We start from the raw sequence: 56,020 nt of genomic DNA on the forward strand, positions 1-56,020 counted from the left end.
ACCGCCTTGTAGGGGACGCCGCTCTCCTGCTCGTCCGACAGCATCGCGGCCCAAACGCGGTTGAGGCATTCCGCCTTGGTGGTGGGGCCAGGCAGCGTTCCGCCGACCAGCCGCACGCGCGGATCCGCCACCCGCTGAACCGCCGCGATCGTCTCGGGATCGTTGGGATAGGTGCCGACATAGATGCGGTAATCGCCATGATCGATCCGGTTCAGCGCCGCCCGCACCATCTGCCCGATCACCGTGGATTCATGCCAGGCGGCGACAAAGATCGCGATGCGTCCCGGTGCAGCCGGCGTCGGCAGGGTGGAAACGGTGCCGCGACGATAGCGGCTGTAGATCGTGACCCGACGCAGCAACCAGCGCATGCCCCAGATCAGGTCGATCACCAGGTCATCGATGCCGCCCACCAACAGGCCGGCGGCCGCGAACAGGATCACCTCCCGCGTTGCCACGCCCAGCAGCCATGCACATTCCCCCATCACGGCACCCGCTCCCCCGACCCCGGCACCAGCACCAATCCGTCCGGCGCGCCGTCATGTGCACGCCGCGTGACCCAGTTCCTCGATGGCGGCGCTCGCCTGGCGTGCCAGCGCGATCAGCCCCGCCGTCTGGACCTCTCCCGGTCGCGGCACCCGGTCGAGCACGCACAAGGTGCCGATCGGAAGGTGCCCCGCCCCGCCCAAGGGCGCGCCGACGTAGAAGCGGACCCAGGGCAGCTCCTGCACCAGCGGATTGCCGGCAAAGCGGTCGTCCTGCATCGCGTCGGCGATCACCATCGGTTCGCCGGGCTGCAGGATGGCATGGGCGCAGAAGGAGATGTCGCGCGACATCTCCGGCAGGGCCAGTCCGATCCGGGCCGCAAACCATTGGCGATGGCGATCGATGATGCTCACCGCCGCCATCGGCGCGCCATACAACCGGGCAGCGCGCGTGACGATGGAGTGGAGGGTCGCGTCGGGCGGAGCAGTCAGCACACCCGATTGGTCGACCGCTCGTTGCCGATCCCGTTCGTTCGCGGGCCGCTTGGCGGGTGCGAAGAAGCTCAATCCCAACGCCCGCCCCCGCCTGATACGAATCGCGCCCTGAACGGCACCGGAGCAGCGAGATGCTGGGTTCGGAATTGGTCGGGCGACACGGTCACCCAACTAGGCAGCAAAACCTTAACGAATTGTGCGATGCAGCGTTACAGCTTCTCCGTCAGTTCGGGCACCAGCGTGAACAGGTCACCGACCAGGCCAACGTCCGCCACCTGGAAGATCGGCGCATCCTCATCCTTGTTGATGGCGATGATGGTGGCGGAATCCTTCATCCCGGCAAGGTGCTGGATCGCGCCGGAGATGCCGACCGCGATATAGATTTCGGGCGCCACGATCTTGCCCGTCTGGCCGACCTGATAATCGTTGGGCGCATAGCCCGCATCCACCGCCGCGCGGCTGGCGCCGATGGCGGCATGGAGCTTGTCTGCCAAAGGATCGACCAGCTTGTGGAAATCCTCGGCCGAGCCGAGCGCACGCCCGCCCGACACCACCACCTTGGCGCTGGTCAGCTCGGGCCGGTCGGACTTGGCGCTCTCGCACCCGACGAAGCGCGACAGGCCGGCATCGCCGGCGCCCGCCGCCGCCTCGACCGGTGCGTTTCCACCCTCGCCCGCAGCCTTGGGAAAGGCCGTCGCGCGCACCGTCAGCACCTTCTTGGCGTCCGACGATCGCACCGTCGCCACCGCATTCCCGGCATAGATCGGGCGGGTGAAGGTGTCCGGTCCCTCGATCGACATGACATCCGAGACCTGCATCACGTCCAGCAGGGCGGCGACGCGCGGCGCGACGTTCTTGCCGTTGGACGTGGCATTGCACAGCAACGCGTCATAGTCGCCCATCAGGGAGACGATCAGCGGCGCAACGTTTTCCGCCAGCATCTGCGCATAGGCCGGGTCGCTGGCAAGCAGCACCTTGGCCACGCCCGCCACCTTCGCGGCGGCATCGGCGGCCGCCCTCGCCTCATCGCCGTCGCCCGCGACCAGCGCATGGACCTCGCCCAGCTTGGCCGCTGCGGTGATGGTGGAGAGTGTCGCGTCCTTGAGCGCGCCCTCGCCATGCTCGACCAGTATGAGAACGCTCATGCGACAACTCCCAAATCCTTGAGCTTGTCCACCAATTCATCGACCGAGCCGAGCTTCACGCCGGCCTGGCGCTTGGCCGGCTCCTCGACCTTGAGCGTGTGGAGGCGCGGCGCGATGTCCACGCCGTAATCGGCGGGCGTCTTGCTCGCCATCGGCTTGCTCTTCGCCTTCATGATGTTGGGCAGGGAGGCGTAACGCGGTTCGTTGAGGCGCAGGTCGGCTGTGACGATCGCCGGCAGGGCCAGGCTGATCGTCTCCAGCCCGCCGTCGACTTCACGCGTGACCTCCACATGATCGCCGGCCAGTTCGACCTTGGAGGCGAAGGTGCCCTGCGGCCGGCCGCTGAGCGCCGCCAGCATCTGGCCGGTCTGGTTGCAATCGTCATCGATCGCCTGCTTGCCGAGCAGAACCAACGCCGGCTGCTCCTCGTCCATCACCGCCTTCAACAGCTTGGCGACGGCGAGCGGCTCGACCTCCTGGTCGGTCTGGATCAGGATCGCGCGGTCGGCCCCCATGGCGAGCGCGGTGCGCAGCGTGTCCTGCGCCTTTTGCGGCCCCACCGACACGGCGACGATCTCGGTCGCGGCGCCCTTTTCCTTGAGGCGGATGGCTTCCTCGACCGCAATCTCGTCAAAGGGGTTCATCGACATCTTGACGTTGGCAAGATCGACGCCCGAGCCGTCCGTCTTGACCCGCGGCTTCACATTATAATCGATCACCCGCTTCACAGGCACGAGTATCTTCATCGCATCCTCTGTCCGTAATCCGGCACGTGCCCGTCCCTAGCCCCTCCCGAGGCGCAAAGTCGAGGGCGGGGACGGCGGCCGCAAGATCCCGCAGGGTCGCCGCGCGGCCCTGATGCACCAACGGCTGGCGGGCCAGAAAGTGACGCGCCTTCGCCTGTTCCTTCAGACGGGGACAAGCCCGTCAGCCTACCCTACCGCCCGGTCACCAGATCGTCTGGCCGGGGACGAGCGGGATGGAGCGGCTCTGCTTGGCGATAAAGGCGCCCTTTTCCACCACCACCATGCTGTCATAGAAATGCACCGCGCGGGTCAGCCGCCCGATTTCCGAGCAAGGCAGATCCTGCCCGATCTGGGCCTTGTTGTACGGGTTGCCGGCATGCAGTTCGTCCACGATCCCCTTCATCCGCTCGATAAAGGTGGTCGGCTCGCCCAGCCCGCCGCCCCATGCCGGCCAGTAGCTGGTGTGCGTATCCTCCACCATGTAGAGTGCTTCGCGCGGCATGCGCGGGTAGAGAAAATCGAAGGTCGCGTTCACGTGCGCCGCGATATGGCTGCCATCGTCAAGCACGATGTCGGGATAGCCGAACTCGTCCACGATCGCGCCCAGAAATGCCGGGTCCGATTGGTCGCCGATCCTGATCGCCACCTGCTCGTCCCCGAACTTGCGGCATTCCTCGCGAATGTCCACGCTGACGATCTGCGCGGCAGGCCCGAAATAATGTTTCCACATCTGGGACGATCCGCCCTGACCGGTCCCGATTTCCAAGAACATGATCCGCCGATCACGAAAGCGGGAGAAATACCGCTCGTAGATTGGGAGATATTGAAGCCATTTGTTGATCGGCTCACCCCGGTTGGTCCAGAAATATTGGTTCAGCGACATTGATCAACTCGATACGGAATGGTCCGGGCCGCAGTGTACCGCCACGCTCGCGCGCATGGCAAGGCGACGGCCCGGAACGCAAAGCCAAGGGCCAGGGCGCCGGCAGCCCCGCTCGCCACCCGGCGGATTCATGAAAAAAGCCCCACGCCTGCACGGCATGGGGCTTTCCGGTAATCAACAAGGCGGGCGAGCCGCCTTGCCTTGTGTCAGGCGGCCTTCTTCACCTGGGCAACGATCTTCTTGGCGGCGTCGCCAAGGTCGTCGGCGGCCACGATCGGCAGGCCGGAGCCGGCCAGGATCTGCTTGCCCTGCTCGACATTGGTGCCTTCCAGGCGGACAACCAGCGGAACCTGCAGGTTCACTTCCTTGGCAGCGGCGACGACACCCTCGGCAATGATGTCGCACTTCATGATGCCGCCGAAGATGTTGACCAGGATGCCTTCCACCGCCGGATCGGACAGGATCAGCTTGAACGCCGCCGTCACCTTCTCCTTGGAGGCACCGCCGCCGACGTCGAGGAAGTTGGCCGGGAAGGCACCGTTCAGCTTGATGATGTCCATCGTCGCCATGGCCAGGCCAGCGCCGTTCACCATGCAGCCGATATTGCCGTCCAGCTTGATGTAGGCGAGGTCGTACTTGGACGCCTCGACCTCGGCCGGATCCTCTTCGGTCTCGTCGCGCAGCGCCAGCACGTCGGCATGACGGTAGAGGCTGTTCGAGTCGAAGCTGACCTTGGCGTCCAGCACCAGCAGCTTGCCGTCGGTCGTCTCGACCAGCGGATTGACCTCCAGCATCGACATGTCGGTGCCGACAAAGGCGTTGTAGAGCTGACCCGCCAGCTTGACCGCCTGCTTGTTGAGGTCGCCCGTCAGCTTCAGCGCGAAGGCAACAGCGCGGCCGTGATGCGGCTGGAAGCCCTCGGCCGGGTCGATGGTGATCGTGCGGATCTTCTCGGGCGTCGAATGGGCGACTTCCTCGATATCCATGCCGCCCTCGGTGGACACGACCATGGCGATGCGGCCGGTGGCGCGATCCACCAGCATCGACAGGTAATATTCCTTGGCGATGTCGGCGCCGTCGGTGACGTAGAGACGGTTGACCTGCTTGCCGGCCTCGCCCGTCTGGATCGTCACCAGCGTGTTGCCCAGCATGTCCTGCGCATTGGCGCGAACCTCGTCCAGGCTCTTGGACAGGCGGACGCCGCCCTTGGCCTCGGCCGACAATTCCTTGAACTTGCCCTTGCCGCGACCGCCGGCATGGATCTGCGCCTTGACGACGTAGAGCGGCCCGGGGAGCTTGCCTGCAGCATGCGCCGCTTCATCGACGGTCATCGCGGCATAGCCCAGCGGCACTGCGACGCCGAACTTAGCCAGCAGCTCCTTGGCCTGATATTCGTGGATGTTCATGGGGTAGAACCGTCCTTGCGATCGGGAAAGGGATATGCCGCGCCTAAAGCATAGTCGCCAGCCCAAGGGAACCCACGTATAGGCCGATCCCATGCAAACCGCGCTCGGCATTATCCTGTTTCTGGCAACCGTGATCGGCATGGAGGCGTTCGCCTATGCCGCCCACCGCTGGATCATGCACGGACCCGGCTGGTTCCTGCACAAGAGCCACCATCGCCCACGCAGCGGCCATTGGGAGTGGAACGACCTGTATGCCGCGATCTTTGCCGTGCCGTCGTTCATGCTGCTGTTCGGGGGTTTGCAGCGCGGCTGGTGGTGGGGCTGCATATGGATTGGGGCGGGCATCTCCGCTTACGGCGCGATCTACTTCATCTTCCACGACTGGATCGTGCATCAGCGGCTGCCCGGGCGCTATGTCGCGCGCTCGCGCTACATGAAGCGGATCATGCAGGCGCACCGCCTGCACCATGTGGTGGAAACCAAGCAGGGCACGGTCAGCTTCGGCTTCCTGTTCGCGCCCAAGCCGGAGGCGCTGAAGTCCGAACTCGCCCGCCGCGGCCGGGCCGGGGTGCGCGCCGCCAAGCCGGACTGAGCACCCGAGTCGCAGGCGCAAGTCAGCGCCGTACGAAGATGGTGATCGATGCGATGTGGTTCATGCGCAGGCGATTGCCCGTGTTGTTGCTCGCCTGGTTCAGGTAGCCGAGTTCCAACGTGCTCTTGCCGCCGATCGGCACCTCCGTTCCGACAAAGCTGCGCAGCTGGTCGAACCCGCCCCTGGCGCCCCAATCGGTATCGTTCAGCGCCAGGAAGCCCTCGCCATAGACCAGGAAACGCGCGCGATCGGGATCGCCGAGCGGGTGGACGTAGCGCAGCATCTCACGCAGGCGCCAGCCGGTATCGTCGCCGTCGGAGAGGTTGCGATGCTCCAGCCGGGTGCGGGACGACAGCGATCCCGCCCCGATGCCGCCGATGGTCCAGCTGACCTGCCCGAACAGACGCTCCTCGTTGCGGTCGCGACCATTCTCGATCGGCAGGACCACATGCGCATAGCCGCCATAGACGGTCAGCCCCTTGGCCAGCTCCACGCCGATCGCCGGCCGCAGCAGCAGTTGCTCAAGCCGGCCATGGCCCAGCGAGTAACGCGGCTGTACCTCCACGAAATAGGCGATGCGGCTGTCGGGCAGCGTGCCCATGACGGTGGCGTTCACCCATGTCTGTTCGTCATGGACAGTTTCGGCCGGCAAAGACCCGGCGGCGAACAGGGCAAGACACGGAAGTAGGCGGCGCGCGATCATCCGCCCGTCCTGCTCGCGGACGAAGCGCCGGAGCCAGTTACAAACTATTGCCCGGGCGTTTCCACAGGTCGGAAGGGCGCGGCTTGACGGTGCCGGCGCGGCGGCTCGCTACCGCCTGGCCGAACGCGCGCGCGACCCAGCCGAGCTTTTCAGCCCGCGTGGTGACAACGCGGCGATCCCAGGCGCGCTCGCCACGCGCGGCCACCGTTCGCGCAATGTCGCCATAGATGCCCGCCGCTGCCAGCACTGCCCAGGCCGATCGGAACGGCAAGGCCGCAGCCCCTACCCGCGCGCTCGCCTCATAGTCGGCCGCCCGGGTCGCCAGCCGCCGCGCCAGCACCGCCAGCCGCTTGCGATAGAAGGGGCGCATATGCTCGCCCGGTGGCATATCCATCTCCACCAGCCACTCGACCGGCAGGTAACAGCGCCCGACCGTGTCATCCTCGCAAATGTCGCGCGCGACATTGGCAAGCTGAAAGGCGAGTCCCAGGTCGGCCGCGCGGTCGAGCGTGGCGTCATCCTCGGCCGGAACCCCCATCACCAGCGCCATCATCACGCCGACGACACCGGCGACATGATAGCAGTAGCGGTAAAGGTCGCCCTCGGTACGCGGTCGCCAGTCCGCCGCGTCCAGCGCAAACCCCTCGATCAGGTCGTTGGTCAGTGCCGGCGAAATGCCGCATTCCCGTGCCACCAGTCCGAAGCCGTCGAATGCCGGATCGCCCGTCTGCCGCCCTGCCAGCGCCATGGTGGTGCGTTCGCGTATCTGGGTGAGCCGCTCCTGCGGATTGCGCACGATCGTCATGCCGTGGCCCATGTCCTGCCCGTCGGCCAGATCGTCGCAGGCGCGGCACCAGGCGTAGAGCAGCCACGCCCGCTCGCGCGTCGCCGGATCGAACAGCTTGGATGCCATGGCGAAGGATTTGGACCCGCGCGCGATCGAGTTGCGCGCATGGACCACCAGGGCAGCGCGATCCAGGGTCAGAGTTCGTCCGCCGACATGCGCGTGATCGGCCGGCCCGGCTGATACTCCGCCATCCGCGCCAACAACGTGTCGAGATCGTCGGCGGTGATCAGCAGCCCGCGATGCTGCGGCCGCAGAAAGCCGGTTTCGGCCATCGTCTCCACGAACTGCAGCAGGCCGTCATAGAAGCCGGCGACGTTCAGCAGGCCGACCGGCTTGGCATGGTAGCCGATCTGCGCCCAGCTCATCGCCTCCCACAATTCGTCCATCGTGCCGGTGCCGCCAGGCAAGGTGACGAACCCGTCGGACAGATCGGTGAACGCCTGCTTGCGCTGGTGCATCGTGTCCACGACGTGCAATTCGGTCAGGCCGCGATGCGTCACTTCCAGATCGACCAGCGCCTTGGGGATGATCCCGATCACCGCGCCGCCCGCCGCCAGCGCGCCGTCCGCCACCGCCCCCATCAGGCCAAGGCGTCCGCCGCCATAGACCACGCCGATGCCGCGTCCGGCCAGGGTGGCGCCGACCGCGCGGGCATTGTCGATGAAGCGGGTGTCGGCAGGAGACGCCGATCCGCAATAAACCGCGAGACGCTTCACTGATCCTCCAACATGAGCTTGGCGGTGGCCTTGGCCGATCCCACCACGCCGGGGATGCCGGCGCCCGGATGCGTGCCGGCCCCGACGAAATAGAGGTTGCCGATCACGTCGTCGCGATTGTGCGTCCGGAACCAGGCCGATTGGGTCAGGATCGGCTCCAAGCTGAAGGCAGAGCCGAGATGCGCGTTCAGGTCGCGCCGGAAATCGAGCGGCGTGTAGTGGAAGCGCGTGACCAGCCGCTGGCGGAGGCCGGGCATCAGCCGCCGCTCGATCTCGTCGAGGATGCGGTCGGCATACTCCTCCTGCATCGCCTCCCAGTCGAGCGGCGCCTTGCCGAGATGGGGCACCGGCGCCAGCGCGTAGAAGGTCGAGCATCCCTCCGGCGCGAGCGACGGATCGCTGATGGTCGGATGGTGCAGGTAGAGCGAGAAGTCGCCCGCCACGATCCCGCGATCGTAGATATCCTTCAGCAACGGGCCATAACGCGGGCCGAACAGGATCATGTGGTGCGGAATGCCGGGCCAGGTGCCGCGCACCCCGAAATGGACCACGAACAAGGATGGCGAGAAACGCTTGCGCTCCATCGCGCGCGCGGCCTTGCGCCCGCGCTCGCTGCCGCCCAGCAGGTCGCGATAGGTGTGGACCACGTCGCCGTTGGACGCCACCATGTCGAAATCCTGGCGCCACCCGCTGGCGGTGCGGACATGGCTGGCGCGATCCCCGACCGTGCCGATCTCCGCCACCGGATCGTTCAGGCGGACCGTGCCGCCCAGCCGCTCGAACAGGGCCACCATGCCGCGCACCAGCGCGTTGGTGCCGCCCTTGGCGAACCACACGCCGCCCGCTTTCTCCAGCTTGTGGATCAAGGCGTAGATGGCGCTGGTGCTCATCGGGTTGCCGCCGACCAACAGGGTGTGGAAGCTCAGCGCCTGACGCAGCCTTTCGTCCTGCACGTAGGACGACACGACCGAATATACCGACCGCCACGCCTGATATTTGGCGAGCGCCGGCGCGGCCCGGATCATGGAGGCGAAGTCGAGAAAGGCGACATGGCCCAGTTTCTCATACCCTTCGCGATAGACACCGGCGGCATAGTCCAGGAACCTGGCATAACCCGCCACGTCGGGCGGGTTCAGGCGCGCAATCTCGTCGCGCAGATGCTGTTCGTCATTGGAATAGTCGAAGTTGGTCCCGTCCGGCCAGTTGAGCCGGTAGAAGGGGCTGACGGGCAGCAGCCGCACGTCGCGGTCCATCGACTGACCGGACAGGGCCCACAATTCTTCCAGGCAGGACGGATCGGTGATGACGGTGGGCCCGGCATCGAAGGTGAAGCCGTCGCGCTGCCACGCATAGGCACGCCCGCCCGGCTTGTCGCGCGCCTCGATCACCGTGGTCGCGATCCCGGCCGATTGCAGCCGGATCGCCAGCGCCAATCCGCCAAAGCCGGCGCCGATTACCGCCGCCGTCCTGTTCCCTGTCGTCATGCTTTCGCTGTGGCCGCGACAAGCGCGCGACGCAAGGGCACGGGCGGTTTGCCGACCAGCACGCGCGCTTTGTCCAGGGTCGACGAACGCCCCGCATAGAAGCGGGCGATCAGCCCTTCGTCCAGCCGGTAGAAACGTTCCAGCAGCCGGTGGCGCTCGGGCGGCTCGGCGGCCAGGAACAACATGCGGGTCAACAGGCGGTAGAAGCCGCGCTGGCGCCAGGCACCCACCGCATCGTCGCGCAACGCCTTGGCCAGGATCGGCGTGGACAGGTCGGGCAGGCCGCACACCAGTTTCGCCGTGCGCACCGCATCGGGCAGCGAATAGCCGGTCATGGGGTGGAACAGCCCCGCCGCCATGCCGATGCGGGGCACGGGATCGGTCGTGGGCCAGAAGGCGTCGAACCGCCCGCCCATCGCGATCGGCAGCGCGGCCGCCTCCTCCCGCTCGACCGTTTCCACCACCCAGCCGCGCCGCGCGGCATAGCCGTCGATCCGGGTTCTGAGATCGTCCACGTCCAGATCGGGCGTAGTGGTGTAATAGGTGTCCTCCACGAACACGCGCCGGTCGTCGAACGGCAGCACATAGACGAATCGATAGCCATCCGTCTGGTCCACCGCAGCGTCCATGATGACAGGACGGCTGAGGCCATGCGGATCGCGCAGGCGGAGCATCCGCCCGACGAACTTCTGCCAGCCGAGTCGCAGCGGCGACAGGCTCCCCGCCGCGCCGCGCGCGTCGATCACCGCGCGGGCGCGGATGCGCCGTCCGTTGGCCAGCACCGCGCCCGCGCCATCCAGTGCGGTTACCGCGGCGCGAATGATCGCCTCGGGCGCGACCAAGGCCCGGACGGCGGCGTCCAGCTGTTCCGACTCGATCGAATTATACCCGCCCGACAAAGTGCGTGCATGGCCCTGGAAGCGGACATCATTGCCCATCCAGCGACAGCTCACCAGCGGCTCCACCAGCCAGCGCATGTCGGGCGCCACGTCGCTGTCGAAGAACGACCAGATGTGATTGCCGCCGATGCGCGCGCCGGGCTCGACCAGCACAATCGCCAGGTCCGGCCGGCGCTCCGCCAACGCCAGCGCCAGCAGCCCGCCCGCCAGACCGCCGCCGCCGATCAGCACATCCACATCGATCTCGTCCGCCATCCCGTGCCTTCTACCCAGCAACCCGCCATGCGCCTATAGCGCGCTGATGGTCCTTTCCGCCCTTCTGGCCGCGCTGACGATGACGGCCATCGTCGCCGTCCGCTACCTGGTCGCCAGCGCCGGCTTCGCCTGGGCGACGCGGGTGAAGCAGCCCGGCCTGTATGCCGGCCAGTCGCGCCAGATCGCGCGCGAGATCGGCTGGAGCCTCGCCTCCGCCGCCATTTACGGCCTGCCCGCCGGGGTGGTGGCATGGGGCTGGCACGATCATGGCTGGACGCGCATCTATGGCGATGCCGATGCTTATCCGCTGTGGTGGATGCCGCTGTCGGTGCTTGCTTATCTGTTGATCCACGACGCCTGGTTCTACTGGACCCATCGCGCGATGCACGATCCACGGCTGTTCAAGCGGATGCACGCCGTCCACCATGCCAGCCGCCCGCCCACCGCTTGGGCGGCGATGAGCTTCCACCCGTGGGAGGCGCTGACCGGCGCGATTGTGGTTCCCGCTTTGGTCTTCGTGGTGCCGATCCACATCGCCATGCTGGGCGTGGTGCTGACGGTCATGACGGTGATGGGCGTCACGAATCACATGGGGTGGGAGCTGTTTCCGCGCTGGATGGTGCACGGCCCGGCCGGGCGGTGGCTGATCACCGCCAGCCACCATCAGCGGCACCACACCCATTATCGCTGCAATTACGGCCTCTACTTCCGCCTGTGGGACCGGCTGTGCGGCACGGACCAGGGCCTGGGTCAGTTTCGCGGGGTCAAAGCGAATAAATAAGTTTATTTTTGACGCACTGCACAAAAGGCTTGCGGCGGCGCATCAAAGGAGCCACAAAGCCCCTGCCTTTCAGGCATCCTCTCCTAAACTTTCAGGGCCGGTTCGCCGGCCCTTTTTTTTGCCCGCGGGATTGCCCGCCGATGGCGTCGGCCTGAACAGGCGCGCGCAGGGCAGCGGCACGGGAGGGGCAAGGATGGACACGACACGCAGCGGCGATCGACCCGGCCTTGTCCTCGGCGCTTTGTTCCTCGCCAACGTGGCCCTTGCCTGCGGACCCTGGCTGGTTCGCCTGGCGCAGGCGGACGGCGGCGTGGGGCCGGTCAGCTCGGGTTTCTGGCGGCTGACATTGGCCCTGCCGATCCTGCTGCTCGCCACCCGTACCGAACGGCGAAACAGCGCCGTCCCGCCATGGGGAATGCTGGGTACGGCGTTGTTGTCGGGGCTGTTCTTCGCCGCCGACCTGGGCATGTGGCATGCCGGCATCCTCCACACCCGTCTCGCCAACGCGACCCTGCTCGGCAACATCACGGCGATCCTGTTTCCGCTCTACGGCTTCATTGCGGCGCGAATGCTGCCCACACGCCGGCAGGGACTGGCCTTGTCGCTGGCGGCGCTGGGCGCGATGCTGCTGCTCGGCCGTTCCTATGAGCTGTCGGCACGCAACCTCGTGGGCGACCTGCTCTGTGTTGCGGCGGGGATATGCTACACGGCCTATCTGATCGCGGCCGACCGGGCGCGCGCCGGCCTTGGTCCGGTCTCGACCCTGGCCTGCGCCGCGGCGGCAGGCAGCCCGGCTTTGCTGGTCACGGCGCTGGCGATGGGCGAGTCGGTCTGGCCGCGCGACTGGACCGCGCTGATCCTGATGACGCTGGGCAGCCAGATCGTGGGCCAGGGCCTGATCATGTATGCGGTCAGCCGGGCGGCGCCGGTGATGGTGGGCCTGATGCTGCTGCTCCAACCGATCGTCGCCGCGACCATCGGCTGGGTCGTTTATGGCGAGGCGCTGACGCCGTTCGACATGGTCGGCGCCGTGGCGGTGGCGGCCGCCGTGCTGCTGGTGCGCGGCGCACGCCGCTTGCCGCCGAAGGAGAAGCCACTATCCTTGGAGCCATGACCTTGCCGCTCGACATGACGCTGGACGAACTGCGCGACGCTTTGGCCGAGCGCCTGCCCGCCGAGGCGGCGTTTGACGGCTGGAGCGATGCCGCGCTCGCCGCCGCCGCGCGGTCGCTGGGCGTGCCGGCCGAGCGGGCGGCCTTGTGTTTTCCCGATGGGGCGGTTCAGATGATCGATGCCTGGTTCGCGGCGGTGGACCGGCAGATGGAGGCGGCCCTGCCGCAGCCGTCTCTGGCGGCGATGCGGATCCGCGCCCGGATCACGGCCTTGGTGTGGGCCCGCATCACGGCGGTCGCCCCCTATCGCGAGGCATTGCGCCGCGCGCTGGCGATCCTGGCGCAGCCGCAGAATATTGCGGCCGGCACGCGGCTGGCATGGCGTGCGGCCGACGCCATGTGGCGACTGGCGGGCGACCGCGCGACCGGTTTTACCCATTACAGCAAGCGGCTGACCCTGGCGGGGGTGTATGGCAGCACCCTGCTCGCCTTTCTGGACGATGAGAGCGAGGACCATGCCGATACCCGCGCTTTCCTGGATCGCCGGATCGGCGACGTGATGACGTTCGAGAAGGTGAAGGCCCAGCTTCGCCCCGATCCGGAGCGGCATTTCAACGTGATGCGCTTCCTCGGTCGCCTGCGCTACCCGGCGCGGTAGACGCGATCGGGCGCGTAACGCGCCGCGTCGATGGCGGAGACCGGCTCCGGCGGCGGCTGGCGCAGCAGCAGCGCGGCTGCCAGCATCGCACCTGCGGGCGCGGTTTGGATGCCGAACCCGCCCTGCCCCGCGCACCAGAAGAAACCGGGCGCGTGGGGATCGAAGCCGTAAATCGGCGCACGGTCAGGCGCGAAGCTGCGCAAGCCGGCCCAGGCCCGCTCCCGCTTCACCACCCGCCACTCCACCGCCTGCTCCAGCCGGTCGATCGCGACCGCGACATCCAGCTCCTCCGGCGCGACGTCATGCGGATCGACCGGAGTTTCGTCGTGCGGGGATAGCCACAGCCGCCCGCCCGCCTCCGGCTTGAAGTAGAAGCGACCGCGCGCATCCATGACCAGCGGCAGATCGGGCACGGTCGGCGGATCCACGGCAAGCTGGACGATGGTGCGACGAAACGGCTGCACGAGCGTCGGCATGGCGCCCGCCATCGCCGCCACGGCGGACGCCCAGGCACCGGCCGCATTCACCACCACGTCAGCGCGCACCTCGCCCGCGCGAGTCGCCAGGCGCCAGCCGCCGCCGACCCGCTCCACCCCATCCAGCGGCGCATCCACCAGCAGGGTGGTGCCGGCCGCGCGGGCTCGCGCCAGAAAGCGCGCGTGCAGCATGGCGACGTCGATGTCGCGGCAGCTTGGCTCGCCGATGCCCCGGCGAAATGCCGGGCGGATGCCGGGCACCGCCGCCTCCAGCGCGGCCCGATCGAGGACGGTGAAGTCGATCCCACCGCCGGCGAGTTCCGCCGCCAGCGACTCCAGCGCGCGCTCGCCATCCGCGTCGGCGACATGGATCGTGCCGCGCGGATGCAGCACGCCTTCGGCCTTCAGCAGCGGGCCGGAAGCGGTGGTCAGCGGCTGAACCTGTGGCCCGCCATAGCTTTCCTGCCAGAAGGCGGCGGAGCGGCCGGTGGAATGATAGCCGGGCTGCGCCTCCCGCTCGATCAGGACGATTCGCGCGCGGTCGCCGATCATGGCGGCAAGGCTCGCCCCCGCCATGCCCGCGCCGATGATGGCAATGTCCGTTCGGATGACGCTCACGCCGGCCCGGTTACGGTTTAGCAAGCGGTAACGTCTAGTGGCCGACGCATGCATATTGCGACCATCGGATTGTTGTGCGTGCTGGCCGTGCTGCTGCTGACGGCGGCGGTGACCGACATTCGCAGCCGAATCATCTCCAACCGCCTCAACCTCGTGATCGCGGGACTGGCCGTGCCGTGGTGGCTGTTGATGGGGCTGGGCGGTCCCGACATGCTCCTCCAGATCGGAGCGGCCTGCGTCGTGCTGCTCGTGTTCGGCGGCTGCTTTGCGTTGGGCATGATGGGCGGCGGCGACGTGAAGTTGCTGGTCGCGCTCGCCTTGTGGCTGCCGCTGGGCGCGCTCCTGTCCATGCTGGTGTGGATGGCGATGGCGGGCGGCGTGCTGACGATCGGCATGGTCGTCGCCTACAAGGTTCGGAACGCTCCGAATCGGCCTGAAATCCCCTACGGCGTGGCCATCGTCGTGGCCGCCTTGCCGATCATAACCAACCATATCTTAACTATCCCAGCGGCATAGCCTGACCGACCCGAAAAGGTCTGGGTGGGAAGGCTTGCATTGATGGATGTCCGGAAGTTGATGTTGATGATGGGGGCCCTGTTGCTCGCCGTCGTTTGCGCGCTCGCCGCGCGCAGCATGTTCGGAGGCTCGGGCCAGCCCGCCGCCGCCGCGATCATGCCGGCCGAACCCGCCGGACCCGACGTGCTGGTCGCCACCCACACGCTGCCGGTCGGCACCATCATCGGACCGGATGCCTTTCGCTACCAGCCCTGGCCCAAGGACCTGGTCGACCAAGCCTATTTCATCCGCGGCCGGCAGCCGGACCAGCAGCAGCTGATCGGCACGGTGGTCCGTTACGCGATCACGGCGGGGCAGCCGATCACGCAGGGCACGGTGATCAAGCCGGGCGATCGCGGCTTCCTGGCCGCCGCTTTGGCGCCGGGCATGCGTGCCGTGTCGATCTCCGTAACGGCGCAGGCCGGCGTGGCGGGGTTCGTGTTTCCCGGCGACCATGTCGACATCATCCTGACGCAGACCGTTGCCGGCGGCGGCGACGGATCGCCGCTGAAGACCAGCGAGACGATCGTGCGCAACATGCGCGTCCTCGCCACCGACCAGAAGACGGACAAGACCACCGACGCGGACGGCAAGACCGTGGTCACGGCCTTCTCCAACGTCACGCTGGAGGCGACGCCCAAACTGGCCGAGAAGATCGCGGTCGCCCAGACCATCGGCACCCTCTCCCTCTCGCTGCGCTCGATCGCGGACGACAAGATGGAGCTGGAGCGGCTGATCGCGTCGGGTGATCTGAACGCCCCCGCCGATGCCCGTAGCGAGAAGCAGATGCTGGTGGAGATCGCCTCGCATCCGCAGGATACCGCCACCACCGCGACCACCGGCGGCGACGTGTCGCGCTTTCAGCGGAACAACATCCCCGCCGCGGCGGCCAACCCCGCCGGCATGAGCATGCCGATGGCCCCGGTGCCCTCCACACCGTCGTCTTCCCTGGTTTCCGCCGCCCCGCGCGGTCCGATCGTCACCATCGCCCGCGGCAACGCGCTCACCGAAGTGCCCGTGGCAAGGAATTGATGCGTATGCGTATCCCCTCTCTGGTCCGCCACGGCGGCCTGTCGATCATCATCGCCGCCGTCGCCACCGCGACGCTGGCCATCCCGAACCCGGTGCGCGCCGCCACCGCCGACGCCAAGCCGGACGCGGTCGAGGCGCCGGCCGGCAACCGCGCGGAGATCCCGGCCCGGATCATCACCATGTCGATGGGCCAGGGCCAGTTGGTCCGCCTGGCGCGTCCCATGACCAACCTGTTCGTGGCGGACGACAAGATCGCCGACGTGCAGGTGAAGGGATCGACCGCGCTCTATCTGTTCGGCAAGGCGGCCGGCGAAACCACCATCTACGCCACCGACCGCACCGGCGCGGTGATCTGGTCCAGCAATGTGCGCGTGGGCAATAACATCACCACGGTCGGCGCCATGCTGAAGGCCGCCATGCCCGAAGCGGACATCACCGCGATGCCGGTCGGCAACATGGTGCTGCTGACCGGGACGGTGCTGGGGCCCAAGGACATCGACGAGGCGCAGCGCCTGGTGGAAACCTTCACCGCCGGCGCCCCCGTGATCAACCGCCTGCACGCGGCAACGCCGATGCAGGTCAACCTGCGCGTCAAAATTGCGGAGGTCAGCCGTGACCTGGTCAAGGCGGTCGGCGTGAACCTGATGAGCCGCGATCAGAGCGGCGGTTTCCTGTTCGGCGTCGCGCAGGGCCGTTCCTTCGGATCGATCGGCGACCTCGACATCTCGAAACTGCCGACCGCCCAGATCCCCGGTCCGAACGGCGGGACGGTCAGCGTCCCCTACAATCCCTTCACGGGCCAGTTTGTGAATCCGCTACGCCCCGGAACCAGCTACAATCTCGACAAGCTCGGGCAGGGCGCGGGCAGGACGTCACTGGGCCTTGCGGGCAAGTTCCTGGGCATGGACCTCGCCTCCGCCATCGACCTGGCGGAGACGGACGGTTTGGTCACGACGCTGGCCGAACCGAACCTGACCGCTTTGTCGGGCGAGACCGCCAGCTTCCTGGCGGGCGGCGAAATCCCGATCCCGATCGCGCAAGGGCTGGGTCAAGTGTCGGTCGAGTTCAAGCAATATGGCGTCAGCCTGTCCTTCACGCCCACCGTGATGCGCGACGGCCGCATCTCGTTGCGAGTCCGTCCCGAAGTGTCGCAGCTGACCACGGCCGGTACGGTGACGCTGAACGGTTTCAGCATCCCCGGCCTTACCACCCGCCGGGCAGAGACGACGGTGGAATTGGGTTCCGGCCAGGCCTTCATGATCGGCGGCCTGCTCAACAACAACATCAACAATTCCACCGACAAGGTGCCCGGCATCGGCAGCCTGCCCATCATCGGCGCGCTGTTCCGGTCCAACAGCTTCCGCCGCCAGCAGACCGAGTTGGTGATCGTGGTGACCCCGTATTTGGTGAAGCCGGTCGACGCATCGGAGATCAAGCTACCGACCGACGGCTTCAAGGCGCCGACCGATGCCGAACGGTGGCTGCTCGGCAAGAGCTTCAACGGCACGAGCGGCGCACAATCGCCCAAACCCGTCGCGGCAGGCGCCACCGCAGCAGCGGAAGGGAAGTAAGATGAGGACGTTGGCCATGCTGTACCCACGCTTTGCCCTGCTCGCTCTGGTCGTGCCGCTGGGCGGCGTGATGGCCGCACCCGCCGATCGGGGCGTGAACAATGTCCATCAGCCGGTGGTCGAGGGTGATCGGGCCTATGTTCCCGGCTGTCCCGACTGGCATGCCGCCGGGCGCGACTCCGCTGCCATGACCGACTCCAATTATGGCTGCGCCACCAGCAGCAACCTGGCGGCGATGATCGCCAACCCCGCCGACCTGCTCCACGGCCGCGCTTATGCCGGCACGGATGCGGAGACGGCCACCCGCGCGATCAAGGCCTGGCGCGACGTCGCCCCCACCGGCAGCAAGGGCGTGGAAAGGGTATCCACCAAGGAAGCAAGCGGAGGCGGCCAGTGAACGCGCCCTTTCATCATCGCGGCCATGTGCGCGATCCCTTCAGCGCGTTCATGTCCGATCTGGACAGCGAGGATGTCGTCCGCGCCACGGCCCTGTCCTTCGGCTGGCCGCTGGAGCGGATCCACAATGGCGGCGTCCATTATGCGGTCCAGTCGCTGGCGGTATCGCCGAGCCCCAGCGTGTTGCTGGTCGACCTCAGCATCTCCGCCGACCCGATGGAGGAGATCAACGCGCTGGCCGAGGTGTGCGAGCCCGGCACGACCGTGATCGCCTGCGGGGCCATCAACGATGTGCGCTTCTACCGCGAGCTGATCGCGAACGGGCTGGCGGATTACCTGCTGAAGCCGTTCACCCAGCAGCAGTTGCACGACTCCATCCTCCAGGCGCAGGCGACCCATTCCGGCGGGCGCGCGGCCGATGCTTCCAGCGACGAGCCGCACCTGATGACCGCCGTGATCGGCGTGCGCGGCGGCTGCGGCGGCTCCACCGTCGCCGTGTCGCTGGCGTGGCTGATGTCGGAGCAGGGGCGCTCCACCGCGCTCCTCGACCTGGACGTCCATTTCGGCACCGGCGCGCTGGCGCTGGACCTGGAACCGGGCCGGGGCCTGACCGACGCCATCGAAAATCCCAGCCGCATCGACGGCCTGTTCCTGGAACGCGCGCTGGTGCAGGCCAATGGCAAGCTGGGCGTGCTGTCGGCGGAGGCACCGATCAGCCAGCCGCTGAACGGCGACGGCGCGGCCTTTTTCCAGCTGCAGGACGAATTGCGCGGCGCGCTGAACTGCACCGTGCTGGACCTGCCGCGCCATATGCTGGTGCAGCATCCCTCCTTGTTGCAGGACGTGGGCATCGCGGTGATCGTCACCGAACTGACGCTTGCCGCCACCCGCGACACGATCCGCATCCTGTCGTGGCTGAAGGCCAATGCGCCCACCACCCGCATCCTGCTGGTCGCCAACAAAGTCCCCGCAGTTGGCCAGGAAGAGGTCGCGCTGAAGGAGTTCGAGGCGTCGATCGAACACAAGATCGACGTGGTGCTTCCCTATGACGCGAAGCTGACGGCGCAGGCCGCCAAGGTTGGCAAGCCCCTGGTCGAAATCGCCAAGACGGCCAAGATCGGCCAGGGCCTGGACCGGCTGCAGACGCTGGTGCTGGGCGCGGAAAACATGACCAAGAAGGGCAACAGCCTGCTCGGCCGGCTGGGCGACCTCAGGGGCAAACTGGCCCCCAAGCGGGCCAAGTAAGGGTTCAATCGTGCTGATCGCAATCCTTCTCGCCCTGGGAATGGCCCTGATAGGGGGCGCGACCCTGGCTGGCAGCCAGCCGGCCGGGCGCACCCAGAAAAGGCGGCTGGAAGCGGTGCGCGGTCGCCATAGCGGCGCCGGCAGCGTGACGGAGGTGCAGCTGCGCCGCATTGCCGCGTTGCGCACCACCAAGCTCGACAGCACGTTCCAGAACCTGATCCCCAAGCCGGAACTGCTGCGGCGGCGGCTGCGCGCCACCGGCAAGAGCTGGTCGCTTGGCGGCTATGCCATGGCATGCGCGGGCATGACCCTGCTGACGTGGGTGCTGCTGGGCATGCGCGGCATGCCGCTGATGCTGACCTTCTTCCTGGGCCTGATGATCGGCATCGGCGGACCGCATCTGGTGGTCGGCTACCTGGTCAAGAAGCGGACCAGGCAGTTCCTGACCCGATTCCCCGACGCGATCGAGTTGCTGGTGCGCGGTCTCCGCTCCGGCCTGCCGATCACGGAAACGCTGTCGGTGGTGGGCGCGGAAGTGCCGGGGCCGGTTGGGGCCGAATTCCGCGCCATCACCGACCGGATGCGGATCGGGCGCACGATGGAGGCGGCGTTGGGGGAAACGGCCGAGCGGCTGAACATGCCGGAATTCCAGTTCTTCGTGATCACGCTGGCGATCCAGCGCGAAACCGGCGGCAACCTGGCGGAAACGCTGGGCAACCTGGCCGACGTTTTGCGCAAGCGGTTGCAGATGAAGCTGAAGATCAACGCCATGTCGTCGGAGTCCAAGGCGTCCGCCTATATCATCGGCGCCCTGCCGTTCGTGGTCTTCCTGTTGGTCTGGTTCGCCAACCCGTCGTATATGACCGGATTCTTCACGGATACGCGCCTGATGTTCGCCGCTGCCGGCGGCGGTATCTGGATGGCTATCGGTGTGTTCATCATGGCCAAGATGATCAATTTCGAGATTTGATGCGATGCACTCCAACTTTCTCGGACTAAGCCTGACCGACGTGGCGACCATGATGTCGGCCGCCGCCGTGTTCGCGCTGCTGGTCGCCGTCTATGCCGCCACCACCGTGCGCGATCCCATGGCCAAGCGGGTCAAGGCGTTGAACGAGCGCCGCGAACAGCTCAAGGCCGGCATCACCGCCTCCACCCGCAAGCGCGCCCGGCTGACCCAGTCGAACAAGGCGACGGACCGGATGCGGACCTTTCTCGCCAGCTTCAAGGTGCTGCAGGATCAGCAGCTGAAGGATGCGCAGATCAAGCTGGCTCAGGCCGGCATCCGCTCCAAGGATGCGGCGGTCGCGGTGATCTTCGCGCGGCTGGCCATGCCGATCGTGATCGGCGGCACCTGCGTCGTCGGCGTCTACCTGCTCGACTGGTTCCCGACCTGGGGCGGGCTGATGAAATACGGACTGACCGCCACCACCCTGGTGCTGAGCTACAAGGCGGCCGACCTGTATGTGCAGAACAAGATCACCAAGCGCACCGCCGCGATCCGCAAGGGCCTGCCCGACGCGCTGGACCTGCTGGTGATCTGCGCCGAAGCCGGCCTGACGGTGGATGCCGCCTTTGCCCGCGTCGCGCGCGAATTGGGCAAGGGTTTTCCGGAGCTTGGCGACGAAATGACGCTGACCGCGATCGAACTGGGTTTCCTGACGGACCGTCGCATCGCGTTCGAGAATCTGGCCGCGCGCGTCGGCCTGGATTCGGTACGCAGCGTGGTCACCACCATGATCCAGACGGAGAAATACGGCACCCCGCTGGCCAGCGCGCTGCGGGTGCTGGCGGCGGAATTCCGTCACGAACGCATGATGAAGGCGGAGGAAAAGGCCGCCCGCCTGCCCGCCATCATGACGGTGCCGCTGATCCTGTTTATCCTGCCCGTGCTGTTCATCGTCATCCTGGGTCCGGCCGCCTGCTCGCTCAGCGATAATATGCTGAAGAGCTGAGGAGGCATTCCGGGAGGTTGACCGCAACCTTAGCCAAGCGCACATCGTTACGCCGTGACGTACCGTTGGGAGAGCGATTGAATGCCGGCCTTCACCACGACCGAATGGGCCATCCTGTTCTTGGTGCTGCTGCTAGGTTGGCTGCTCGGCCTGATCTCGCGCTCGGGAAAGAAGTGGCGGCGCCTGTATGAGAGCGAGCGCGACGCCCGCGCGGAGGAACAGCGCGAGCATGAGGTGGCCCTGTCCGCCGCCAATGCCCGCATTGCCGAGCTGGAACGCGGCCGCGTCGCGCCGGCCGCAGCGGGGGCGCCCCTGGCGGGGACGGCGACGAGCACGCCCGACACGCTCGACCTGACCCACGACGATTTGACCCGCATCCGCGGGATCGGGCGCAGCGGCGAGCGGCGGCTGAATGCGGAAGGGATCTATCGCTATAGCGACCTCGTCGCGCTGACCCCTGCGCAGGAAGCCTCGCTGGAGCACAAGCTCGGCGCGGATGACGGCTATATCGAGCAGGAGCAATGGCGCGAGCAGGCGGCGTTGCTGGATGCCGGCCGTCAGGACGAACATCGCGCCCGCTTCGGCTGACATGCCCCTGGCGGCTGCTCATGGCCGGCCGCCACCACGATGGGACGCGCGGCAGCATTGCGCGTCCTGCCGTACCCGTGACCTGACTGATCGTCCGCAATTCACTTCACGCAAGCGCACGCCTGAAAGGAGCGACGGTTGACCATCGCCTGGCCTGCCAACGCCCTGACGTGGCTGCAAGCCTTGCTGTCGCTCGCGATTGCGATCGGCATTGCCCTGGTCGTGCATTGGGTCGCCTTCTTTATCGGGCGCCGCGCGGTGAAGCGGACCAGGACGCAGGTGGACGACGTGCTGCTGCTGCACCTGCGCAAGCCGACGCGCTGGCTGCTGATCGCCTTTGCGTTATCGGCGGTGCAGCCGGCCTTGCCCCTGTCGCCGTCCGGCGACCGGCTGTGGCTGCGCCTGTTCGGGCTGTTGATGCCCGCCCTGTTCGGCTGGCTGTGCGTCGCCCTGCTCGGTGCGGCGAACATGATCGTGCATGCCGGGACGGACATCACGGTCGAGGACAACCTCAAGGCTCGCCGCCGTCGCACGCGCGCGTCGATCCTCTACCGGATCCTGCTGTTCGTGGTCATGCTGGTTACCTTCTGCATGATGCTGATGAGCATTCCCAGCGTCCGTTCGCTGGGCGTGACGCTGATCGCTTCGGCCGGCCTGGCCGGTCTGGCGGTGGGTGCCGCGGCGCAACCGGCGCTCAAGAACCTGATCGCGGGCATCCAGATGGCGTTCACCGAACCGATCCGGATCGACGACGTGGTCATCATCAATGGCGAGTGGGGCCGCATCGAGGAGATCCGGCTGACCTTTGTGGTCGTCAAGATCTGGGACGAGCGCCGATTGGTGGTTCCCGTGTCCAAGTTCCTGGAGGAAAGTTTCCAGAACTGGACACGCGAAACCAGCCAGATCATGGGCAGCGTCTTCTGGTATGTCGATGCGACCGCCGACGTGCCCCGACTGCGCGCGAAACTAGAGGAGGTCGTGCGGAGCGACCCGTTGTGGGACCGTCGCTTCTTCAACCTGCAGGTGACCGATACCAAGCCGGACGGCGCGATGGAGCTGCGCGGGCTGATGACCGCCAAGGATGCTTCCCAGGCGTTCGACCTGCGCTGCGCGGTGCGCGAAGCGATGCTGGCCTTCATCCGCGATGAAATGCCGGAGGCGCTGCCGCGCCGTCGCGCCCTGCTGGAACTTGCCCGGCCCGATCTCCCCTAGCGCAGTGGCGTCGGCGGGGGGCGCCCGCCGAAGTGAGCGTCCAGATTGGCCAGCACCAACGCCGCCATCTCGCCCCGCGTCTCCACCGTGGCGCTGCCCTGATGCGGGGACAGCACCACCTGATCCATCGTGCGAAGCGCCTCCGGAACAGCGGGCTCCTCGGCGAACACATCCAGGCCCGCGCCGGCGATGCGGCCGTCCTGCAAGGCACGGACCAGCGCCGCTTCGTCGACGATCGCGCCACGCGCCACGTTGATCAGGGTTCCCTCCGGTCCTAGCCGATCGAGAATGGCGGCGTCGACCGCGCCGATCGTCGCGGCGGTAGCGGGCACGATCACCACCAGCACGTCGGTTTCCGTCGCAAGCGTCGCCAGATCCGGCACGTAGCGCCATGGCAGATCGGGCTTGGCCGTACGGCTGGTATAGAGCAGTTCGGACGCGAAGGGCGCGGCGCGGGTGGCGATGGCCTAGCCGATCGCGCCCATGCCGTACAGCCCGATCCGCCGCCCGCTCAAGCGGCGCGCAAGCGGCACGCGCCACCCGCCGGCCCTGACCGCCCGATCGTTGGCGACCAGCCGCCGCGACACGGCCAGCATCAGGGCGATAGCCAGATCGGCCACGTCGTCGGTCAGCACGTCGGGCGTCAGGGTGAGCGTTATGCCTCGCGCCCGCAGCGCCGCCAGGTCCACGCCGTCGTGCCCGACCCCGTGGATCGCCACGATCTCCAACGCCGCCAGCCGGGCGAGCAGGCCCGCATCCACGATGCTGCTGCCGCCGCCAACGATGGCGCGGATGCGTGCCCCTGCCTTGTCCACCGTGCGGTGGACGGTGAAGCGCCGCTCCAGTTCCGCCTCCAGCTGCGGCGAGGCACCGCCGAGTAGCAGCAGGTCGGGCGCGCTCATGCGCAACGCCCGCTCATGCCGGGCTGCAAGGAGAAGCGCATCATGCCTGCCTTACCGCTTTCAACGCCGCCTGCGCCGCCGCCAGCCGCGCGATCGGCACGCGATAGGGCGAGGCGGAGACGTAATCGAGCCCGGCTTGCTCGCAAAAGGCGATGGAGGCGGGATCGCCGCCATGTTCCCCGCAGATACCGAGCTTCAGGTCGGGTCGCACCGCTTTGCCCTGCTCCGCCGCCATCCGGATCAGTTCGCCCACGCCCTCCACGTCCAGGCTGACGAACGGATCCTTGGGATAGATGCCCTGATCGACATAGGCACCGATGAAGCGCCCGGCATCGTCGCGGCTGACCCCCAACGTCGTCTGGGTCAGATCGTTGGTGCCGAAGGAGAAGAACCCCGCGCCGCCTTCTCCTTCCGCGATCTGGCCCGCCTTGATGGCGGCACGCGGCAGTTCGATCATGGTGCCGACCAGATAATCCAGCCGCTGACTCTTCTCTACCATCACCGCCGCTGCGACCCGATCGATCAATGCCCTGATGATATCGAACTCCGCGCGGGTCGCGACCAGCGGCACCATCACCTCCGGGATCGGAGCCGCGCCGGTGTCCCGCGCCACGTCGCACGCTGCCTCGAAGATTGCGCGCGCCTGCATCTCGTAGATTTCGGGATAGGTGATGCCCAGCCGGCACCCGCGATGGCCCAGCATTGGGTTGAACTCGTGCAACTCGGCCGCGCGCCGCTTGAGCTGATCGACCGATACGCCGGTCGCCTGCGCCACCTCCTGAAACTCTGCATCCTCGCGCGGGAGGAATTCGTGCAGCGGCGGATCGAGCAGGCGGATCGTCACCGGCAGGCCGGCCATGATCTCGAAAATGGTCGCAAAATCCCCGCGTTGCTCGGGCAACAGCCGGTCGAGCGCGACCTGGCGACCGGCCGCATCGTCGGCCAGGATCATCTGGCGAACGGCCGTGATCCGGCCCGCGTCGAAGAACATATGCTCCGTCCGGCAGAGGCCGATACCGTCCGCGCCGAAGCCACGCGCGGTGCGGCAGTCGAGCGGCGTTTCGGCATTGGTACGCACCTTCAGGCGACGAACATCGTCCGCCCACGCCATCAGCGTGCCGAAATCGCCCGCCAGTTCGGGCTGCACCGTCGCGACCTCGCCCAGCATCACTTCGCCCGTGGCGCCGTCGATGGTGAGCACGTCGCCGTCCCGCACCTCCGCGCCCGATACGCGCAACACGCCCGCCTTGGCGTCGATCGCAAGGCTGCCCGCCCCCGATACGCAAGGCCGCCCCATCCCACGCGCCACCACGGCGGCATGGCTGGTCATGCCGCCGCGCGCGGTCAGGATGCCCCGCGCCGCATGCATGCCGTGAATATCCTCTGGGGAGGTTTCCACCCGCACCAGAATCACCGCCTCTCCCCCCGCAGCCCGGCGTTCGGCGGTGTCGGCATCGAACGCCACCTTGCCGGATGCCGCACCGGGGGATGCCGGCAGCCCCTTTGCAATCACCGTCCGGGGGGCGTCAGCATCAAGCGTCGGATGGAGCAATTGGTCGAGCGCGGCGGGATCGACCCGCGCGACCGCTTCGTCCCGGCTGATCAGGCCCTCATTCGCCATGTCAACCGCGATCTTCAGCGCGGCATTGGCGGTGCGCTTGCCGGCGCGGGTCTGCAGCATCCACAACGTGCCCTGCTGCACGGTGAACTCGATGTCCTGCATGTCGCGGTAATGCGTTTCCAAGAGGTCGAACACGCGCGCGAGTTCGGCGTAGGTGTCCGGCAGCGCCTCTTCCATCGACAGCGGCCTGGCGCCCGCTTTCTCCCGCGCGGCATGGGTCAGATATTGCGGGGTGCGGATGCCGGCGACCACGTCCTCACCCTGCGCGTTGATCAGATATTCGCCATAATAAGCGCGCTCGCCGGTGGACGGATCGCGGGTGAACGCGACGCCGGTGGCCGAGGTTTCGCCCATGTTGCCGAACACCATCGCCTGCACGTTGACCGCCGTGCCCCAGGTACCGGGAATATCGTGCAGCCGGCGATAGACTTTGGCGCGGTCTGACTGCCACGATGCGAACACGGCGCCGATCGCGCCCCAGAATTGGTCGAGCACGTCTTGGGGAAAGTCCCGTCCCCATTGCTCGCGCACCAGCCGTTTATAGGTGCCGACCAGTTCGCGCAGGTCTTCCGCGTCGAGATCGGTGTCGAGCGCAACGCCGTGATCCTCCTTGGCGATCTCCAGCGCATCCTCGAACGCGCCATGATCCAGGTCCAGCACCACGTCGGCATACATCTGGATGAAGCGGCGGTAGCTGTCCCAGGCGAAACGTTCGTCGCCGGACACGCGCGCCAGCCCCTCCACCGTGTCGTCGTTGAGACCGAGGTTGAGGACCGTGTCCATCATGCCGGGCATCGACGCGCGCGCACCGGAGCGGACCGACACCAGCAGCGGATCGGCCGCGTCGCCAAAACCTTTGCCGGTTATGCCCGCAATATGGGCGATGCCGCCGGCCACTTCCTCCCGCAGCGTGTCCGGAAACGCTCCACAATCCGCATGGTAGAGGGCGCACATCGCCGTGGAGATGGTGAAGCCGGGTGGCACCGGCAGGCCGATCGCGGCCATTTCGGCCAGGTTCGCGCCCTTGCCGCCGAGCAGGTCGGTGTCCCCCGCGCCGCCGTCCGCTACGCCGCCGCCGAAGCGATAGACATGGCGGCCTTGCTCGACGCTCCCGGGCACGCTCGCCATGTCACGACTGCTCCTGCTTGTTTGCGGTCGTGCCACGGCTAAGCGGCCGTTGAGGGTCGATCAAGCCGAACAAAATGAAGCCAAATTGTCCTAATCGCAGCCTGAACGCGCGGTAGCTTCACCCTTCGGTGCGGGAGAAATCCGCCACGCGATGCACCGCGCGGCGAATCCGTCCCAATAAACCGAGACGTGCCATGCGCTTGGCCGGATCGGCATCGTTCACGGTAACGCTATCGAAAAAGGCGTCGATCGGCCCCCGCAAGCTGGCGAGCGCGGCCATCGCCGTCTCGAAATCTTCCCGCTCGACCGAGGCGGATGCCTGCGTCTCTGCCGTGTCGAGTGCCGCGATCAGCGCCGACTCGGCGGGCTCGGGCGTGTAATCCACGCCCGCATCCGTGTCCTCGCTTTCGCCCACGTCTTCCTTCTTCAGGATGTTGGCGGCGCGCTTGTAGCCGGCGATCAGGTTGACGCCGTCCTCCGTCGCGACGAACGCCTGCAACGCCGCCACCCGCGCGAGCAGGCGGACCAGATCGTCCTCCCCACCCAGCGCGAACACCGCGTCGATCAGGTCGTGCCGCACGCCGGCCTCGCGCTGCTGGACCTTGAGGCGGTCCGCGAAGAAGTCGATCGGAGGCGCGGGGTGGAGCCCCTCGGCGCGCACGCCCGCATAGAAGGGCGCATCCGCCGGCACGGGGAAGCGGATCAATTCGGCGTCCCCCGCCATCAGCCGCTTGTCGTCGCCCTGCACCTCAAGGTGAAAAGGCGCGGCCGGAACCGGCAGCGTCATGGCGCGCAGGCACGTCTCCAGATGGAGGTCGACCGCCTTGGTCAGCCATTGCCCAAGTTCGCCCCGCAGGCCGTTCGCCGTCACCAGCCGGATCACGCCCAGCGCCGCGCGGCGCAGGGCGAACGGATCCTTCGATCCCGTCGGCGGCTCTTCCAGCAGGAAGAAGCCGCGCAACGTGTCCAGTTTATCCGCCAGGCTGACCGCCACCGTGACCGGGGCGGTCGGCACGTCGTCGCCCTGGCCCACCGGCTTGTAATGGTCGCGGATCGCGTCGGCGACGGCGGCCGGCAGCCCCTCGGCATGGGCGTAATAGCCGCCCATGATGCCCTGCAATTCAGGAAACTCGCCCACCATGCCGGTGACCAGATCGGCCTTGGCCAGCCGAGCGGCCTGTTCGGCCTGGGCCGGATCGGCAGCGGGGACGATCCCCTCTTCCACCAGCCAGCGCGCCAGTTTCGCCACGCGATCGACCTTGTCGGCCAGCGTGCCGAGCTTTTCGTGGAAGACGATCTGGGACAGCTTGCGCGCCTGCTCTGCCAGCGGAACCTTGAGGTCCTGTTCCCAGAAGAACTTTGCGTCGGACAGGCGCGCGGCCAGCACCTTGCGGTTGCCGGCGACGATCGCCTCCCCACCGTCCGCCGCCGCGATGTTGGCGGTGCAGATGAAGTTGGGGGCGAGCTTGCCCGCACTGTCCACCAGCGCGAAATATTTCTGGTTGGTGCGCATGGTGAGCTGGATCACCTCGCGCGGCACATCCAGGAACGCCGGGTCGAAGTCGCCCAGCAGCGGCACCGGCCATTCGGTCAGGCCGGCATTCTCCGCCACCAGGCCCGCGTCGGGCACGACATGCAGCCCACGCGCCTCGGCCAGCGCACGGGCAGCGCCTTCGATGATCCCGCGCCGTTCGGCGGGATCGAGGATCACATGGCAGGCGCGCAGCTTGCCCGCATAGTCCGCCGCCGAACCGATGGTGATCGGACCGGGATGATGGAAGCGGTGGCCGCGCGTCGCCGCGCCGCTGACGATCCCGTCCACCTCCAGCGGCACCACATCCTCACCGAACAAGGCAAGGATGCCCTGCAGCGGGCGCACCCAGCGCAGGCTGGCGGTGGAGGAGGACGCCGCGCCCCAGCGCATCGACTTGGGCCAGGGAAAGGCGCGGATCACCGCCGGCACCGCCGCCGCCAGCACATCCGCAGTGGCACGGCCGGGCTTTTCCACGATGGCGAACAGCACGCCGTCGCGCTCGGTCAGTTGCTCGCGGGCAAGGCCGGTCTTGCGCAGGAAGCCTTCCAGCGCCTGCGGCGGAGCGGAGGCTTTGGGCCCCTTGGTCTCCTCGCGCACCGCCTCGGTCGCCAGCGGCAACCCGCGCGCGATCAGGGCCAGGCGGCGCGGGGTGGCAAAGACCTCGACCCCTTCCGCCTTCAGCCCGGTCCTGGCGATCTCATCCGCGAACAGGCGCGCCAGATCGGCGGAAGCCTTCTCCTGCATCCGCGCAGGGATTTCCTCCGACAGGAGTTCGAGCAGGAAATCAGTCATCAAACCAAAGCCTTCTTCAAAGACGCGTGAGCCAGCCGAACAAACGGTCGAGACTGGCTCCTATTCTAGTGGTATGCGCCTCCCTGCTAAGAAACCACGCCAGGATTGCTCCCCACGCGATCATCGCAAGCATACTGCTCATTGTTGCCCCGAGCCCGACGAGCCTAAAGCCCAGGGCAAACGGCACCGCTGGCCCGATAAGCCAGACTGGAACCAGAGCGATCTTAAGGCCCGAACTCAGTCCTTGCCGCCAGTCGGGTTCCATGATCATGCCGCCCAGCCATTATGCGCCATCCACGCCTCGCACGCGCCCTTGGCCAGTTCGCGCACCCGGCCGATATAGGCCTGACGCTCCGCCACCGAGATCACGCCGCGCGCCTGGAGGGTGTTGAAGATGTGGCTGGCCTTGATCGCCTGGTCATAGGCCGGCAGCGACAGCGGTTTGTCCCGCTCCAGCAACGCCTTGCACTCGTCGGCGGCCAGCGTGAACTGCCGGAACAGGGTTTCGGTGTTGGCCGCCTCAAAATTATAGGCGCTGAACTGGCGCTCATTCTCCAGAAAGACGTCGCCATAGCTGACGCCCTCGTCGTTGAAGCGCAGGTCATAGACCCGGTCGACGCCCTGGATATACATGGCCAGCCGTTCGAGGCCGTAGGTCAGCTCGCCCGCCACCGGCTTGCAGTCGAACCCGCCGACCTGCTGGAAATAGGTGAACTGCGTCACCTCCATCCCGTCGCACCACACTTCCCAGCCGAGACCCCAGGCGCCGAGCGTCGGGCTTTCCCAATCATCCTCGACGAAGCGGATGTCATGGTTGCGGACGTCGATCCCGATCCGCTCCAGCGAGCCGAGATACAGTTCCTGCAAATTGGGCGGGCTCGGCTTCAGGATCACCTGATACTGGTAATAATGGCCGAGGCGGTTGGGGTTCTCGCCATAGCGGCCGTCGGTCGGGCGGCGCGACGGCTGGACATAGGCCGCCTTCCACGGATTGGGGCCGAGCGCGCGCAGCGTCGTGGCGGGGTGAAACGTTCCCGCCCCCATTTCCATATCGTAAGGCTGAAGGACGACGCAGCCCTGCGCGCTCCAATAATCATGAAGCGTCAGGATCAGCGACTGGAAGCTGAGCGGCTTGGGCGCGGCCAAGGGGAAATCACCACAAAGTTGATAATCCCCCAGGCTGTGGCGCAGCCCCAGCCGGGGGTCAACCTTACAGCGTGGCGGCGATCGCCCGCGCCGCGGCGTCCGGATCCTCCGCTTTGGTGATCGGACGGCCGACAACCAGGATGGACGCGCCATTGTCCAGCGCCTGACGCGGCGTCATCACCCTCTTCTGATCGCCGACCGGCCCACCGGCGGGCCGCACGCCCGGTACGACGAAGAAGCCGTCGCGCCACGCCCGGCGCGCCGCCGCAACCTCGAACCCCGAACAGACCACGCCGTCCAGCCCGGCTTCCTGTGCCAGCGCGGTCAGGCGCTCCACCTGGCCATGCTCGTCCCCGCCGACGCCGATCGACGACAGGTCGCCCGCGTCGAGGCTGGTGAGCAATGTCACCGCCACCACCTTGGTCGATGGATGGGCGGCGGCCTTGGCATCCTCCATCATCGCGCGTCCGCCCGCGGCGTGGATGGTGAGCACCGCCGGGGCGAGGTCGTGCAGCGCCTGGATCGCGCTTGCCACCGTGTTGGGAATGTCGTGCAGTTTCAGGTCGAGAAAGATCGGCAGGCCGACATGGGCCAGTTCGCGCACGCCATGCTGGCCATGGGCGGCGAAGAATTCGAGGCCTAGCTTGATCCCGCCGACATGGGCGCGGACGCGAGTGGCAAGGTCCTTGGCGCGCTGGAGATCGGGCGTGTCGATGGCAACATAGACGGGAGAGGTCATCAGATATCCTGGCGCGGCTGTTCAATGTGCGGCTGGTCGATGGACGTACCCGGCGCGGGGGGAACCTGGATCACCGGCTCGGGCGGGGCTACCGACGCGGAGGAGGCCGCCGCCAGCGCCCGGCGACGATCGTTCCAGCGGGTGGCGCGATGCCAGGCATAGGTCGGCAGGAAGCCGAGCAGGAAGGCGAGCGACAGCGGCACCGGCAGCTTGGTCTGCCACACCAGATCGCCGAACAGGCTGATGCTGGTCGGCGTCCAATTGTGCATGAAGAAGACCACGACGACGATCGTCAGCATGATCCAGAACAGGGTCTTCAGAAAGGCCATGCGCGGAGAGTAAGCGGGTTGGCGGCGCAAGACCAGCCTTGGCGGTTGCGCCCGCCCACCCACGCGCCTATGTTCCTGCTTCGTTCAGCACCGCGCCACAACAAGGATCCGCCGATGGCCAAGCCGCAGCGCCGCTATACCTGCCAGCTCTGCGGGTCGGTCGCCAGCAAGTGGCAGGGACAGTGCGTCGATTGCGGCGAATGGAACACCCTGGTCGAGGAGGTCGGGGGCGTGGTGACCCCGTTCGCGGCCAAGCACGATCTGCGCTCGGGCGGGCGGGCGTTTCAACTGTCGGGACTGGACAGCGACGTGGCCCTGCCCGACCGGCTGATGACCGGGATCGCGGAACTGGACCGGGCGCTGGGCGGCGGGCTGGTGGCGGGATCGGCCACCCTGATCGGCGGCGATCCCGGCATCGGCAAGTCGACCTTGCTGCTCCAGGCGGCGGCCAAGCTGGCGCTGGCGGGGTCCCGCGTCGCCTATATTTCGGGTGAGGAAGCGGCGGATCAGGTCCGTCTGCGCGCCCGGCGCATGGACCTGGGCCAAGCCCCGGTGCAACTCGCCACGGCGACGTCGGTGCGGGACATCCTGACCACGCTCGACAGCGGCGCGCCGCCCGCTCTGCTGATCATCGATTCGATCCAGACGATGCATTCGGACCTGATCGAAGGCGCGCCGGGTACTGTCAGCCAGGTGCGCGCGTCGGCGCAGGAACTGATCCGCTACGCCAAGGATCGCGGCACTGCGCTGATCCTGGTCGGCCACGTCACCAAGGACGGCACAATCGCCGGTCCACGCGTGCTGGAGCATATGGTGGACACGGTGCTGAGCTTCGAGGGCGAGCGCAGCCACCAATATCGCATTCTCCGCTCGGTCAAGAACCGCTTCGGCGGCACGGACGAGATCGGCGTTTTCGCCATGCAGTCGGAAGGCTTGGCCGAGGTGGCGAATCCGTCCGCCTTGTTCCTGACCGACCGGGACGAGGCAATTGCCGGCGCAATCGTGTTTCCCGCTGTCGAGGGGACGCGGCCGGTCTTGGTCGAGATACAGGCGCTGGTGGTCCGGCTGGCGAGCGGCGCCACGCCGCGCCGGGCGGTGGTGGGCTGGGACAGCGGGCGGTTGGCGATGATCCTGGCGGTGCTGGAGGCGCGCTGCGGCCTCAGTTTCTCCACCTGCGAAGTCTATCTGAACGTCTCGGGCGGCTATCGCATCGCCGATCCGGGGGCCGACCTGGCGGTCGCGGCGGCGTTGGTGTCGGCCCTGGCGGAACGGCCGATCCCGGCCGACGCGGTCGCATTCGGGGAATTGGCGCTGTCCGGCGAGGTGCGCGGCGTCGCCCATGCGGGATTGCGGCTGAAGGAGGCAGCCAAGCTCGGTTTCGGGCGCGCGCTGGTGCCGGGATCGGCGCGGGATGCGGGCGGCACGCTTGCGACCAACTGCTTTTCGACAGCCGGCGCGCTGGTCGATCACCTGCTGGGACGCTGAGGCGACCTCAGCCGCCGATCAAGGTCCAGCCGAGATAGACGGCAAGCCCGATCATCAGGATGGTGGCCAGGATCGCGTCGGACGGGATCTGCCAGAAGCTGTGGCCGTGATACAGGTCGCGCAGGTCCGACGATCCCGCCGCCTGCGCTGCGGCTTGGCGCTGGCCCAAACGGACCACCGCCGTCTTGGAAAAGGCCCGCGACGCCACGTCCTGCGCGATCGGCGCTTCAAACGCGCAGCCATATTGCTCGCCCTCCGCCCAGGCGACAAAGGCGCGGGTCAGGCCGGCGCCGGCCAGCCCGATGCTGATCTCCTGCCCGATGTCGAGCGGCTCCGGCGTCAGGATGCGGACACCGGTGGAGGACACGTCCAGCACCATGACGTCGATCGGTCCGGCCCCGGTGATCCGGATGGTGCTGGCCGCGCGCGTCGACCGGCGTCGGGCGCCGCGCGGATCGTTACCCTCGTCGCTTATGGTCGACACGCCTGCCTTCTCCCGTCATGCGGGATGGTGTTAGCGGGCAGCGGTTGAAAAAAGCTGAACAACGGGTGTCAGGCGGCAACACCCACCCGGCGACGCGCACGGCTGGCCGATCCGTCGCGCAAGGCCCACCGCATCACCTGTCCCACGCCCCGCACGCCGGCGCGGATCACCGGCCGTGGCGGGGTGCGCAGGTCGTGCAGCGCGCGGGCCCAATCCGGCAGCAGGTCCACCCCTGCTTCCAGCATCATCCGGCCGAACGGCGCCAGCGCCGGGCTGGGCGACGGCTGGCTCAACAGGGCCCGCGCCACCTCATGCATGCGCGCACTGGCCCGAAGCTGCGGGCGGACGGCCAGCATATAGGCATCCAGTCCGGCCCGGTCACGGGGCACGCCGGTCGCGCCCAGCCGCTCGGCGATGGCGGCGACCTCTGCCAGATAGCGGTCCTGTTCCGCCAGCGGGAATGCCGGGTCGCAATAGCGGATGTGCGCCGCGAGGAAGCTCGACATTTCCGCCACATGCACCCAGGTCAGCAGGGCGGGGTCGTCGGCGGCGTAGCGCGTGCCGTCCGGCAGGGTGCCGCGCACCCGCGCATGGATGGCCCGGACGCGCGCGATCAGCGCCTCCGCCTGCTCGGTCGAGCCGTAGGTGGTGCCGGCCACGAACTGCGCGGTGCGCCGCAAGCGGCCCGGCATGTCCTGCCGGAAGTTGGAATGGCCCAGCACCCCCGCCAGCGCGGCGGGATGCAGCATCTGCATCAGCAAGGCCGCCACCCCGCCGATCATCATCGCGGTGAAGTCGCCATGCACCGTCCACGCGGCCGATTCCGGCCCGAACAGACCGGCATCGCCATGATCCAGGTCGATCTCGCCCGATCCGAACCCGACCAGGCGGTGGATCCGGGCCTGAAGCCTGTCGCGAACATCCAGCATGACGCCCCAACGCGCCGCATCGCCCCGGGTTCTGGCGCGTTAGCACGTCCATGCTGGTATTCCTGGACTTCGAAGCTTCCTCCCTGGGCAAGAAGGGTGTGCCGATCGAGGTGGCGTGGGTGTTCGAGGACGGACGCTCCGAATCGCACCTGATCCGCCCCGCGCCGGGATGGGACGATTGGGACGTGGAGGCGGAGGCGATCCACCACATCCCGCGCGACACGCTGATGCAGGACGGCACGCCGCACGACCAGCTCGCCCGGCACATGGTGGAGGCGCTGGGCGGGCATGACCTGCTGGCGAGTGCGCCATCCTGGGACGGCAAGTGGCTCAGTGCGCTGCTCCGCGCCGCCGGCCTGCCCCGCCACAGCCTGCGGCTGCGCGACAGCGAGGAGGCGTTCCGTGATGCCGCCCGCACGGGCCTCCGCCCAACCACGCCCCCGGACCTGATTGCCGGGACGGCCGACGCGATCGTGGCGGCTGTGCTGGCCCGGTTCCGCGCCATGCCGCCCGCGCACCGGGCGCTGGCCGATGCCGAGCGGGAGCGCGCGCGCTGGTTGTCCGTCCGCGACATGGCGGCGCAAGAGTAGCCCGATCCCGACGCGCGCATGTGATACGTTAAACGCTTCATTGCGCCGCGCGGCTTGGCTAAAGGCTGGCACTCACGCGCAACATCGCGTCACAGCGGGGACGGACTTTTGGCGACCAAGATCGTGACCATCGACATCGGCGGCACCCATGCGCGCTTCGCGCTGGCGGAGGTGGAGGATGGCCATGTCGTCTCCCTGGCGCCCGAAGTCACCTTCAAGACGGCGGAACATGCCAGCCTGCAACTCGCGCTGGAGGCGTTTGCGGATCTGCAGAGCGAGCCGCTGCCGCGTGCCGCCGCCATCGCCATCGCCGGGCCGATCCATGGCGACGTGCTGAAGCTGACCAACAATCCGTGGGTGATCCGCCCGGCTTTGGTGAACGAGAAGCTGCGGGTGGATCGCTACACGCTGGTCAACGATTTCGGCGCGGTGGCCCATGCCGTCGCCAGCTGCGACGCGCATCACCTGCGTCACCTGTGCGGGCCCGAGCGGGCGTTGCCGGACACGGGCGTGATCAGCGTGCTCGGGCCGGGCACCGGGCTGGGCGTCGCCTATGTGGTGCGCGCGGACGGCACCTATCAGGTGCGCGAGACGGAAGGCGGGCATGTGGACTTCGCGCCGCACGACTCGATCGAGGACGGCATCCTCAAGGCGCTGCGTACGCGCTATCGCCGCGTTTCTACCGAGCGGGTCGTTTCCGGCCCCGGCCTGAACAACATCTATGGCGCGCTTGCCGCGCTGGAGAACAGGGCGGTCGCGCCGATCGAGGACAAGGTGCTGTGGACCGCCGCGCTGGAGGGCAGCGACAGCCTGGCCGCGGCCGCGCTCGACCGCTTCTGCCTGTCCTTGGGTTCCATCGCCGGCGACGTGGCGCTGGCGCAGGGCGCGTCCACGGTGGTGATCGGCGGCGGCGTCGGCCTGCGCGTGGCGGACCACCTGCCGCAATCGGGCTTCAGCCAGCGGTTCGTGGCCAAGGGCCGGTTCGAGCGGATGATGGCCGACATCCCGGTCAAGCTGATCACCCATCCGCAGCCGGGCCTGTACGGCGCCGCCGCCGCCTTCGCGCACGAGCATCACGTCTGACCGTCGCGCCGCCCGACCTGACGCTTGCCGCCGCCGACGCAGCGATGCTCGACGGCATCGCCGCGGGCGGCGTGGAGATCGTCGCGCGGGCGGTCGGATGGTGCGGGATCAACAGCGGCAGCCGCAACCTGGTGGGATTGGCCGAGATGGCGGCCCGGATGGACGCCGAGCTTGGCAGGCTTCCTGGCCACATGGAGCGGATCGCCCTGCCGCCGACGGAGGAAGTTGCCGTCGATGGTCGCATCCGTCCGGCCGAAAATGGGCATGCCCTGCGGCTGCGGGTCCGCCCCGATGCACCGGTGCAGGTCGCGCTGACCGGCCATTACGACACGGTCTATCCGGCGGACACGGCGTTTCGCGCGGTGTCGACGCGGGCCGATGGCGCGCTGAACGGTCCCGGCATCGCCGACATGAAGGGCGGGATCAGCGTCATGCTGGCGGCGCTCGCCGCGTGGGAACACCACCCGCTGGCGTCGCGGTTGGGCTATACAATGCTGCTGTCACCCGATGAGGAAACGGGTTCACTCGCATCCGCGCCCTTGCTGGCGGAGCTGGGTGCATCGGCCCATGTCGGCATGACCTATGAGCCCGCTTTGAGCGACGGCACGCTGGTGTCGGGACGCAAGGGATCGGGCAATTTCCACGTCCGTGTCACCGGTCGCGCCGCCCATGCCGGACGCGATTTCGCGAGCGGGCGCAACGCCATCCTTGCCGCCGCGCGGATCGCCCAGGCCTTGGGCGAACTGAACGGGCAGCGCGAGGGCGTGACGGTCAATGTCGCCCGGATCGACGGTGGCGCGCCGCTCAACATGGTGCCGGACATGGCCGTGGTCCGCTTCAACGCGCGCCTGCCGCTGCCGACGGATGAGGACTGGCTGATGCGCGGCATCGCCGAAGCCCTGGATGCCGGACGGAGCGGTGGCATCGCCCTGTCGCTGCACGGCGGGATCACCCGCCGGCCGAAGCCGTTCGTGCCGGCGCAACAGCATCTGTTCGCCGCCGTGCGGGCGACGGGCGCGCTGATCGGACAAAGCATCGCCTGGGCCCCTTCAGGCGGGGTGTGCGAAGGCAACAACCTGTTCGCCGCCGGCCTGCCCGGCATCGACACGCTGGGCGTGCGCGGCGGGGACATCCATTCGGAGCGGGAATATGCCTGGCCGGACAGCTTCGTCGAACGCGCGCAGCTGTCGGCCCTATTGCTGGCGAAGCTTGCCGATGGTTCGATCGACGGGCCGGCGATCCGGCGCAGCTTGATCGCTGGGGGGTAAGCGCCGTCAGCGCACGCGGCGCAGCGACCAGGGAATGGTTGCACCCTCGCCGCCCGTCAGCAATGCGACCACCAGTTGCTGCGTGGCGCGCGGCCGTCCCGCGCGATCGATCCACAAACTATCCTCGATCGTCAGCGTGCCGGCGCGGGTGCGGAATTGCCAGGACGGAGCGTCCCGGGGACGCAGCAGTGCGCCCTGCCCATCAGCGGTGATGACCGTCTCCACCCCGGGCGCGAGATGGAACCGCAGGGTGGCGGGCACCGGCCCGGCCTTGCGCCGCGGCGCGGGGATCACCCGATCCTCCCCGTCCAGCGAATAACCGTCCGCCGCCAGCGTCAGGCGGCGGGAATGGGTGAAGCCGAACCGCTTCAGATACCCGTCGTGACTCGCCTCGATCCGGCTGGCATCCGCCCCATGCACGCGGATCAACGCGACCTCGTTCACGCCGCGTCCCATGGTTCCGTCCGGGTGTAGCGCGGTCGAATTGGTCTCGCCCAGCGTCAGGGTGGAATGGGCGGCGGTAGTGCGCAGCGCCTCGGTCAGATCGCCCGGCAGCCCGATCCCGCCCCCGCAATTGACGATCAGCCGCTGATCGCCATCGGATAGCTCGAACGCCAGGGTCGAAGCGCAGCCGCCGCGCGCCAATGCCGCCTTGGGCGGGGGTGCGGCGTCGACCACCAGCCGCGCCTCCCCGCAGCATAGACGCTGATAGCCCCAGTCGCGGGCATCGTCGCGCATGCCCGGCCGCACCGCCGCCGCCGCGATCGCCGCCGCCACCTGATGCTCCGGCAAGGGCCCGCCGCCTTGCCAGCTCGACAGCGCGCCATCGCCCAGGGTCGCGCTTGCCAGCACAGGCACCGCCAGGGTCAGAGCGCGCGCGACCGCTCCCGCCGGCGGACGCGCCCGCACCTCATACACCGCCCGCAATTGCGCGAGCAGCTCAACAAAGGCCAATTGCTCGGCGGGCGAGCGGGACACCAGCCCGCCATCGGCATGGACCGCCACCGCTAGCGCCCGCGTCATTCCCGCCTCGCCATGCGCCGCGCGCAGGTCGCCGCCCGGGAACAGCAGGCCGGCCGCGATCACCCCCGCCCAGGCGGTCAGCTGCGGCAGGCCCTGCGGCGCCGCCGCCGCCGCATTGTCCAAGTGGCGGGCACCGCGAGCCAGCGCGCGCAGCACCTCCGTCCGATAGTGCACGTCGCGCGTGTCGAGGATGAAGGGCGCATAGGCCGTCCAGAACAGTACGCGCTGCCCCCACAGATCGGGCCGCCAACCCGGCTGGCTGACCTCCTTGGCATGCGCCTTCAGCCAGCGGCGCATCAGTTGCTCGGCAATGCCAGTCGCCTCCCGCCGCTCCGCCGCCGCCGCCGCCAGGTCGCGCAGCCAGGCGAAGCTCTGGAGGTAATCGGTCATCGCGGGCGACAGGCCGCGGTCGATCGCGTCGAACGCGATGCTTTCCCCGGCATGGCTCAGCCTGTGTTCGAACAGGGCGCGCCCGGCCTTGGCATTGCCCGGAACGGGGTCGGCCGGCACGTCCAGCAATTGCAGCGGATAGCGCCCACGCAGCCGCAGCGAGTGGATCGGGGTCCGCCAGCTGAGCCGCTTGAGCCCCTGCCCCAATTTGTCGGCGAGCGATGCGCCCGGACGATCATCGCCCCGCACCGTCCGCTTATCGTCCTCACCGGGCGGAGGTGCCTCTCCCCCGGACAGGTCGGCCATCAGCGCGCCTCACGCAGGCGCGCGACATTGGCGGCATATTCGGACGGGCCGCCCTGGAACGTGGCGGTGCCGGCGACCAGCACGTTGGCGCCGGCGGCGACCGCGCGGGCGATGTTGGCGGCTCCGATGCCGCCATCCACCTCCAGGTCGATGTCGCGCCCGCTCCGCTCGATCAGCGCGCGGATCCGTTCGATCTTGAGCATCTGGCTGTCGATGAAGCTCTGCCCGCCGAAACCGGGATTGACGCTCATCACCTGGATCGTGTCGACCAGGTCGATCAGGTAATCCAGCGCCTCCGTCGGCGTGCCGGGGTTGAGCGACACGCCCGCGCGCTTGCCCAGCGCCTTGATCCGCTGCAGCGTGCGGTGGATGTGCGGCCCCGCCTCGTAATGCGCCGTCATCTGGTCGGCGCCCGCCTCGGCAAAGGCATCCAGATAGGGGTCCACCGGCGCGATCATCAGGTGGACGTCCAGCAGCCTGGCCGTGTGCGGCCGGATCGCCTTCACCACCTGCGGCCCCAGCGTGATGTTGGGCACGAAATGCCCGTCCATCACGTCGATGTGGATCCAGTCCACACCGGCCTGGTCCACGGCCCGCACCTCCTCGCCCAGCTTGGCGAAGTCTGCGGACAGGATGGATGCTGCGATCAGGGTCGGGCGCGCCATGCCTTGCTCTAGCCGATGCGATTCCACCGCCGCAACCGTCACCGCCGCCTAAAGCGCGCGACGAAGAAGCCGTCGGCGCCGCCTTGCTCCTCCAGCGTGCCGGGCAGCACGCGCACATGGCCCTCAGCGCCGGGCATGATTCCCGCCGGCAGTTCGCCGGCCTCCACGGGATCGCCCACGAAATCGCGATGGCTGGCGGCGAAGGCCTCGGCCACGCGCTCGCCCTCTTGCGGCTCCAGCGAGCAGACCGCATAGACCAGCAGCCCGCCCGGCTTCACCCAATTGGCGGCACGCGCCAGCATCGCCTGCTGCCGTTCGGCCATGCCGGCGATGGCGCGCGGGCGGGCGCGATGGAGCACGTCGGGATGGCGGCGGAAGATGCCGGTGGCGGAACAGGGCGCATCCAGCAGCACCGCATCCACCGGCGCCGGCGCGGTGAAGGTCAGCGCGTCCGCCACATGCAGGCCTGCGGACAGGCCCGTGCGCTTCAGATTGTCCACCACGCGGGCCAGGCGTGATTCGGACAGGTCGATGGCCGACACCTGCCAGCCGGCGGCGGCAAGCTGCATGGTCTTGCCGCCCGGCGCGCAGCACAGGTCGAGCGCGCCGCGCCCCTCGCCCGCCCCCATCAGACGGGCGGGCAGCGACGCGGATATGTCCTGCACCCACCATGCACCCTCCGCGAAACCCGGCAGGTCCGGCACGCGCGCGCCTGTCGGCAGGCGGACATGGCCGGGCGCGAGGCTGATGCCGCCCAGCCGCTCGGCCCACATCGCCGTCTCGCCCGCATCGCGCAGGGTGAGGTCGATCGGCGGCGGCGCGGCGATGGCGCGGGCGGCCGCCTCCACCATGTCGGCGCTCCACGCCTGCTCCCACCGCATCGCCAGTTCGTCCGGCAATTGGGGCACATCGGGCAGGGTCGCATTGCCCCTGCTCAGCGCGCCGAACACGCCATGGACCAGCCGGCGCGGGCCGCCATCCACCAGCGGCAACACCGTGGCGATCGCGGCATGCGCCGGCGTACCCAACCGAAGGCTCTGCGCCAGGGCGATGCGCAGCGCCATGCGCGCCTTGGCGTCGCGCGGCAGCGGCTTGGCGGTAGCGCCGTCGATCAGCGCGTCCAGATCGGGCAGGCGCCGCAGCACCTCGGCCGCGATCGCGTGGGCCAGCGCCCGGTCCTCGCTCCGTTCGAGGCCCCGTGCCGCATTGTCCAGCGCGCTTTCCAGCGGCAATCCCCGCCGCAGCACCGCATCCAGCAGTTTCAGCGCCGCCGCGCGCGTCGCCACGCCGGGGCCCAGATCGTCACCTGTTCTTGTCTCTTTCACCATGCGGCTCCACATGGGCCGGGAACGGAGCCGCCGCAACATGACCGAATCCTCGCGCCGCCCCGCTGGTGTCACGGCACCGGCGCATTTGTCGCCCAGCCCGCCCGTGCCGGAGCCGGAGCAGCCCAAGGCGCAGCCCGATCTGGACGGCCTTTCTCCGGTGCGCTATGGGGATTGGGAGAAGAAGGGCATCGCCATCGATTTCTGACGCGGCCCCGGATGGAATCCGGTCGGTCGCGAGTCCGATTTTCGATTCGGCTGCCAGCCTTTCTTCAACGTCATCGGCGATGACTGATCGGCATGGATTGGCGCTGCTGCTATTGCTTGCATGTCTGCTGCTGACCTTGGGCCGGCCCTAACTCCGGCGCCCGCTTGAGGCTGAACCGTGCCCGCGCCGTGACTCGCCGCCTTCCCCCGGGCCGATCACGGCTTTCCCTACCCCCCCGAATGTGCGCGACCTGCGAATAAAGCAGCCGGACTGGACCGGCAGCGACATGGTGGCGGTGCGACACGCCACCGTCGCTTCTGGTCGTCGGCACAATGTCTCGACCCAAGCAGATATCGCCCGAAATCCACAAGTCCGCAGGCAGCGCGTTGAAGCTGCTCGGCAATGCGATCAGGAGCGGCGGTGCCCCGCTTGCGCCGGATGCTCCTTGCGCTGGCTTAGCGCCCGCGCACTCCGCTAGGCGGACATCTCCAGAATGACGGCCCATTCGGCATCGCTGACCGGGCTGACCGACAGGCGCGACTGACGGATCATGCACAGGCCCGCCAGCCGCTCCTCGGCCTTCATCGCCTTCAGCGTGACCGGGTGGACGAGCGGGCGCACCGGCCAGATCTCGACCGAAACCCACTTGTCGTCGGTCGGGTCCGGCGCGGCCACGCGGGCGATCCGCACGATGCCGACCGCCTCCAGCCCGGTGACGCTGTGGTACAGCAGCCCCTCGTCACCGACCTCCATGGCCCGCAAATTGGCGGCGGCGGCATGGTTGCGGACGCCGGTCCACTCGGTCGCGCCCTCGCGGACCAGATCGTCCCAGCTGTAGGCGGCGGGTTCGGACTTCAGGATCCAGTGCTTCATCGATTCTCGGTCTGTGATGGCGTGATGGCCAGGTTCATGCGGGCGGCGGCGATGGTGCGGCCGGGATCGTCCTGCCAGGCCGTGACCGACACGTTGGCGATGCGCCCGCCGACGCGCACCACCTCGCCACAGGCATAGATGTCGGCGGGCAGGCCCGGCCGCATGAAATCGACGGTGACGGTGATCGGCTTGAAGATGGAGCGTGCTTTGTCCCCTTCCGCCAGCGTCGCGTCGATGGCGGCGATGGCGGCGATTTCCAGCAGGCCCGCCATTGCGCCGCCGTGCAGCCGATCAGGCAGCCCGACCAACCCTTCCGAATAAGGCATGACGAGCAGCGGCGCGCCACCGCGCTCGCCCGCGACGCGGATGCCCAGAAAGTCGGCATAAGGCAGCAGCGACACGACCTTCACTTGCCCACCTCCAGCAGCATGTAGGTGCCGGCAAGGTGCGCCACCGGGTCGGCGGGGTCGCCATCATGCGCCACCCCCCGGACGAACGCGACGCGGCGGGTCAGGCGATAGCATTCCGCCCGGCCCACCACCCGCTGTCCCGGCCGCGCGGGGCGAAGGTAATCCAGGCGCAGGTCCAGGGTCGCTTGCGGCAGCAGCCCACCGCGCCGGACCCACACGGCAAAGCCGCTGGCCGTATCCATCAGCGACACGATCGGTCCGGAGGCCAGGATGCCGCTGCCCGCGTCCGATACCAGCCGCCGGTCATAATCCAGCGCCAGCTCGCACCAGTCCGGCCCATGCGCGACATAGCTGAGGCCGAGCGCGACGATATGCCCCGTCCGCCGCGAAGCAAGCGCCTCCTGCGGATCGAACACGGGGGCGGGCGAAGGGGGCGACGTCATCGGCTGTCGCATATGAGAGCCCTGTTGCGGGAGCAAGGCAGCTGCGGCATCGGCCAGACGGATTGATCCGTCAGGCTACACCCTGCCCTGCCGCTGCTCCCGTCGCCCTCGCCCTTACTCCCCCTCATCCCACCCCTTGTGCTCCCGCGCAGGCGGGAGCCCAGGACGGCAGGCGACCAACGAGAGGTTCCGCGCGGCGCACGCATTGTCGCCCTGCCCGGACGCCACGCCGAGCAGAAGGCGCACCGATATCGCAACCATGAACGCCCGCAAGTGTGACGAGGAGGCTCCGGTCAAACCTCTTTTCCGCAAGGATACAAGAAGGGCAGCGACGCACCGGCTAACCGGGACGTCGCTGCCCTTTCTTCACCCGGCTTGTGGCGCGGGCCGCCTGTTACGCCTTGGCTTCGGTCCGCGGCTTGCCCTTGCGCTTCGGCTTGGGCGCGGCCGGCGTGACCTCGAAGGCGAGCGCGCCGTCCTTCATGTGGACCTTGACCTCGCCACCCTCGACCAGCTTGCCGAACAGCAGTTCCTCGGCCAGCGGCTGCTTAATCTTCTCCTGGATCAGGCGGCCCATCGGCCGCGCGCCATAGAGCTTGTCGTAGCCCTTCTCGGTCAGCCACGCCTTGGCGCCCTCATCCAGGCTGATATGCACGTCCCGGTCGGCGAGTTGCAGCTCCAGCTGGAGGATGAACTTCTCGACTACGCGGCCGATCACCGGCGTCGGCAGGTAACCGAACGGCACGATCGCATCCAGGCGGTTGCGGAATTCCGGCGTGAACATCTTCTTCACCGCCTCCTCATCCTCACCCTCGCGGGTCAGCTTGCCGAAGCCCAGCGTTTCCCGCGCCATGTCGGACGCGCCGGCATTGGTGGTCATGATCAGGATGGTGTTGCGGAAGTCGACGGTCTTGCCGTGGTGATCGGTCAGCTTGCCGTTGTCCATCACCTGCAGCAGGATGTTGAACAGGTCCGGATGGGCCTTCTCAATTTCGTCCAGCAGCAGCACCGAATGCGGGTTCTGGTCGACCGCATCGGTCAGCAGGCCGCCCTGGTCATAGCCGACATAGCCGGGAGGCGCGCCGATCAGCCGGCTGACCGAGTGACGCTCCATATATTCGGACATGTCGAACCGCTGGAGCGGGATGCCCAGGATGCTGGCCAGCTGGCGCGCCACCTCCGTCTTGCCGACGCCGGTCGGGCCGGAGAAGAGGTAGTTGCCGATCGGCTTGTCGGGATCGCGCAGGCCGGCGCGGCTGAGCTTGATCGCGGACGACAGCACCTCGATCGCCTTGTCCTGCCCGAACACGACCCGCTTCAGGTCGGTTTCCAGCAGGGCCAGCGCCTTGGTGTCGTCGGTCGACACGCTCTTCGGCGGGATGCGCGCCATGGTGGCGATCACCGCCTCGACCTCCTTGGCCGTGATCGTCTTCTTGCGCTTGGCCGGCGGCACCAGCATCTGCATCGCGCCCACTTCGTCGATCACGTCGATCGCCTTGTCGGGCAGCTTGCGGTCATTGATGTAGCGCGCGGACAATTCCACCGCCGACTTGATCGCGTCGGGCGTGTACTTGACCTTGTGATGCTCCTCGAAGGCGGAGCGCAGGCCGGTCAGGATCTTGACCGTATCCTCCACCGTCGGCTCGTTCACGTCGATCTTCTGGAAGCGCCGGAGCAACGCCCGGTCCTTCTCGAAATGATTGCGGAACTCCTTGTAGGTGGTCGAACCGATGCAGCGGATCGTCCCGCCCGACAAAGCCGGCTTCAGCAGGTTGGACGCGTCCATCGCCCCGCCGCTGGTCGCGCCAGCGCCGATCACCGTATGGATCTCGTCGATGAACAGCACCGCATGGGGCAGCTTCTCCAGCTCGTTGACGACCTGCTTCAGCCGCTCCTCGAAATCGCCGCGATAACGCGTGCCGGCCAGCAGCGCGCCCATGTCGAGCGAGTAGATGACGGCTTCCTTCAGCACGTCCGGCACCTCGCCCTCCACGATCTTGCGGGCCAGTCCCTCGGCGATGGCGGTCTTGCCGACGCCGGGATCGCCCACGTAGAGCGGATTGTTCTTGGACCGGCGGCACAGGATCTGGATGGTGCGGTCCACCTCCGGCCCGCGCCCGATCAGCGGATCGACGCGGCCCTCCTTGGCCTTGGCGTTCAGGTCGACGGTGAACTGCCGCAGCGCGCTTTCGCCCTTCTGCTTGCCTTCGCCCTTGGCGGGCTTTTCCTCGTCGGCGCCCTTCACCTCGCGTGCCTCCGTCGCCTGGCCGGCCTTGCCGACACCGTGGCTGATATAGCTCACCGCATCCAGCCGGCTCATGTCCTGCTGCTGGAGGAAATAGACGGCATAGCTTTCCCGCTCGCTGAACAGGGCGACCAGCACGTTGGCGCCGGTCACTTCCTCGCGGCCGGAGGATTGGACATGCAGGATCGCGCGCTGCACGACCCGCTGGAAACCGCTGGTGGGCGAGGGATCGTTGCCGCTCTCGGTCTTCAGCGCGTCCAGCTCGCTGTCGAGATAAGTCGCCACCGACTGGCGCAGTTCGTCGAGTTCGACGCCGCAAGCCGTCATCACCTTGCTCGCATGATCGTCCTCGATCAGCGCCAGCAGCAGATGCTCGAGCGTCGCATATTCGTGATGGCGCGAGCTGGCGGCCGTCAGCGCATTATGGAGGGTCTGTTCGAGCTCGCGGGCGAAACTGGGCATGTAATCAATACTCCCGCAGGGCAGACCGGGGTGTTGCCCTGCCGCCACACATGTGTGAACGCCCGGCCGTCCAATCAAGCTCCCCGCGACACGCGGGCCTGGAAAGGCAGGCAAAAACAATCACCGCTTGAACAGGGCCTCCGCGGTGGAGCGGTGATCCCTGGCGCGGTCGATCCGCGCGCGGGTACGGGCAATTTCCGCCTCCAGCGCGATGATTCGCGCGGCAAGTTCGTCGCCGGAAAGCGGATCGAGATCCTGCTTCATCAGCGCCGCCAGCGGATCACCGGGCTTATTCGGCGGATCGTGCAGGTCCATGGCGGGATCGTTGACCCTTCGTCCGAGTCTGTCAATGAAGGCCGCACTCAGCCTGTCATAAAGGCCGCCCCCGGCGCCGACCTGACCGCACCCATGATAAGGATATCGCGATGAGCCTTCCCGCCACCATGCTGGCGATCGATCCGGCCGAGGCCGGCGGGCCGGAGGTGCTGGTGCCGGTCGAGCGATCCGTGCCGCGCGCCGGGCCGGGCGAATTGCTGATCAAGGTGGCGGCGGCGGGCGTGAACCGGCCCGACATCCTGCAACGCGAGGGCCAATATCCGCCTCCACCGGGCGCGCCCTCCATCCTCGGGCTGGAGGTTGCGGGCGAGGTTGTGGCGCTGGGCGAGGGCGCGGACGCCCGCCTGCTTGGCCGCCCCGTCATGGCGCTGGTGTCGGGCGGCGGCTATGCCGAATATGTCGCGGCCCCGTCGGGCCAGTGCCTGGCCGTGCCGCCGGCTTTGTCGATGACGGAGGCGGCGGCGCTGCCCGAAACGCTGTTCACCGTGTGGTCCAACCTGTTCGAACGCGGTCGCGCAGCGCCGGGCGAAACCGTGCTGGTCCATGGCGGCACCAGCGGCATCGGCACGATCGCCATCCTGCTCGGCAAATTGTTCGGCCTCACCGTGATCGTCACCGCCGGCAGCGCGGACAAGTGCGCCCGTGCGCTGGACTTGGGCGCGGACCATGCGATCGACTACAGGAACGAGGATTTCGTCGAACGCGTAAGGGGCGTTGCCCCTGCCGGGGTCGACATCGTGCTCGACATGGTCGGCGGCGACTATGTCGCGCGCAATCTCGCCTGCCTGGCGGACGAAGGGCGGCATGTCTCCATCGCCGTGCAGCGCGGGGCCACCGCAGAAATTCCGCTGTGGCGGATCATGCAGAAGCGGCTGACCCTCACCGGCTCCACCCTCCGTGCGCGCGATGTCGGGTTCAAGACCGGCCTGCGCGATACGCTGGCGCGGGTGGTCTGGCCGCTTCTTTCGGCGGGACGGCTGAAGCCGGTGATCGACTGTACCTTTCCGTTCCACCAGGCCAGCCAGGCCCATGCGCGGCTGGACTCAGGCGAACACGTCGGCAAGGTCGTGCTGATGCTTGAGGACGAGGCAATCGCCGACGGCAGCACACAAGTTACCAAACAGGGTTACTGAAATCGCGTCAGGGCGGGAACTTCCCGCTAGCTCGTTGATTCTATATGCAGAGAGGATGCCTCCCCCGCCCGGTCCCCTCCCTGAGCCGGGATGGGGTGAGGCCCTCTCGGCGAGGAATCAGGCGAACAGCCGGGACGTGGCGTCATCCTTGCGACGGCGCATGGCGGCGCCGACCAGGCCGAAGCCTGCGATCATCGTCAGCCAGCTCGACGGTTCCGGCACGGCGCCGGGCACGGCATATGCGTTGCCAGCGGTCTTTACCTTGGTTTGAGCCAACTGCGTACCACCCGCGGTGGCATAGATCTGCTTCAGATTGGCCAGGTCGGTCCCGCTGGGCTTCATGTCCTGCAGCGTGCCGTTGGTGCCGAGCTTGCCGCTGGGATCGTTGGTGTAATCCATGCAGCCGCCGATATTGGCGTTCTTGTGGTTGCGGTCCGAATCCTGAAGACCCAAGGCGTTGCCGAGTTCCTGGCAGACAACCTGCGCCCGGAAGGCAGCATTATTGTATTTGGCCTGCGAGAAATAATAATCGTTCAGCTTTACAGTTGCCTTGACGATGTAGCTGCCGAGCGTCCAGACAGTGGTATATCCCATCCACCCAGTCGCGCCGTAATTGGAATTGCAGATCTGGACAGTACCCAGGCTGCCCCCGCATGCGCTGCCGGTGGTCTTGCCGGCGCTCATCACGTAATCGAGGTTGGGCGTGGTCGACCATCCGGCGGCGGCAGTAGTAACGTAGGGCGTCCACTGCGAACTGACGTTGTTGCCCAACTGAATAGCGAGCGACCCGCTACGCGCCCACTTCCATCCATTCCATGATTGCGGAAGCAAAGCTGCCGAAGCGGGTGCCGCGACAGCGCCAGCCATTGCTGAAATCAAGGCGCAGAATACCGTTCCGCGCAGCGCGGTTTTGCGTAGCAACATTACTTTCCCTCCCGGACGAACCACCCGGCAGTCCCGCCCCACCGCGGCAACTGACGATATGGTCTATGCAACGGCAGTGGTTAACATTCACTATTCGTGCGCTGGATTGTTTCTCCTGCGCGATGAACGCGGATGCAGCACGGAACCACACTGCCGATGCCGAAGCCGGCGCACGTTGCGGATACGCAACGATCATCGTTAAGTTATCTGTCCTTTCAATGAGTTCCTGCGTTAACTATGAAATTTTTGCCGCGACGCGGAACGAGATAGTTGATATGCCGTTAACTGCTCGCACAAACCGACCCACAGGGACGGCCCGTGCGCTCGTGTGGTTTTGCTGAGTGGGTCGGCATGACTGCATTCATCAGGGAGTAAGTGAATGCGTAAGGCAATCTACGGCGTCGCAGCCGTCCTCGCAGCTGTAACGGTCGCAGGCTCGGCCAATGCGGCTGCAGTGATCAACCTCGTTGACGGCACCGGTAGCTTCGCCGGCCAGGTCAACGGTGCGTTCTCCGACGAGTGGACCTTCACCACGCCGGACGACGGCATCCTCAGCGCCAGCCTGACGTCGGCCAACACCAGCGGCCGCCGCGGCATCACCTTCACGTCGGTGACCCTGAACGGCACCGACCTGACCAAGGTGTTCGCGCAGGGCGGCAACAACTATTTCGCGATCACCGATCTGCTGTCCGAGACCGGCACGCAGACCCTGCGCTTCGTCGGCAACGGCATTGGCGGCTACGGCGGATCCGTTTCGTTCAACCTGCTCGGTGACGACGGCAACCCGCAGACCCCGGACGTTCCGGAGCCCATCAGCTGGGCGATGATGGTCGGCGGCTTCGGCTTCGTCGGCACCGCGCTCCGCTCGCAGAAGCGTCAGCGCACCTCGGTGACCTTCGCCTAAGCGAAGCATTGATCGGCGAGCCCCTCGGGGCTCGCCACTGAAGGCGTGGGCGAGCGATCGCCCACGCCTTTGCTTTGTCCGAAGACCATCGCCGGACCGGGCGGCCGGACCCGCCTGGCTCCAAGCGACACAGCACAACGGCATGGCGTACCGGCGCGTGCTTTTCCCCTCATGCACAGAACGCCCTGCGTGTTTTGGGGTGATGGGGACGTGGCAACAGGGCCGTTGCCTTGGCTGCTCCACGCGGTGAGAGGCCGCATGGTTCAAGGGTTGCACGGCACAGCCGCCCTCCTGCACATCGCTCCGGATGAACACCGCTTCCACAGAGAGGGTTCACAACCCGACCGGGCTCGCGCGACGGGTCAGGCGCCTGCACGCGCGCACAATGCGCTGGCGTCCGGACGCTTGGCGGAGCGCTTCCGGGCAGCTCAAAGGAACGACAGAGCGTCTTCCTTATTGCGGCGCAGCACCAACGCTCTTGTTACGGTCCTTCCGAGAAACATGAATGAAGCTGCTCATTTCATTTCGCACGTGTATCGAATTAACCATGTTCGTCCCGGGCGGATCGTGAAAATATGTGGCAGCGCAGCACGCTCGATAGGACCAGTGTCCAAATGGCTGACTGCCATGTCGAGCAGCTTCCCACTATCCTCACCAATGCGAGCGCACGGTCATGCCGATCACACGGGGATCGCCCGGCATGCCCAGGATCAGGCCCGAATTGCCGGCCTGCACCGTCAGGTTGTCGATATAATGCGCGTCGAACAGGTTGCGGGCGAACACGCCGATCTCCCATCCCGCGCGATGCTGAAAGAACAGGCTGGCATTGGTCACCGTACGCCCTTCGATATAGGTGTAACGCGACAGGGTCGGATCGCCATAATAGCCGCTGCGGATGCTGGCGTCGGCGTGCAGCACCAGATGGGCGCCGTTCGCGACACGGTCCACGGGCAAGGCACGGTCCAGTCCGATCGTCTCCGACCAGCGCGGCAGCCCGGATAGTCTACGCCCGCTCAAGTCGCAGGCGGTGGTGGCACTGCCCTGCCGCTCCAGCGGGCAGGGGCCGGCAGGATAGTCCAGATATTCGCCGTCGGCATAAGCAACCGAGGCACGCACCGACAGATTGGCCGCGACTCGCGCGGTTGCATCTGCCTCGATCCCCCGCACCCGGACCTCGGGAATGTTGGACAGGTATCCGCGCAACGCCACCGTCTGGCTGCTGTCGACGATGGTCGCTTGGAAGTCCTTCACCGCCGTGTGGTAGGCGGCAAGATTCAGGATCAGGCGCCGATCGAACAACGTGGACTTGATCCCCGCTTCATAGGTCGTGTTCCGCTCCGGATCGACCACGGCGGTAGCCAGCACGGGGCGATTCTGCGCATCCAGCGGCAGGCCCGACATGTTGATCCCGCCCGACTTGAAGCCGCGCGCATAGCTGAGATAGCCGAGCACGCCGTCCGTCACCTGATAGGACAGGTTGGCGCGCCCCGACAGGCTGCCATCCTTGTCGCTGGCCTTATAGGATTGCGGCCGCAGGACGGACAGTTTCGCGTTGCCCAGCGCGACGTTGGCCGTGTCGAGCCCGCCGAAGACAGAGGTGTCGTAGCGCCCCTCCTTCTCTTCATAGGTGTAGCGCAGCCCCCCGGTCAGCGTCAGCCGATCGGTGACCCGGTAATTGACCTCGCCGAACGCGGCATAACTGTCGGTGGCGAAACGTGTGTCGCCATCCTGGCCATAGCCGTCGAGCAGATTGCCCGGCACCGGCGTGTTGCCCGCCCCCGTCGTCGGCCCGATCAGCCAATAGGCCGCCAATGGGCCGTAGATGGAGACGGGGTGCGCGGTGATCACCTGCCGAAAGACATAGAAACCGCCGACATAGCTCAGCCGGTGATCGCCGTTGGAGGCGATTCGCAGCTCCTGGCTATATTGGTCCTGGCGTGACGGGATACCCTGCACCAGCTGAATGGGCAGGCCGGTATAGTCGCGATCGTTCGCCGCCTTCCAGTTCCAGAAGCGCCACGCCGTGACGGAGGTCAGCGTGGCCGCACCCAGATCCCAATCGACGATGCCCGACACGCCGCCCTCGTTGGTATCGGCCCGCAGCCTGGCATCGATGTCGGTGACGCGGTCATAAGGGTTGGTACTGGGCGGCGCATAGCCGGCACCGGCCGCCAGCGCCGGATATTGGCGCGCCGCCGGACGCAGGGACGTGCCGACCCGCAGGAACAGCTGCGTACAGCAATTGCTGTCGAAATTGGTCCAGTCCGCGATCAGGCGGGCGGTTACCGTCTCGGTCGGCTTGAACAGCAATTGCCCGCGCACGGCCTGGTTGCCGATGGCGTTGTGCTTGTCGCCGGTCACGACATTGTCGATCACGCCATCGCGACCGGTGACCAGCCCCGACAGGCGGAATGCCAGCGTGTCCGCCACCAGCGGGCCCGACACGGCGGCCTTCGCCTGGAAGAAATCGTGCTCGCCATAGGTCGCCTCCGCCTGTCCTTCCCATGTGAAGCTCGGCAGGCGGGTGGTGATGGTGATCGCGCCGGCCGTGGTGTTCTTGCCGAACAGGGTGCCCTGCGGACCGCGCAGCACCTCCACCTGGTCGATGTCGGTGAAGTCGAACGCCGCCGTGGCCGGGCGGGCATGGTAGACCTGATCGACATAGAAGCCGACACCCGGCTCCAGCCCGTCGTTGGACTGGCTGACCGCCACCACGCTGGAGCCAAGGCCGCGAATCGTGATCGCGGTGTTGCGCGGATTGGCGGAGGAATAGTTCAGCGCGGGCACCAGTTGCGCCAATTGCTGCGGGTTCACCGTATAGCTCCGGTCGAGCAGGTCGCCGCCGATCACCGACAGCGACCCCGGCACGCGCTGCGCATCCTCCGCACGGCGGCGCGCGGTGACGATCACCTCGGGGAGGCCGTCCGTGTCTCCATTCCCCACGACGTCCGGCTGTGCGGCCGATCCCGGATCGGGTGCCTGGGCCAGGGCCGATGCGCTTGCTGCCATGACAGCCGCTGCGATCGTGCATGACGACATCCGCATCCTTCATCCCCCATTTCGACGTATCGCCAGATCGATCCTCGATATTCTATCGTATATCGTGGTTGGCACGACAGGGAAATGTTGTTCCAGGCAATCATGCCCCATCAGATAGGCCGGAGAGACCAAGCGTGCTTTTCGGGCAACGCCGCGGCACCCGTGTCCGATCGTCGCGCGGGCTGCACGGCTGGCGGTTGTAAAAGGACAGGGGCGCTGACACGATGCATACATGAGCAAACGCCTCCCCCTCCTCGCCGCCCTGTTCGCAACCACCGCCATCGCGCAGATCGCCCCGCAATTCGACGCCGCGCGCCTCAGCCAGCATGTGAAAATGCTCGCCTCCGACGCGTTCGAGGGTCGCGGCCCCGCCACCGCCGGGGAAACCAAGACGGTCGACTATGTCGTCCAGCAGATGAAGGCCGCCGGATTGCAGCCGGGTGGCGAGATCAGGAACGGCAAGCGCGGCTGGACGCAGGACGTGCCGCTGCTGAAATCCTCCATCGTCGGCGCGCCCCGCTTGACCCTGTTTACCGGCGGCGCGGCCATGCCGCTGATCCAGGGCGACCAGATCGCGGTGCGCGCCGCCATGACCGGGCAGAAGCATGTCACGCTGAAGGATGTGCCGCTGGTGTTCGCGGGCTATGGCGTGTCCGCGCCGGAGCGGAAGTGGGACGACTTCAAGGGTGTGGATGTGCGCGGCAAGCTGATCGTCGTGCTGATCAACGATCCCGATTTCGAAGCGGGCATGAAGGGGCAGGACGGCGCGTTCGGCGGCAAGGCCATGACCTATTATGGTCGGTGGACCTACAAATATGAACAGGCTGCCCGGCTGGGTGCGGCCGGCGTGCTGATCGTGCACGAAACCGCGCCGGCTTCCTACGGCTGGAACACGGTCAAGAATTCCAACACCAACACCATGTTCGACATCGTCCGCAAGGATGCGGCGACCGTGCACACGCCTTTCGAAAGCTGGATCCAGCGCGACTTGGCGGTAAAGCTGTTCAAGGATTCGGGCCTGGATTTCGATGTCGCAAAGAAGGCGGCGCAGTCGCCCGATTTCCGGCCGATTCCGCTCAAGGCGACGCTGTCGGCCGATTACGGCGTCGATGCCAACGTCATCACCTCGCACAATGTCGCGGGCATGCTGACCGGCGCCAAGCACCCGGACGAGCTGGTCATCTACTCCGCGCATTGGGACCATCTGGGCGTGGGGCAGCCCGACGCGCGCGGCGACCGCATCTATAACGGCGCGGTCGACAATGCGACCGGCACTGCCGCCCTGTTCGAAATGGGCCGCGCCTTCGCTTCCGCCCCACGCACCGATCGCTCGATCCTGTTCCTGGCGGTGACGGCGGAGGAAAAGGGTCTGCTCGGCTCCGAATATTATGCCGCCAATCCGCTTTTCCCGCTGGCCAAGACGGCGGGCGTCATCAACACCGATGCGCTGGATCCGTTCGGGCGGGCCCGCAACTTCACCATCTCCGGCGTCGCCAAGCTCGACCTGCTCGACCGGCTGGTGGCGGCGGGCCAGGCGCGCGGCCGCACCTACACCCCCGATCCGCATACGGAAGCCGGCGGCTTCTACCGGTCGGACCATTTCCCGTTCGCCAAGCGCGGCGTGCCCGCCATCTCGTTCGGATCGGGCAACGACCTGGTCAATGGCGGGACCGAACGTGGCGAGGCGCTGGGCAAGGCCTATACCGACGCCAAATATCACCAGCCGGCGGACGAATGGTCGGAGGATTGGGACCTGTCCGGCATGACCGACGATCTCGGCCTGCTCTACACGGTCGGCCGTGACCTCGCGAACGGGCGCGACTGGCCGAACTGGAGCGCGGACAGCGAATTCCGCGCGACGCGCGACGCGACCGCCGCCCAGCGCAGGTAAGCGACCGCAACGGAGCCGTCGCCGGCGCATCAGCGTCGCGACGGCTCGCCATTGCGATAGCCGTTCCACTCGCACCCACCGCAGAGTAGAGAGCGCGCCCATGGTGGCTGATCCGACCCACGCGCTGAGCGACCTCGAAAAAGAGGTACTGCGCCTGTTCATGACCGTGTCCGACCAGAAGGAGCTGGCGCGTCGCATCGGCCGCAGCCCCGCGACGGTCGAGCAGCGGCTGGCCCGCGCGCGCCGCAAGCTGGGCGTCGGCCGCAGCATTGATGCCGCCCTGCTGCTCGCCCAGCATGAGGGCGGCGGCACGTATGGAACGGCCATATATGGGGAAACCCTACATGGCGGCGAACCCGAATCCGGGGTGAACGCGGCGCCGTCGAGGGAGTTGGACGGCACACATGCCTTCACGCTCTTCCCCACGAGGGGGCGGCCCTGGAACAGCCTGCCTGCATGGCTGCGCCTTGTGATGATCGTGGGCGGCGTGCTCGCCCTGATGATCGCAACGGTCGCGGCCCTGTCCATCGGACAGGCGCTGACCAGCATCGTTCGGCAGCTACAATAAGAGGGGGCCGTGCCGCCATGGCACGGGCAAGGATCAATGGCTGCTCACACCCATATCGTTTCCCCGATCAACGCGCCGTCGCGCGGCCGCCGTGTTCAGATCGGCATCAACGACCTGAAGACCACCATCGACGGTGCGCTGGTGGATGGCGGCAAGTTGATGGGTGACATCATCACTGCCGGACAGCAGGCAGGCACCCTGCCGCAGACCAGCCAGCGCGCGATCGAGCGGATGCACGAATGCCTGCGCGCGGGCATCGAGATGCGCGCGCTGGCGATCGCCACGCACCACGACCTGCGCAAGATCATGGGCCAGACCGACCTGGAAGCGGTCGGCTTCGGCGATCTTGGTCATAGCCCGGTTTAATATGCGACGCGGTAGGGGGTAACCGCGTGGCGTACCACCAGTTCGTTTTCCTGATTCTGTGGGCAGGCGCCTGCGGCTATGCCGCCTGGCGCGGGGGTGCCCCGGAGCGCATTGCCGCGGCGGCGATCCTGCTAGCCGCCACGGGAACGCGTTGGGCCGACGAACTGGTGGCGCCTTATGAGTCCGTGGTCGGGGGCGTGCTGCTGATCGATCTGGTGCTGCTGGGCATATTGCTCTGGCTGGCGCTGGCGAGCACGCGTTTCTGGCCGATGCTGATGACCAGCATGCATATGTGCGGACTGCTGGGCCACCTTTCCAAACCACTGGGACCGGAAATCATCCCGAAGGCCTATTATGCCTCCGTGGCCTTTTGGGGATTTCCGGTCGTCCTGTTGCTGGCGGTTGCGACATGGCGCCACCGGCGGCGTCTCGCCCGGTACGGGGTCGATTATGCCTGGACGCGGGATCTGCCTGATTCATATCGGGCGGGGGGCTCCGCCCGGCCCAAATAGACCCACCCACAAACCCACCATGTCCGTCCGCTGTTCAGATTTCGGAGCAAAGCGTGCCCGGTCCCAAACATTTCGCGCCTTCCGCGTCGGACGGCGCGCCGCCTGATTGCGAAATTCGCTTTGCCGCGCGCCTGCTGGATGCGCGCAAGGCATTCGGCGAGGCGTTCACCCCCCTGCTCTTCTGCAATCCGCCGCTCGACATCCTGCTCGACCTGTTCGTCGCCGGCAGCAAAGGACGGCCAGTGCTCGACGCCTGCCTGTCGGCGGGTGTGCCGCAAAGTGTGGCGCTCCGCTGGCTGACCTGCCTGCAGGGGGAAGGATTGGTGGTGGAAGTCGACGATCCCGATCGCGGTCGCGATCGCCAGACGCTGATCCGCCTGACCGAACGAACGCGCGAATCGGTCCGCGACTATCTGCGGCACCTCATAGCGGGGCGGGATCCGTCACCCGGGTCCGCGCGCGATGCTCCGCCTTCAGCAGGTTGAGCGCCAGGTCGACATGCGGCAGCGCGACGCCGCCGACATCATGATCGTCGCACAGCGCCAGCACGTGGCGCAGCGACGCAATCGCCTCGCGGTAGATCGTGTTCGCATCAGCCTCACGCATGACGCACTCCTTGCACGCAAACAGCCCCCGCAATGGCGCATGGTCGGCGGTGGAGCGGGCAACGGGAATCGAACCCGCATCACAAGCTTGGAAGGCTAGTGCTCTACCATTGAGCTATGCCCGCATCGCCAACGTCTTAACCGCCTGACGGCCGCACCGTCGATGGCGGTGGTTCGCACCCGCCCGCGATGGTGTGCGGCAAGTGCCACCAGAGTGCCCTTGCCGTCAACCTCCCGATGATGGCCCCCTTCCTTGCGGGCCCGGATGGCGAATGCGATTGTTGTGCAACCACGGCATGGATGCCGTTGACAGCCGCGCTTTGCTTCGCCAAAGACGCGCCTCCCCACCGGGGCGCGCCTTTGGACAGGTGGCCGAGTGGTTAAAGGCAGCAGACTGTAAATCTGCCCGTGCAAGCGTACGCTGGTTCGAATCCAGCCCTGTCCACCACCGCCCCGGCGGGACTTCTCTTCCCTCCCCCCGGATCAGGCGACCAGGGCGGCACTGCCGCA

56 protein-coding genes, 2 tRNA genes and 1 pseudogene (1 of these 59 cut by a window edge) are annotated in these 56,020 nt (G+C 67.3%); 26 read left to right on the plus strand and 33 right to left on the minus strand.

All coding sequences use genetic code 11. The features are described from left to right. From Q0D93_RS11570 to sucC, 6 genes are all read right to left on the minus strand, one after another. A partial coding sequence (locus Q0D93_RS11570; RefSeq protein WP_294394363.1) for a glycosyltransferase occupies positions 1-482 on the minus strand: 482 nt, incomplete at its 3' end. 54 nt (positions 483-536) lie between these two features. After that, positions 537-1,049: a GAF domain-containing protein gene (locus Q0D93_RS11575; protein ID WP_294394365.1), complete on the minus strand. Its 513-nt coding sequence runs from the start codon at positions 1,047-1,049 to the stop codon at positions 537-539. Positions 1,050-1,186: 137 nt separating this feature from the next. Beyond that, positions 1,187-2,122, minus strand: coding sequence for an FAD-binding protein (locus Q0D93_RS11580; protein WP_294394367.1), 936 nt, complete (start codon positions 2,120-2,122; stop codon positions 1,187-1,189). Further along, positions 2,119-2,868: an electron transfer flavoprotein subunit beta/FixA family protein gene (locus Q0D93_RS11585; RefSeq protein ID WP_294394370.1), complete on the minus strand. Its 750-nt coding sequence runs from the start codon at positions 2,866-2,868 to the stop codon at positions 2,119-2,121. The genes Q0D93_RS11580 and Q0D93_RS11585 overlap by 4 nt, the downstream gene beginning before the upstream one ends. Before the next feature lie 202 nt (positions 2,869-3,070). After that, positions 3,071-3,751 carry a hypothetical protein gene (locus Q0D93_RS11590; RefSeq protein WP_294394371.1) on the minus strand — a complete coding sequence of 227 codons (681 nt, stop codon included), beginning with the start codon at positions 3,749-3,751 and terminating at the stop codon, positions 3,071-3,073. 206 nt (positions 3,752-3,957) lie between these two features. Then, complete coding sequence (gene sucC, locus Q0D93_RS11595; RefSeq protein ID WP_294394376.1) at positions 3,958-5,157, minus strand: ADP-forming succinate--CoA ligase subunit beta; 1,200 nt, start codon at positions 5,155-5,157, stop codon at positions 3,958-3,960. Between the two features lie 91 nt (positions 5,158-5,248). Here sucC and Q0D93_RS11600 point away from each other — a divergent pair, with 91 nt between their 5' ends. Further along, positions 5,249-5,749, plus strand: coding sequence for a beta-carotene hydroxylase (locus tag Q0D93_RS11600; RefSeq protein ID WP_294394381.1), 501 nt, complete (start codon positions 5,249-5,251; stop codon positions 5,747-5,749). A gap of 22 nt (positions 5,750-5,771) precedes the next feature. Here Q0D93_RS11600 and Q0D93_RS11605 read toward each other — a convergent pair whose 3' ends face one another. The 5 genes from Q0D93_RS11605 to crtY are packed head-to-tail and all read right to left on the minus strand — an operon-like array spanning position 5,772 to position 10,653. Next, positions 5,772-6,452: a DUF2490 domain-containing protein gene (locus Q0D93_RS11605; protein ID WP_294394384.1), complete on the minus strand. Its 681-nt coding sequence runs from the start codon at positions 6,450-6,452 to the stop codon at positions 5,772-5,774. A 37-nt stretch (positions 6,453-6,489) separates the two neighbouring features. Further along, positions 6,490-7,413, minus strand: coding sequence for a phytoene/squalene synthase family protein (locus Q0D93_RS11610; protein ID WP_294394387.1), 924 nt, complete (start codon positions 7,411-7,413; stop codon positions 6,490-6,492). Positions 7,414-7,433: 20 nt separating this feature from the next. Continuing rightward, on the minus strand, positions 7,434-8,015 hold the full coding sequence (locus Q0D93_RS11615) for a TIGR00730 family Rossman fold protein (protein WP_294394389.1): 582 nt from the start codon (positions 8,013-8,015) through the stop codon (positions 7,434-7,436). Next, positions 8,012-9,499: a phytoene desaturase gene (locus Q0D93_RS11620; RefSeq protein WP_294394392.1), complete on the minus strand. Its 1,488-nt coding sequence runs from the start codon at positions 9,497-9,499 to the stop codon at positions 8,012-8,014. The genes Q0D93_RS11615 and Q0D93_RS11620 overlap by 4 nt, the downstream gene beginning before the upstream one ends. Next, positions 9,496-10,653, minus strand: a complete 1,158-nt coding sequence (gene crtY / locus Q0D93_RS11625) for a lycopene beta-cyclase CrtY (RefSeq protein ID WP_294394395.1) — start codon at positions 10,651-10,653, stop codon at positions 9,496-9,498. The genes Q0D93_RS11620 and crtY overlap by 4 nt, the downstream gene beginning before the upstream one ends. Before the next feature lie 46 nt (positions 10,654-10,699). Between crtY and Q0D93_RS11630 the strand changes: the two genes are divergently transcribed. The 3 genes from Q0D93_RS11630 (at position 10,700) to Q0D93_RS11640 (ending at position 13,204) form a co-directional block, all read left to right on the plus strand. Beyond that, positions 10,700-11,434 carry a sterol desaturase family protein gene (locus Q0D93_RS11630; RefSeq protein ID WP_294394400.1) on the plus strand — a complete coding sequence of 245 codons (735 nt, stop codon included), beginning with the start codon at positions 10,700-10,702 and terminating at the stop codon, positions 11,432-11,434. A gap of 193 nt (positions 11,435-11,627) precedes the next feature. Beyond that, positions 11,628-12,548, plus strand: coding sequence for a DMT family transporter (locus Q0D93_RS11635; RefSeq protein WP_294394403.1), 921 nt, complete (start codon positions 11,628-11,630; stop codon positions 12,546-12,548). Next, entirely contained in the window at positions 12,545-13,204 is a 660-nt protein-coding gene (locus Q0D93_RS11640; RefSeq protein WP_294394406.1) for a COQ9 family protein, read from the plus strand. Before Q0D93_RS11635 ends, Q0D93_RS11640 begins: the two co-directional genes overlap by 4 nt. Here Q0D93_RS11640 and Q0D93_RS11645 read toward each other — a convergent pair. Then, positions 13,189-14,298, minus strand: a complete 1,110-nt coding sequence (locus tag Q0D93_RS11645; RefSeq protein WP_294394408.1) for an FAD-dependent oxidoreductase — start codon at positions 14,296-14,298, stop codon at positions 13,189-13,191. The two genes, Q0D93_RS11640 and Q0D93_RS11645, sit on opposite strands and share 16 nt — an antisense overlap. A gap of 48 nt (positions 14,299-14,346) precedes the next feature. Between Q0D93_RS11645 and Q0D93_RS11650 the strand changes: the two genes are divergently transcribed. The 9 genes from Q0D93_RS11650 (at position 14,347) to Q0D93_RS11690 (ending at position 22,852) form a co-directional block, all read left to right on the plus strand. Beyond that, on the plus strand, positions 14,347-14,814 hold the full coding sequence (locus tag Q0D93_RS11650; RefSeq protein WP_294394411.1) for a prepilin peptidase: 468 nt from the start codon (positions 14,347-14,349) through the stop codon (positions 14,812-14,814). A 42-nt stretch (positions 14,815-14,856) separates the two neighbouring features. Further along, positions 14,857-15,885, plus strand: a complete 1,029-nt coding sequence (gene cpaB, locus Q0D93_RS11655) for a Flp pilus assembly protein CpaB (protein WP_294394414.1) — start codon at positions 14,857-14,859, stop codon at positions 15,883-15,885. Positions 15,886-15,890: 5 nt separating this feature from the next. Further along, positions 15,891-17,456, plus strand: a complete 1,566-nt coding sequence (locus Q0D93_RS11660; protein ID WP_294394415.1) for a type II and III secretion system protein family protein — start codon at positions 15,891-15,893, stop codon at positions 17,454-17,456. A gap of 1 nt (position 17,457) precedes the next feature. Then, a complete protein-coding gene (locus Q0D93_RS11665; RefSeq protein ID WP_294394417.1) occupies positions 17,458-17,853 on the plus strand; it encodes a CpaD family pilus assembly lipoprotein in 396 nt (131 codons plus the stop codon). Then, positions 17,850-19,097, plus strand: a complete 1,248-nt coding sequence (locus Q0D93_RS11670; RefSeq protein ID WP_294394418.1) for a pilus assembly protein CpaE — start codon at positions 17,850-17,852, stop codon at positions 19,095-19,097. The genes Q0D93_RS11665 and Q0D93_RS11670 overlap by 4 nt, the downstream gene beginning before the upstream one ends. Before the next feature lie 40 nt (positions 19,098-19,137). Further along, positions 19,138-20,067 carry a type II secretion system F family protein gene (locus Q0D93_RS11675; protein WP_294394488.1) on the plus strand — a complete coding sequence of 310 codons (930 nt, stop codon included), beginning with the start codon at positions 19,138-19,140 and terminating at the stop codon, positions 20,065-20,067. Between the two features lie 4 nt (positions 20,068-20,071). Continuing rightward, positions 20,072-21,052, plus strand: a complete 981-nt coding sequence (locus tag Q0D93_RS11680) for a type II secretion system F family protein (RefSeq protein WP_294394420.1) — start codon at positions 20,072-20,074, stop codon at positions 21,050-21,052. Positions 21,053-21,133: 81 nt separating this feature from the next. Then, positions 21,134-21,640, plus strand: a complete 507-nt coding sequence (locus Q0D93_RS11685; protein WP_294394423.1) for a hypothetical protein — start codon at positions 21,134-21,136, stop codon at positions 21,638-21,640. Positions 21,641-21,778: 138 nt separating this feature from the next. After that, positions 21,779-22,852 carry a mechanosensitive ion channel domain-containing protein gene (locus tag Q0D93_RS11690; RefSeq protein ID WP_294394425.1) on the plus strand — a complete coding sequence of 358 codons (1,074 nt, stop codon included), beginning with the start codon at positions 21,779-21,781 and terminating at the stop codon, positions 22,850-22,852. Here the strand turns inward: Q0D93_RS11690 and Q0D93_RS11695 are convergent. The 6 genes and pseudogenes from Q0D93_RS11695 to Q0D93_RS11720 form a co-directional block, all read right to left on the minus strand. After that, positions 22,849-23,754 (minus strand): annotated as a pseudogene (locus tag Q0D93_RS11695) (2-hydroxyacid dehydrogenase). The gene Q0D93_RS11690 and the pseudogene Q0D93_RS11695 overlap by 4 nt on opposite strands. A gap of 40 nt (positions 23,755-23,794) precedes the next feature. Further along, positions 23,795-26,503, minus strand: a complete 2,709-nt coding sequence (ppdK, locus tag Q0D93_RS11700; RefSeq protein WP_294394428.1) for a pyruvate, phosphate dikinase — start codon at positions 26,501-26,503, stop codon at positions 23,795-23,797. A 118-nt stretch (positions 26,504-26,621) separates the two neighbouring features. Continuing rightward, positions 26,622-28,829: a glycine--tRNA ligase subunit beta gene (gene glyS, locus Q0D93_RS11705; RefSeq protein WP_294394431.1), complete on the minus strand. Its 2,208-nt coding sequence runs from the start codon at positions 28,827-28,829 to the stop codon at positions 26,622-26,624. Positions 28,830-29,096: 267 nt separating this feature from the next. Further along, positions 29,097-29,975, minus strand: coding sequence for a glycine--tRNA ligase subunit alpha (locus Q0D93_RS11710; protein ID WP_294394434.1), 879 nt, complete (start codon positions 29,973-29,975; stop codon positions 29,097-29,099). A 64-nt stretch (positions 29,976-30,039) separates the two neighbouring features. Further along, positions 30,040-30,714, minus strand: a complete 675-nt coding sequence (gene pyrF, locus Q0D93_RS11715) for an orotidine-5'-phosphate decarboxylase (RefSeq protein WP_294394436.1) — start codon at positions 30,712-30,714, stop codon at positions 30,040-30,042. After that, a complete protein-coding gene (locus Q0D93_RS11720; RefSeq protein WP_294394437.1) occupies positions 30,714-31,073 on the minus strand; it encodes a hypothetical protein in 360 nt (119 codons plus the stop codon). The genes pyrF and Q0D93_RS11720 overlap by 1 nt, the downstream gene beginning before the upstream one ends. A gap of 84 nt (positions 31,074-31,157) precedes the next feature. On the opposite strand from Q0D93_RS11720, the gene radA reads away from it, so the two are divergent. After that, positions 31,158-32,528: a DNA repair protein RadA gene (radA, locus tag Q0D93_RS11725; RefSeq protein WP_294394441.1), complete on the plus strand. Its 1,371-nt coding sequence runs from the start codon at positions 31,158-31,160 to the stop codon at positions 32,526-32,528. 7 nt (positions 32,529-32,535) lie between these two features. Here radA and Q0D93_RS11730 read toward each other — a convergent pair whose 3' ends face one another. Both Q0D93_RS11730 and Q0D93_RS11735 read right to left on the minus strand, forming a co-directional pair. Next, positions 32,536-33,012 carry a PilZ domain-containing protein gene (locus tag Q0D93_RS11730; protein ID WP_294394444.1) on the minus strand — a complete coding sequence of 159 codons (477 nt, stop codon included), beginning with the start codon at positions 33,010-33,012 and terminating at the stop codon, positions 32,536-32,538. A gap of 68 nt (positions 33,013-33,080) precedes the next feature. Next, complete coding sequence (locus Q0D93_RS11735; protein ID WP_294394447.1) at positions 33,081-33,941, minus strand: oxygenase MpaB family protein; 861 nt, start codon at positions 33,939-33,941, stop codon at positions 33,081-33,083. Between the two features lie 50 nt (positions 33,942-33,991). On the opposite strand from Q0D93_RS11735, the gene Q0D93_RS11740 reads away from it, so the two are divergent. From Q0D93_RS11740 to Q0D93_RS11750, 3 genes are all read left to right on the plus strand, one after another. Next, positions 33,992-34,531, plus strand: coding sequence for a transcriptional regulator (locus tag Q0D93_RS11740; RefSeq protein ID WP_294394451.1), 540 nt, complete (start codon positions 33,992-33,994; stop codon positions 34,529-34,531). Positions 34,532-34,639: 108 nt separating this feature from the next. Then, on the plus strand, positions 34,640-35,614 hold the full coding sequence (gene glk, locus Q0D93_RS11745) for a glucokinase (protein WP_294394454.1): 975 nt from the start codon (positions 34,640-34,642) through the stop codon (positions 35,612-35,614). 17 nt (positions 35,615-35,631) lie between these two features. Beyond that, positions 35,632-36,882 carry a hydrolase gene (locus Q0D93_RS11750; protein WP_294394491.1) on the plus strand — a complete coding sequence of 417 codons (1,251 nt, stop codon included), beginning with the start codon at positions 35,632-35,634 and terminating at the stop codon, positions 36,880-36,882. Between the two features lie 6 nt (positions 36,883-36,888). Here Q0D93_RS11750 and Q0D93_RS11755 read toward each other — a convergent pair whose 3' ends face one another. The 3 genes from Q0D93_RS11755 to Q0D93_RS11765 are packed head-to-tail and all read right to left on the minus strand — an operon-like array spanning position 36,889 to position 40,594. Continuing rightward, the gene (locus Q0D93_RS11755; protein WP_294394455.1) at positions 36,889-38,601 is read right to left on the minus strand and encodes a heparinase II/III family protein; all 1,713 of its coding nucleotides are present in this window, start codon (positions 38,599-38,601) and stop codon (positions 36,889-36,891) included. Continuing rightward, positions 38,601-39,266: a ribulose-phosphate 3-epimerase gene (rpe, locus tag Q0D93_RS11760; protein WP_294394456.1), complete on the minus strand. Its 666-nt coding sequence runs from the start codon at positions 39,264-39,266 to the stop codon at positions 38,601-38,603. The genes Q0D93_RS11755 and rpe overlap by 1 nt, the downstream gene beginning before the upstream one ends. A gap of 38 nt (positions 39,267-39,304) precedes the next feature. Continuing rightward, the gene (locus Q0D93_RS11765) at positions 39,305-40,594 is read right to left on the minus strand and encodes a transcription antitermination factor NusB (RefSeq protein WP_294394457.1); all 1,290 of its coding nucleotides are present in this window, start codon (positions 40,592-40,594) and stop codon (positions 39,305-39,307) included. A 37-nt stretch (positions 40,595-40,631) separates the two neighbouring features. On the opposite strand from Q0D93_RS11765, the gene Q0D93_RS11770 reads away from it, so the two are divergent. Next, positions 40,632-40,799 carry a DUF1674 domain-containing protein gene (locus Q0D93_RS11770; RefSeq protein WP_294394458.1) on the plus strand — a complete coding sequence of 56 codons (168 nt, stop codon included), beginning with the start codon at positions 40,632-40,634 and terminating at the stop codon, positions 40,797-40,799. 474 nt (positions 40,800-41,273) lie between these two features. Here the strand turns inward: Q0D93_RS11770 and Q0D93_RS11775 are convergent, their stop codons facing one another. From Q0D93_RS11775 to Q0D93_RS11795, 5 genes are all read right to left on the minus strand, one after another. Next, positions 41,274-41,672 carry an EVE domain-containing protein gene (locus Q0D93_RS11775; protein WP_294394459.1) on the minus strand — a complete coding sequence of 133 codons (399 nt, stop codon included), beginning with the start codon at positions 41,670-41,672 and terminating at the stop codon, positions 41,274-41,276. Next, positions 41,669-42,082, minus strand: a complete 414-nt coding sequence (locus tag Q0D93_RS11780; protein ID WP_366510280.1) for a PaaI family thioesterase — start codon at positions 42,080-42,082, stop codon at positions 41,669-41,671. The genes Q0D93_RS11775 and Q0D93_RS11780 overlap by 4 nt, the downstream gene beginning before the upstream one ends. Then, entirely contained in the window at positions 42,079-42,525 is a 447-nt protein-coding gene (locus Q0D93_RS11785) for a PaaI family thioesterase (protein ID WP_294394460.1), read from the minus strand. Before Q0D93_RS11785 ends, Q0D93_RS11780 begins: the two co-directional genes overlap by 4 nt. A 394-nt stretch (positions 42,526-42,919) precedes the next feature. Further along, the gene (gene clpA / locus Q0D93_RS11790) at positions 42,920-45,232 is read right to left on the minus strand and encodes an ATP-dependent Clp protease ATP-binding subunit ClpA (RefSeq protein ID WP_294394461.1); all 2,313 of its coding nucleotides are present in this window, start codon (positions 45,230-45,232) and stop codon (positions 42,920-42,922) included. 120 nt (positions 45,233-45,352) lie between these two features. Beyond that, on the minus strand, positions 45,353-45,547 hold the full coding sequence (locus tag Q0D93_RS11795; protein WP_294394463.1) for a DUF1192 domain-containing protein: 195 nt from the start codon (positions 45,545-45,547) through the stop codon (positions 45,353-45,355). A 110-nt stretch (positions 45,548-45,657) separates the two neighbouring features. Here Q0D93_RS11795 and Q0D93_RS11800 point away from each other — a divergent pair, with 110 nt between their 5' ends. Beyond that, a complete protein-coding gene (locus tag Q0D93_RS11800) occupies positions 45,658-46,701 on the plus strand; it encodes an NAD(P)H-quinone oxidoreductase (protein WP_294394465.1) in 1,044 nt (347 codons plus the stop codon). Between the two features lie 117 nt (positions 46,702-46,818). Here Q0D93_RS11800 and Q0D93_RS11805 read toward each other — a convergent pair whose 3' ends face one another. After that, positions 46,819-47,625 carry a PEPxxWA-CTERM sorting domain-containing protein gene (locus Q0D93_RS11805; RefSeq protein ID WP_294394466.1) on the minus strand — a complete coding sequence of 269 codons (807 nt, stop codon included), beginning with the start codon at positions 47,623-47,625 and terminating at the stop codon, positions 46,819-46,821. A gap of 379 nt (positions 47,626-48,004) precedes the next feature. Between Q0D93_RS11805 and Q0D93_RS11810 the strand changes: the two genes are divergently transcribed. Then, positions 48,005-48,529 (plus strand): FxDxF family PEP-CTERM protein, encoded by a 525-nt coding sequence (locus tag Q0D93_RS11810; RefSeq protein WP_294394467.1) that lies wholly within the window; start codon positions 48,005-48,007, stop codon positions 48,527-48,529. A 651-nt stretch (positions 48,530-49,180) separates the two neighbouring features. Here Q0D93_RS11810 and Q0D93_RS11815 read toward each other — a convergent pair. After that, on the minus strand, positions 49,181-51,538 hold the full coding sequence (locus Q0D93_RS11815) for a TonB-dependent receptor (RefSeq protein WP_294394469.1): 2,358 nt from the start codon (positions 51,536-51,538) through the stop codon (positions 49,181-49,183). Between the two features lie 262 nt (positions 51,539-51,800). Between Q0D93_RS11815 and Q0D93_RS11820 the strand changes: the two genes are divergently transcribed. The 5 genes from Q0D93_RS11820 (at position 51,801) to Q0D93_RS11840 (ending at position 55,390) form a co-directional block, all read left to right on the plus strand. Then, positions 51,801-53,459: a M28 family metallopeptidase gene (locus Q0D93_RS11820; protein WP_294394470.1), complete on the plus strand. Its 1,659-nt coding sequence runs from the start codon at positions 51,801-51,803 to the stop codon at positions 53,457-53,459. 100 nt (positions 53,460-53,559) lie between these two features. Further along, positions 53,560-54,027 (plus strand): sigma factor-like helix-turn-helix DNA-binding protein, encoded by a 468-nt coding sequence (locus Q0D93_RS11825; protein ID WP_294394471.1) that lies wholly within the window; start codon positions 53,560-53,562, stop codon positions 54,025-54,027. A 36-nt stretch (positions 54,028-54,063) separates the two neighbouring features. Beyond that, positions 54,064-54,393 carry a hypothetical protein gene (locus Q0D93_RS11830; protein WP_294394473.1) on the plus strand — a complete coding sequence of 110 codons (330 nt, stop codon included), beginning with the start codon at positions 54,064-54,066 and terminating at the stop codon, positions 54,391-54,393. 26 nt (positions 54,394-54,419) lie between these two features. Next, positions 54,420-54,905 carry a hypothetical protein gene (locus Q0D93_RS11835; RefSeq protein ID WP_294394475.1) on the plus strand — a complete coding sequence of 162 codons (486 nt, stop codon included), beginning with the start codon at positions 54,420-54,422 and terminating at the stop codon, positions 54,903-54,905. Between the two features lie 53 nt (positions 54,906-54,958). Further along, on the plus strand, positions 54,959-55,390 hold the full coding sequence (locus tag Q0D93_RS11840) for a hypothetical protein (RefSeq protein ID WP_294394477.1): 432 nt from the start codon (positions 54,959-54,961) through the stop codon (positions 55,388-55,390). Here the strand turns inward: Q0D93_RS11840 and Q0D93_RS11845 are convergent. Next, positions 55,329-55,511, minus strand: coding sequence for a hypothetical protein (locus Q0D93_RS11845; RefSeq protein ID WP_294394479.1), 183 nt, complete (start codon positions 55,509-55,511; stop codon positions 55,329-55,331). The two genes, Q0D93_RS11840 and Q0D93_RS11845, sit on opposite strands and share 62 nt — an antisense overlap. 50 nt (positions 55,512-55,561) lie before the next feature. Further along, a tRNA-Gly gene (locus Q0D93_RS11850) sits at positions 55,562-55,635 on the minus strand. 237 nt (positions 55,636-55,872) lie between these two features. Between Q0D93_RS11850 and Q0D93_RS11855 the strand changes: the two genes are divergently transcribed. Continuing rightward, a tRNA-Tyr gene (locus Q0D93_RS11855) sits at positions 55,873-55,958 on the plus strand. Between the two features lie 35 nt (positions 55,959-55,993). Here Q0D93_RS11855 and Q0D93_RS11860 read toward each other — a convergent pair. After that, a protein-coding gene (locus Q0D93_RS11860; RefSeq protein WP_294394485.1) for a TadG family pilus assembly protein crosses the window boundary here: on the minus strand, positions 55,994-56,020 show its end. Its footprint extends 1,623 nt past the window's final position; only the last 27 of its 1,650 coding nucleotides appear in the window; its start codon lies beyond the right edge, outside the window — the gene reads right to left on this strand; it ends in the stop codon at positions 55,994-55,996.

The organism is uncultured Sphingomonas sp. (assembly GCF_934560975.1).
GTDB lineage: Bacteria > Pseudomonadota > Alphaproteobacteria > Sphingomonadales > Sphingomonadaceae > Sphingomonas_I.

Excerpts from the sequence above, each read along its gene's own strand:
- Q0D93_RS11580 (WP_294394367.1), bottom strand. The coding sequence starts at position 2,122 with ATGAGCGTTCTCATACTGGTCGAGCATGGCGAGGGCGCGCTCAAGGAC.
- Q0D93_RS11585 (WP_294394370.1), bottom strand. The coding sequence starts at position 2,868 with ATGAAGATACTCGTGCCTGTGAAGCGGGTGATCGATTATAATGTGAAG.
- Q0D93_RS11590 (WP_294394371.1), bottom strand. The coding sequence starts at position 3,751 with ATGTCGCTGAACCAATATTTCTGGACCAACCGGGGTGAGCCGATCAAC.
- sucC (WP_294394376.1), bottom strand. The coding sequence starts at position 5,157 with ATGAACATCCACGAATATCAGGCCAAGGAGCTGCTGGCTAAGTTCGGC.
- Q0D93_RS11600 (WP_294394381.1), top strand. The coding sequence starts at position 5,249 with ATGCAAACCGCGCTCGGCATTATCCTGTTTCTGGCAACCGTGATCGGC.
- Q0D93_RS11605 (WP_294394384.1), bottom strand. The coding sequence starts at position 6,452 with ATGATCGCGCGCCGCCTACTTCCGTGTCTTGCCCTGTTCGCCGCCGGG.
- Q0D93_RS11620 (WP_294394392.1), bottom strand. The coding sequence starts at position 9,499 with ATGACGACAGGGAACAGGACGGCGGCGGTAATCGGCGCCGGCTTTGGC.
- crtY (WP_294394395.1), bottom strand. The coding sequence starts at position 10,653 with ATGGCGGACGAGATCGATGTGGATGTGCTGATCGGCGGCGGCGGTCTG.
- Q0D93_RS11630 (WP_294394400.1), top strand. The coding sequence starts at position 10,700 with ATGGTCCTTTCCGCCCTTCTGGCCGCGCTGACGATGACGGCCATCGTC.
- Q0D93_RS11635 (WP_294394403.1), top strand. The coding sequence starts at position 11,628 with ATGGACACGACACGCAGCGGCGATCGACCCGGCCTTGTCCTCGGCGCT.
- Q0D93_RS11640 (WP_294394406.1), top strand. The coding sequence starts at position 12,545 with ATGACCTTGCCGCTCGACATGACGCTGGACGAACTGCGCGACGCTTTG.
- Q0D93_RS11650 (WP_294394411.1), top strand. The coding sequence starts at position 14,347 with ATGCATATTGCGACCATCGGATTGTTGTGCGTGCTGGCCGTGCTGCTG.
- cpaB (WP_294394414.1), top strand. The coding sequence starts at position 14,857 with ATGGATGTCCGGAAGTTGATGTTGATGATGGGGGCCCTGTTGCTCGCC.
- Q0D93_RS11660 (WP_294394415.1), top strand. The coding sequence starts at position 15,891 with ATGCGTATCCCCTCTCTGGTCCGCCACGGCGGCCTGTCGATCATCATC.
- Q0D93_RS11665 (WP_294394417.1), top strand. The coding sequence starts at position 17,458 with ATGAGGACGTTGGCCATGCTGTACCCACGCTTTGCCCTGCTCGCTCTG.
- Q0D93_RS11675 (WP_294394488.1), top strand. The coding sequence starts at position 19,138 with ATGGCCCTGATAGGGGGCGCGACCCTGGCTGGCAGCCAGCCGGCCGGG.
- Q0D93_RS11680 (WP_294394420.1), top strand. The coding sequence starts at position 20,072 with ATGCACTCCAACTTTCTCGGACTAAGCCTGACCGACGTGGCGACCATG.
- Q0D93_RS11685 (WP_294394423.1), top strand. The coding sequence starts at position 21,134 with ATGCCGGCCTTCACCACGACCGAATGGGCCATCCTGTTCTTGGTGCTG.
- ppdK (WP_294394428.1), bottom strand. The coding sequence starts at position 26,503 with ATGGCGAGCGTGCCCGGGAGCGTCGAGCAAGGCCGCCATGTCTATCGC.
- glyS (WP_294394431.1), bottom strand. The coding sequence starts at position 28,829 with ATGACTGATTTCCTGCTCGAACTCCTGTCGGAGGAAATCCCTGCGCGG.
- pyrF (WP_294394436.1), bottom strand. The coding sequence starts at position 30,714 with ATGACCTCTCCCGTCTATGTTGCCATCGACACGCCCGATCTCCAGCGC.
- radA (WP_294394441.1), top strand. The coding sequence starts at position 31,158 with ATGGCCAAGCCGCAGCGCCGCTATACCTGCCAGCTCTGCGGGTCGGTC.
- Q0D93_RS11735 (WP_294394447.1), bottom strand. The coding sequence starts at position 33,941 with ATGCTGGATGTTCGCGACAGGCTTCAGGCCCGGATCCACCGCCTGGTC.
- Q0D93_RS11740 (WP_294394451.1), top strand. The coding sequence starts at position 33,992 with ATGCTGGTATTCCTGGACTTCGAAGCTTCCTCCCTGGGCAAGAAGGGT.
- Q0D93_RS11755 (WP_294394455.1), bottom strand. The coding sequence starts at position 38,601 with ATGGCCGACCTGTCCGGGGGAGAGGCACCTCCGCCCGGTGAGGACGAT.
- rpe (WP_294394456.1), bottom strand. The coding sequence starts at position 39,266 with ATGGCGCGCCCGACCCTGATCGCAGCATCCATCCTGTCCGCAGACTTC.
- Q0D93_RS11765 (WP_294394457.1), bottom strand. The coding sequence starts at position 40,594 with ATGGTGAAAGAGACAAGAACAGGTGACGATCTGGGCCCCGGCGTGGCG.
- Q0D93_RS11770 (WP_294394458.1), top strand. The coding sequence starts at position 40,632 with ATGACCGAATCCTCGCGCCGCCCCGCTGGTGTCACGGCACCGGCGCAT.
- Q0D93_RS11775 (WP_294394459.1), bottom strand. The coding sequence starts at position 41,672 with ATGAAGCACTGGATCCTGAAGTCCGAACCCGCCGCCTACAGCTGGGAC.
- Q0D93_RS11785 (WP_294394460.1), bottom strand. The coding sequence starts at position 42,525 with ATGACGTCGCCCCCTTCGCCCGCCCCCGTGTTCGATCCGCAGGAGGCG.
- clpA (WP_294394461.1), bottom strand. The coding sequence starts at position 45,232 with ATGCCCAGTTTCGCCCGCGAGCTCGAACAGACCCTCCATAATGCGCTG.
- Q0D93_RS11795 (WP_294394463.1), bottom strand. The coding sequence starts at position 45,547 with ATGGACCTGCACGATCCGCCGAATAAGCCCGGTGATCCGCTGGCGGCG.
- Q0D93_RS11800 (WP_294394465.1), top strand. The coding sequence starts at position 45,658 with ATGAGCCTTCCCGCCACCATGCTGGCGATCGATCCGGCCGAGGCCGGC.
- Q0D93_RS11805 (WP_294394466.1), bottom strand. The coding sequence starts at position 47,625 with ATGTTGCTACGCAAAACCGCGCTGCGCGGAACGGTATTCTGCGCCTTG.
- Q0D93_RS11810 (WP_294394467.1), top strand. The coding sequence starts at position 48,005 with ATGCGTAAGGCAATCTACGGCGTCGCAGCCGTCCTCGCAGCTGTAACG.
- Q0D93_RS11815 (WP_294394469.1), bottom strand. The coding sequence starts at position 51,538 with ATGGCAGCAAGCGCATCGGCCCTGGCCCAGGCACCCGATCCGGGATCG.
- Q0D93_RS11820 (WP_294394470.1), top strand. The coding sequence starts at position 51,801 with ATGAGCAAACGCCTCCCCCTCCTCGCCGCCCTGTTCGCAACCACCGCC.
- Q0D93_RS11825 (WP_294394471.1), top strand. The coding sequence starts at position 53,560 with ATGGTGGCTGATCCGACCCACGCGCTGAGCGACCTCGAAAAAGAGGTA.
- Q0D93_RS11830 (WP_294394473.1), top strand. The coding sequence starts at position 54,064 with ATGGCTGCTCACACCCATATCGTTTCCCCGATCAACGCGCCGTCGCGC.
- Q0D93_RS11845 (WP_294394479.1), bottom strand. The coding sequence starts at position 55,511 with ATGCGTGAGGCTGATGCGAACACGATCTACCGCGAGGCGATTGCGTCG.